The organism is Enterobacter sp. 237C8, assembly GCF_034106865.1.
GTDB lineage: Bacteria > Pseudomonadota > Gammaproteobacteria > Enterobacterales > Enterobacteriaceae > Enterobacter > Enterobacter asburiae_B.
Genome location: NZ_JAWNDF010000004.1, coordinates 288,358 through 343,121, shown reverse-complemented (window position 1 = coordinate 343,121; position 54,764 = coordinate 288,358). Strand labels below are relative to the sequence as shown.

General features: G+C 53.5%; 56 protein-coding genes (1 of these 56 running past the window's edge). 23 read left to right on the top strand and 33 right to left on the bottom strand.

Going from position 1 to position 54,764, the window contains the following annotated elements; genetic code table 11:
- A partial coding sequence (locus USF70_RS15105; RefSeq protein ID WP_320735756.1) for a hypothetical protein occupies positions 1–947 on the top strand: 947 nt, incomplete at its 5' end.
- Positions 937–1,584, top strand: a complete 648-nt coding sequence (locus USF70_RS15100; RefSeq protein ID WP_320735755.1) for a hypothetical protein — start codon at positions 937–939, stop codon at positions 1,582–1,584. The genes USF70_RS15105 and USF70_RS15100, both read left to right, overlap by 11 nt.
- 1,112 nt (positions 1,585–2,696) lie before the next feature.
- Here USF70_RS15100 and USF70_RS15095 read toward each other — a convergent pair.
- The 5 genes from USF70_RS15095 to USF70_RS15075 all read right to left on the bottom strand — a co-directional run bounded on the left by USF70_RS15095 (position 2,697) and on the right by USF70_RS15075 (position 6,030).
- Positions 2,697–3,635, bottom strand: coding sequence for a glycosyltransferase (locus USF70_RS15095; protein ID WP_320735758.1), 939 nt, complete (start codon positions 3,633–3,635; stop codon positions 2,697–2,699).
- Positions 3,636–4,144: 509 nt separating this feature from the next.
- The gene (locus USF70_RS15090; protein ID WP_320735754.1) at positions 4,145–4,579 is read right to left on the bottom strand and encodes a putative zinc ribbon protein; all 435 of its coding nucleotides are present in this window, start codon (positions 4,577–4,579) and stop codon (positions 4,145–4,147) included.
- 51 nt (positions 4,580–4,630) lie between these two features.
- Positions 4,631–5,023, bottom strand: coding sequence for a putative zinc ribbon protein (locus tag USF70_RS15085; protein WP_320735753.1), 393 nt, complete (start codon positions 5,021–5,023; stop codon positions 4,631–4,633).
- Positions 5,024–5,141: 118 nt separating this feature from the next.
- Entirely contained in the window at positions 5,142–5,348 is a 207-nt protein-coding gene (locus USF70_RS15080; protein WP_320735752.1) for a helix-turn-helix transcriptional regulator, read from the bottom strand.
- 85 nt (positions 5,349–5,433) lie between these two features.
- A complete protein-coding gene (locus USF70_RS15075) occupies positions 5,434–6,030 on the bottom strand; it encodes an inovirus-type Gp2 protein (RefSeq protein ID WP_320735751.1) in 597 nt (198 codons plus the stop codon).
- Positions 6,031–6,270: 240 nt separating this feature from the next.
- Here USF70_RS15075 and USF70_RS15070 point away from each other — a divergent pair, with 240 nt between their 5' ends.
- From USF70_RS15070 to USF70_RS15015, 12 genes are all read left to right on the top strand, one after another.
- Positions 6,271–6,816 (top strand): hypothetical protein, encoded by a 546-nt coding sequence (locus USF70_RS15070; protein WP_020885365.1) that lies wholly within the window; start codon positions 6,271–6,273, stop codon positions 6,814–6,816.
- A 775-nt stretch (positions 6,817–7,591) separates the two neighbouring features.
- Positions 7,592–8,533 (top strand): hypothetical protein, encoded by a 942-nt coding sequence (locus USF70_RS15065; protein ID WP_320735750.1) that lies wholly within the window; start codon positions 7,592–7,594, stop codon positions 8,531–8,533.
- A gap of 96 nt (positions 8,534–8,629) precedes the next feature.
- Entirely contained in the window at positions 8,630–9,517 is an 888-nt protein-coding gene (locus USF70_RS15060) for a GTPase family protein (protein ID WP_320735749.1), read from the top strand.
- 212 nt (positions 9,518–9,729) lie between these two features.
- Positions 9,730–9,888 (top strand): hypothetical protein, encoded by a 159-nt coding sequence (locus USF70_RS15055; RefSeq protein ID WP_320735748.1) that lies wholly within the window; start codon positions 9,730–9,732, stop codon positions 9,886–9,888.
- A gap of 125 nt (positions 9,889–10,013) precedes the next feature.
- A complete protein-coding gene (locus USF70_RS15050; RefSeq protein ID WP_320735747.1) occupies positions 10,014–10,478 on the top strand; it encodes a hypothetical protein in 465 nt (154 codons plus the stop codon).
- A 34-nt stretch (positions 10,479–10,512) separates the two neighbouring features.
- Positions 10,513–10,854, top strand: a complete 342-nt coding sequence (locus USF70_RS15045; protein WP_163363297.1) for a hypothetical protein — start codon at positions 10,513–10,515, stop codon at positions 10,852–10,854.
- Positions 10,855–10,945: 91 nt separating this feature from the next.
- Complete coding sequence (locus USF70_RS15040; RefSeq protein ID WP_320735746.1) at positions 10,946–11,767, top strand: DUF932 domain-containing protein; 822 nt, start codon at positions 10,946–10,948, stop codon at positions 11,765–11,767.
- A 30-nt stretch (positions 11,768–11,797) separates the two neighbouring features.
- Positions 11,798–12,241: an antirestriction protein gene (locus tag USF70_RS15035; protein ID WP_320735745.1), complete on the top strand. Its 444-nt coding sequence runs from the start codon at positions 11,798–11,800 to the stop codon at positions 12,239–12,241.
- 12 nt (positions 12,242–12,253) lie between these two features.
- Positions 12,254–12,796: a RadC family protein gene (gene radC / locus USF70_RS15030; protein WP_320735744.1), complete on the top strand. Its 543-nt coding sequence runs from the start codon at positions 12,254–12,256 to the stop codon at positions 12,794–12,796.
- On the top strand, positions 12,793–13,014 hold the full coding sequence (locus USF70_RS15025; protein ID WP_320735743.1) for a DUF987 domain-containing protein: 222 nt from the start codon (positions 12,793–12,795) through the stop codon (positions 13,012–13,014). The genes radC and USF70_RS15025 overlap by 4 nt, the downstream gene beginning before the upstream one ends.
- Positions 13,015–13,039: 25 nt before the next feature.
- Positions 13,040–13,402, top strand: coding sequence for a type IV toxin-antitoxin system YeeU family antitoxin (locus USF70_RS15020; RefSeq protein WP_320735742.1), 363 nt, complete (start codon positions 13,040–13,042; stop codon positions 13,400–13,402).
- Between the two features lie 41 nt (positions 13,403–13,443).
- Positions 13,444–13,815: a TA system toxin CbtA family protein gene (locus tag USF70_RS15015; RefSeq protein WP_320735741.1), complete on the top strand. Its 372-nt coding sequence runs from the start codon at positions 13,444–13,446 to the stop codon at positions 13,813–13,815.
- Between the two features lie 302 nt (positions 13,816–14,117).
- On the opposite strand, the gene USF70_RS15010 is transcribed toward USF70_RS15015, so the two are convergent.
- Positions 14,118–14,987: a phosphorothioated DNA-binding restriction endonuclease gene (locus USF70_RS15010; RefSeq protein ID WP_232938705.1), complete on the bottom strand. Its 870-nt coding sequence runs from the start codon at positions 14,985–14,987 to the stop codon at positions 14,118–14,120.
- Between the two features lie 302 nt (positions 14,988–15,289).
- Between USF70_RS15010 and USF70_RS15005 the strand changes: the two genes are divergently transcribed.
- Positions 15,290–15,763 (top strand): SymE family type I addiction module toxin, encoded by a 474-nt coding sequence (locus USF70_RS15005; RefSeq protein ID WP_087823581.1) that lies wholly within the window; start codon positions 15,290–15,292, stop codon positions 15,761–15,763.
- Positions 15,764–15,842: 79 nt separating this feature from the next.
- Here the strand turns inward: USF70_RS15005 and USF70_RS15000 are convergent, their stop codons facing one another.
- From USF70_RS15000 to trpS, 5 genes are all read right to left on the bottom strand, one after another.
- Positions 15,843–16,214 (bottom strand): hypothetical protein, encoded by a 372-nt coding sequence (locus USF70_RS15000; RefSeq protein ID WP_087823583.1) that lies wholly within the window; start codon positions 16,212–16,214, stop codon positions 15,843–15,845.
- A gap of 115 nt (positions 16,215–16,329) precedes the next feature.
- Positions 16,330–16,809: an Hcp family type VI secretion system effector gene (locus USF70_RS14995; RefSeq protein WP_087823584.1), complete on the bottom strand. Its 480-nt coding sequence runs from the start codon at positions 16,807–16,809 to the stop codon at positions 16,330–16,332.
- A 2-nt stretch (positions 16,810–16,811) separates the two neighbouring features.
- On the bottom strand, positions 16,812–17,159 hold the full coding sequence (locus USF70_RS14990; RefSeq protein ID WP_232938674.1) for a hypothetical protein: 348 nt from the start codon (positions 17,157–17,159) through the stop codon (positions 16,812–16,814).
- The gene (locus tag USF70_RS14985; protein ID WP_232938673.1) at positions 17,152–17,835 is read right to left on the bottom strand and encodes a hypothetical protein; all 684 of its coding nucleotides are present in this window, start codon (positions 17,833–17,835) and stop codon (positions 17,152–17,154) included. Before USF70_RS14985 ends, USF70_RS14990 begins: the two co-directional genes overlap by 8 nt.
- Positions 17,836–18,020: 185 nt before the next feature.
- Positions 18,021–19,022: a tryptophan--tRNA ligase gene (gene trpS, locus USF70_RS14980; protein WP_232938672.1), complete on the bottom strand. Its 1,002-nt coding sequence runs from the start codon at positions 19,020–19,022 to the stop codon at positions 18,021–18,023.
- A gap of 199 nt (positions 19,023–19,221) precedes the next feature.
- Here trpS and fosA point away from each other — a divergent pair, with 199 nt between their 5' ends.
- Positions 19,222–19,647 carry a FosA/FosA2 family fosfomycin resistance glutathione transferase gene (gene fosA, locus USF70_RS14975; protein ID WP_211438490.1) on the top strand — a complete coding sequence of 142 codons (426 nt, stop codon included), beginning with the start codon at positions 19,222–19,224 and terminating at the stop codon, positions 19,645–19,647.
- Positions 19,648–19,755: 108 nt separating this feature from the next.
- Here the strand turns inward: fosA and USF70_RS14970 are convergent, their stop codons facing one another.
- Genes USF70_RS14970 through USF70_RS14955 form a run of 4 tightly spaced genes read right to left on the bottom strand, consistent with a single transcriptional unit; the run spans position 19,756 to position 24,502 of the window.
- Positions 19,756–20,577 carry an alpha/beta fold hydrolase gene (locus USF70_RS14970; protein ID WP_033144516.1) on the bottom strand — a complete coding sequence of 274 codons (822 nt, stop codon included), beginning with the start codon at positions 20,575–20,577 and terminating at the stop codon, positions 19,756–19,758.
- A gap of 30 nt (positions 20,578–20,607) precedes the next feature.
- Positions 20,608–22,227 (bottom strand): MFS transporter, encoded by a 1,620-nt coding sequence (locus tag USF70_RS14965; protein ID WP_232938671.1) that lies wholly within the window; start codon positions 22,225–22,227, stop codon positions 20,608–20,610.
- Positions 22,224–22,631, bottom strand: coding sequence for a DoxX family protein (locus tag USF70_RS14960; protein ID WP_232938670.1), 408 nt, complete (start codon positions 22,629–22,631; stop codon positions 22,224–22,226). Before USF70_RS14960 ends, USF70_RS14965 begins: the two co-directional genes overlap by 4 nt.
- A complete protein-coding gene (locus USF70_RS14955; RefSeq protein ID WP_320735740.1) occupies positions 22,631–24,502 on the bottom strand; it encodes an amidohydrolase in 1,872 nt (623 codons plus the stop codon). Before USF70_RS14955 ends, USF70_RS14960 begins: the two co-directional genes overlap by 1 nt.
- A gap of 218 nt (positions 24,503–24,720) precedes the next feature.
- On the opposite strand from USF70_RS14955, the gene USF70_RS14950 reads away from it, so the two are divergent.
- The 5 genes from USF70_RS14950 to USF70_RS14930 all read left to right on the top strand — a co-directional run bounded on the left by USF70_RS14950 (position 24,721) and on the right by USF70_RS14930 (position 31,943).
- Complete coding sequence (locus USF70_RS14950; protein WP_047742952.1) at positions 24,721–25,407, top strand: hydrolase; 687 nt, start codon at positions 24,721–24,723, stop codon at positions 25,405–25,407.
- Positions 25,408–25,468: 61 nt separating this feature from the next.
- Positions 25,469–25,690, top strand: a complete 222-nt coding sequence (locus USF70_RS14945; protein ID WP_033144521.1) for a DUF1427 family protein — start codon at positions 25,469–25,471, stop codon at positions 25,688–25,690.
- Positions 25,687–25,947, top strand: coding sequence for a XapX domain-containing protein (locus USF70_RS14940; protein WP_010427264.1), 261 nt, complete (start codon positions 25,687–25,689; stop codon positions 25,945–25,947). Before USF70_RS14945 ends, USF70_RS14940 begins: the two co-directional genes overlap by 4 nt.
- Positions 25,948–25,970: 23 nt before the next feature.
- Positions 25,971–26,351: a response regulator transcription factor gene (locus USF70_RS14935; RefSeq protein WP_033144522.1), complete on the top strand. Its 381-nt coding sequence runs from the start codon at positions 25,971–25,973 to the stop codon at positions 26,349–26,351.
- 9 nt (positions 26,352–26,360) lie between these two features.
- Entirely contained in the window at positions 26,361–31,943 is a 5,583-nt protein-coding gene (locus tag USF70_RS14930; RefSeq protein WP_320735739.1) for an ATP-binding protein, read from the top strand.
- Between the two features lie 3 nt (positions 31,944–31,946).
- On the opposite strand, the gene USF70_RS14925 is transcribed toward USF70_RS14930, so the two are convergent.
- On the bottom strand, positions 31,947–32,564 hold the full coding sequence (locus USF70_RS14925; protein ID WP_320735738.1) for a response regulator transcription factor: 618 nt from the start codon (positions 32,562–32,564) through the stop codon (positions 31,947–31,949).
- A 185-nt stretch (positions 32,565–32,749) separates the two neighbouring features.
- Positions 32,750–33,136: a VOC family protein gene (locus USF70_RS14920; protein ID WP_320735737.1), complete on the bottom strand. Its 387-nt coding sequence runs from the start codon at positions 33,134–33,136 to the stop codon at positions 32,750–32,752.
- 88 nt (positions 33,137–33,224) lie between these two features.
- Between USF70_RS14920 and USF70_RS14915 the strand changes: the two genes are divergently transcribed.
- Positions 33,225–33,827, top strand: coding sequence for an ATP-dependent Clp protease proteolytic subunit (locus USF70_RS14915; protein ID WP_320735736.1), 603 nt, complete (start codon positions 33,225–33,227; stop codon positions 33,825–33,827).
- A gap of 58 nt (positions 33,828–33,885) precedes the next feature.
- On the opposite strand, the gene USF70_RS14910 is transcribed toward USF70_RS14915, so the two are convergent.
- From USF70_RS14910 to USF70_RS14840, 15 genes are all read right to left on the bottom strand, one after another.
- The gene (locus tag USF70_RS14910; protein WP_033144527.1) at positions 33,886–34,182 is read right to left on the bottom strand and encodes a hypothetical protein; all 297 of its coding nucleotides are present in this window, start codon (positions 34,180–34,182) and stop codon (positions 33,886–33,888) included.
- Positions 34,183–34,323: 141 nt separating this feature from the next.
- Entirely contained in the window at positions 34,324–35,574 is a 1,251-nt protein-coding gene (locus USF70_RS14905; RefSeq protein WP_196354845.1) for a hypothetical protein, read from the bottom strand.
- A gap of 1 nt (position 35,575) precedes the next feature.
- On the bottom strand, positions 35,576–36,004 hold the full coding sequence (locus USF70_RS14900; RefSeq protein ID WP_048980632.1) for an IrmA family protein: 429 nt from the start codon (positions 36,002–36,004) through the stop codon (positions 35,576–35,578).
- Positions 36,005–36,029: 25 nt separating this feature from the next.
- Positions 36,030–36,506: a hypothetical protein gene (locus USF70_RS14895; protein WP_053085578.1), complete on the bottom strand. Its 477-nt coding sequence runs from the start codon at positions 36,504–36,506 to the stop codon at positions 36,030–36,032.
- A 51-nt stretch (positions 36,507–36,557) separates the two neighbouring features.
- Positions 36,558–37,040, bottom strand: a complete 483-nt coding sequence (locus USF70_RS14890; protein ID WP_033144529.1) for a hypothetical protein — start codon at positions 37,038–37,040, stop codon at positions 36,558–36,560.
- An 11-nt stretch (positions 37,041–37,051) separates the two neighbouring features.
- A complete protein-coding gene (locus tag USF70_RS14885) occupies positions 37,052–37,750 on the bottom strand; it encodes a hypothetical protein (protein WP_033144530.1) in 699 nt (232 codons plus the stop codon).
- An 18-nt stretch (positions 37,751–37,768) separates the two neighbouring features.
- Positions 37,769–39,163 carry an SUMF1/EgtB/PvdO family nonheme iron enzyme gene (locus tag USF70_RS14880; RefSeq protein WP_223998095.1) on the bottom strand — a complete coding sequence of 465 codons (1,395 nt, stop codon included), beginning with the start codon at positions 39,161–39,163 and terminating at the stop codon, positions 37,769–37,771.
- 130 nt (positions 39,164–39,293) lie between these two features.
- Complete coding sequence (locus USF70_RS14875) at positions 39,294–40,475, bottom strand: ABC transporter permease (RefSeq protein WP_320735735.1); 1,182 nt, start codon at positions 40,473–40,475, stop codon at positions 39,294–39,296.
- 31 nt (positions 40,476–40,506) lie between these two features.
- On the bottom strand, positions 40,507–41,193 hold the full coding sequence (locus tag USF70_RS14870; RefSeq protein WP_087823597.1) for an ABC transporter ATP-binding protein: 687 nt from the start codon (positions 41,191–41,193) through the stop codon (positions 40,507–40,509).
- Positions 41,193–43,148, bottom strand: a complete 1,956-nt coding sequence (locus tag USF70_RS14865) for a vWA domain-containing protein (protein WP_033144532.1) — start codon at positions 43,146–43,148, stop codon at positions 41,193–41,195. Before USF70_RS14865 ends, USF70_RS14870 begins: the two co-directional genes overlap by 1 nt.
- A gap of 8 nt (positions 43,149–43,156) precedes the next feature.
- Positions 43,157–44,116, bottom strand: coding sequence for a hypothetical protein (locus tag USF70_RS14860; RefSeq protein ID WP_033144533.1), 960 nt, complete (start codon positions 44,114–44,116; stop codon positions 43,157–43,159).
- 6 nt (positions 44,117–44,122) lie between these two features.
- Positions 44,123–46,789 carry a putative virulence factor gene (locus tag USF70_RS14855; protein ID WP_087823599.1) on the bottom strand — a complete coding sequence of 889 codons (2,667 nt, stop codon included), beginning with the start codon at positions 46,787–46,789 and terminating at the stop codon, positions 44,123–44,125.
- Complete coding sequence (locus USF70_RS14850) at positions 46,789–49,794, bottom strand: virulence factor SrfB (RefSeq protein WP_320735734.1); 3,006 nt, start codon at positions 49,792–49,794, stop codon at positions 46,789–46,791. Before USF70_RS14850 ends, USF70_RS14855 begins: the two co-directional genes overlap by 1 nt.
- Positions 49,795–51,168: an SrfA family protein gene (locus USF70_RS14845; RefSeq protein WP_231926979.1), complete on the bottom strand. Its 1,374-nt coding sequence runs from the start codon at positions 51,166–51,168 to the stop codon at positions 49,795–49,797.
- Positions 51,169–51,416: 248 nt separating this feature from the next.
- A complete protein-coding gene (locus USF70_RS14840; RefSeq protein WP_033144537.1) occupies positions 51,417–52,637 on the bottom strand; it encodes a VWA domain-containing protein in 1,221 nt (406 codons plus the stop codon).
- A 332-nt stretch (positions 52,638–52,969) separates the two neighbouring features.
- Here USF70_RS14840 and USF70_RS14835 point away from each other — a divergent pair, with 332 nt between their 5' ends.
- Complete coding sequence (locus USF70_RS14835; RefSeq protein WP_033144538.1) at positions 52,970–54,091, top strand: cupin domain-containing protein; 1,122 nt, start codon at positions 52,970–52,972, stop codon at positions 54,089–54,091.
- Positions 54,092–54,190: 99 nt separating this feature from the next.
- Here the strand turns inward: USF70_RS14835 and USF70_RS14830 are convergent, their stop codons facing one another.
- Positions 54,191–54,764, bottom strand: the final stretch of a protein-coding gene (locus tag USF70_RS14830; RefSeq protein ID WP_033144539.1) for a PLP-dependent aminotransferase family protein. It continues 842 nt past the right edge of the window; only the last 574 of its 1,416 coding nucleotides appear in the window; its start codon lies beyond the right edge, outside the window; its stop codon occupies positions 54,191–54,193.

Genomic DNA, 54,764 nt, shown 5'->3' with positions numbered 1-54,764 from the left:
TAAATATTGATAAGCAAGGCCTCCATTGCAGCTCAAATAATAACTCTCATGATTTCTTTGAAAATTTCGCAGATAAGCTTTTTAGAAAGAGAATAAAAAATTCATCTATTATAAATAAGAATATTACACTTGAGAGTCTTTTGGGTAATTCAATATTAATTGACTCCCCTAAAGATGTACTTCCTGATGATAAACTGATGGAGAAGGTGAGAGAGTATTGTGATTCCAATACAATCAAAAGAGCGGAGAGGTTATTCGAACAAGACTATTCTCTTTTTGAAAGCTCAGTATCCAGGAAATTGAGAGGGACACTGATATTAAAAGATTCCTTTCAGCGTTATAAAGGAAATGCTTCGCCATTTATATTTTCTGGGTATTCACTAATAGTAAGATGTTCTGATGGAAACCCTCGACGACTATTACGATTGTTTAATTATCTTTTTTCAAAGAATATTGAATCTTGTACTGAACTTAAGCCTCTGTCAGACAAGGAACAAGGTGCGAAACTAAAAGAGTTTTCATACTCAGAGCTAGATGGTTTAAACCTAGAGGTGGGGGGAAAGAAAGCTTTCGATTTGTTTACAACAATTGGAAGGTTTTTAAAAGACAAACTTCATACAGACAAAATAAATACAGATACATACAACTCATTTTCATTCGATGTTGAAGATGATAACGTATGGAAGTATATAGAAACAGCTGTAGATCTAGGTTTAATTTACCCAGATTTTAGAGGGTTGGACAACGATAACAAGATGCCAAACAGGAAAGGTAGATTTTCCTTAGCCTTCTGTCTATCACCTCATTTTTACTTAATGCCAAGAAAAGGAAATTCAATCAAATTATCTGTGATAATGAACAATTCTTCTTATAGCCGATTTAAAGCTATAAATAAAAATAATGATGATGGACAATATAGTCTAGACTGGGAGGAGAATGATGAATAAATTACATGTAGATGACTTATCAATAGGCGAGCTAAGTCAGTCAAAATATGATATCGCACTATTTTCTTGTGGGTACGAAGAACGCTGTATTGATGTGGCGACACGATTGAATAAGGATAATATCGACAATGTGATTGTTTTAGCCTTTGACCAACATAAAGAAGATCCAGTCCGTATCGATAGTTTGAGTTATTTTTCAGAAAGCTGGAATGGCTTCAAATTGCTTGAGATTTCACAAAGGGAAATTTCTGAAATACAAAAAACACTAAGTGGAATAATTAACAAGGTTAATGTTGCGGAATTAAAAATACTAATTGACTATACTTCGATGTCTCGAGCTTGGTATGCAGCCATTTTAAATTACCTAGTCAATTTTTGTGAATTAAGAGTAACAATTGATTTGATATACGCAACTGCAGTGTATAGAAATTTAGATCTCAACGTTGAACTTGGTGAGTTAAGAATAATTCCAGGATGTGAAGGTATTTCATTAACTAAAAGACATAATGCAGCAATATTTATGTTGGGATTTGATAGATATGGTCCTCAACGTTTGTATAACTTATTAAACCCAAACAAATGCTTTGGTATCATGGCGGCACCAGCTGCAAGCTATGACTATGAAAATACTTGTTGAGAAAAAAATAAAGACTTTATTTTACACTACCTTGGTGGTGAGGATAAACTCATAAAATTGCCAATCAATAGTATTGCAACATGTTATGATAACATGTCACAGATGCTCTCTCCTCTTAGATCTGAATATAATGTTTCCATTATTCCGTTTGGACCGAAGCCACATATTTTAGCGGCGATTTTATGTAGCTTTAATTATCCTAATGTTACCTGTCTATACTCTGAATATATTCGGAATGAAACTACGAAAGTTGAATCCTCCGGTGATTTTGTAATATCTCGCTTGCATGTCAAAAAATATGAATAACTTATTTATTCTACTACATTTCTAGATGGTTTAGTTTGGGTGTAAGATGTTCTAAGCATCTCACCCAAGCGGACCACATGTTCTGACCTAACGATCAATAGCGTATGTGATGTCAGCTTCTGGCACGGAACGGACACGTTAACTGAGCTAAAAGTTCGCTGTGAGCGAAAGGGGGTCGAGTTATATCTCAATCCGCTACGGATTCGCTAATATGGATGCCCGCCTTGCTAGATATCCAGTAATTTTAATCTACATGTTACTGCAGATATCGAGGATTTATTGTAACGGCAGCGTATCATTCGCCTTCTATCAGTCTCAGAGTGTGGACGGTGAATTAGTTTAAATCGCCCAGATGTGTTTCGATTCACAGACACCAGTATGTGGCAGGATCCGCATAACAGCGGTCTGGCATGCTGAAATGAAACCGCATCAACAGCCACCCATTCCCCGTCAGCCATAATCACATATTCAGTGGGCCTGAATCGTATCGTCATCTTCTGCCACCTCCCGCCGCTAAAGGTGATGAATGCCTGTCTTCAGGAGGGGATGGACGCGGGCCGTCAATCGAGCAGGTATAGTTCTCCCGCTAGGTGGTTTCATCGATGCTGTAGACACCCGTGTTGCATACCGCACAGTGCTTCTCTCTCACATAATGACGCCTACACCAGGCGCAGTACCCGGCCTCAGGTATCACGCAGACTGGACTTAGAGATGTCTGTTAAACCCGTGGCGATTCAAAATGTTTTTTGGATTAATCAAGTTGCGCGTGTCTAGGTGATTCTATATGGCATTGTAACGGGTCGGTATTATTTGAGTTTAGCCACGAGTTTGATAAAGAAAAACACATCGCTAAAACTGCTGATGCCTCTGAATAAACTAGCGAACGAAATGCTTGTTTTGAAGCAGGTTTTCACTCCTGATTTATCCCAAACTCGATTCCGGTACAGCCCCAGAAAATGACGAGCCTCCACCAGCGCATGTCTGTAAAAAAATACCTTTATTTTTTTGTTTTGTTCCTGTCCCGCTAGCTGGATGATTTCGGCGATCACTTCAACATAGCTTATTGCACGAACATCGTAGTAATCCGGTCGGTGCGTGATAGAGGTCCTATTGCTGTTATAGATATAGTCCTTAACATCCAATATGCAGAGCTGGCCATTTCTCGCTGCAAGATGAACCGTCCAGATAATGTCTTTATGGCTCTTACCGGACTGGAAGTGCAGTGAGTGTTGTCTGATATAGGCTGACTTGACCATCTGCAACCACAGGTAATGTGGCCATTCACGGCGTGTAACGCACTGTCTAATCCACTCATGACCTGACAGGGTCGCCCCATATGGCTGCTTTCGGTGAACTGCTCTTCGATGTAGGTCAGCACTAGAATGCCAGCCATTAAAGATCATGACGTCGGCTTGCGACGCAGTAGCTGCTTGCCATCGTTTTTCAATGAACCCGTCTGCTATATCATCGTCAGCATCGAGGAAAATTACCCACTCTCCTTGATGCAAGGGTAGAGCAGCATTTCGGGCAGCATAGACACCTCGATTGGCCTGCTCAATCAGAATGAGTCGGTCATCATGGATTTGACGAAGAACGTTGGCTGTTCCATCAGTAGAACCGTCATCGACGATGATAAGTTCAATAGCCACGTGGGTTTCGCTGAGGATTTTATTAACCAGATTACCAATGGTCTCAACGGCGTTGTAAGCAGGGATAATGACACTAACGTCGATTTTATTCTTCATCACGAGTAACTATTTCCCTACATCGTCATCTTTAAGCCTTCTGATCGGGATAATCCGTCTTTCCCTGATTTCCTGGTCGATATCAAACAAGCACTCGTCGCAGAATTCTTTATCGAGTGAGAGCCATCGCTCAAGGACACTTCTTTTTTTGTTGCAACGTGCGCATCTCTTCATCTTTCCGCGTCTTTGCGACCTCGTAATTTGGGATACATGGAAAATGGGTGTAGCAAGCCTCGGCTAGATAACTAACCGTAATAAAAGGCTTTTCTGAGAGTAAGTTAAGACAAGGATAACCAGGCAGGGCGCATAATAGATAATCGTTTTGATAGATCAGTTTTTCGATATTGATCGTTGGCGCCGATCGATAAGAGGTGTGGTTATGCGACACTGTGCGTTTACTGTACTGTGAAGCTGAGTTCTGCCAGTCGTGGATAATGCGCCATCGCCTGTTGTAGGAATGCCTGTATGTCAGGCTTTCTCTCTGCATAACCTACGACGAGAATCCCCCCTTATTTCGCAAAGTTAACTGGTATCGTCAGGGTATCCAAGTCTTTCATTTCCGTGCTGTAGATATGCTGCCCGCACGCCGGGCAGCAGCGGATACCATAATATTCACGCTGGCAGAGTACGCAGAAGTAATCTCTGTCTGAAGGTGCTGTGACGGACACATCATCACGTTCCATCATTGCATTCACGGCCTGGTCAAAAGCGGATACCGGTTTATCCCGGGCAATGATTCGGTACGCACAATGCGTTAATCGGCGTTCGTCAGCGTCTTCCAGGTCATGTTCGAAATAACCGCCGCTGTCATGCGTCCAGTGCAGACGCAAGGGATTGCTGCAGGAACGGCAGAACCAGAGCCCCCTTGAACGCGGAGTCAGATCCCGGATGTAAGTGACTTCGCCCTCTTGGTTAAGGGCGGTACGAATTGTGCGAAATTGCATGGTGTGAATCCTGTGGTGATGTCTAGATGACAAGTAGCAGATAGCGCAGCCTCATTCTGCGCAACGCTCAGTAAAGTTGTCGCCAGTACGGCAACTCATGCAGTACCGTTCACCGTGGTAATCGCTGTCACACTCCGAACAGTGCCAGTCGGCCTTGCGCACTACCGGAAGGACATCCGGTACATAACGACGCAGCATGCTTATCCTTCGCACTTCCTTAGGCTCAGGGCGTACATAGGGACAATGGTGGCGTCCGTTCTCCGTCAGGTCTTCCCATGTGTGCTCAAACCATGGGAGGTTAGTACCCCATTCAGGGTGGAATACCAGAGCGCTACCGCAGAGGTGGCAGGTGTAGCGGTCGTAAGGGTGAAGCTGTGCAGTGACCGCGCCCGTGAGGCGCTGATTACCGTCAAGCGCGATAAAGGATTTGGCATAAATCGTCATAGTATTGGTCCTTTGCCATACGACCGCGCAGGCGTAAACCGTCCCAAGGAGGGCAGCAGTGCAGGTCATAGGACTGGTGGTGTTAAATCAGGTGGGAGATGTGGTTGCGTTCGAAAGATTACTGACGGGACTGTGCTATGCGTTGCTGTAGCCAGGCTTCCACTTCGCTTTCAAGCCAGCGGGAGCTTCTGCCCAGCTTAATTGGCTTTGGGAATTCACCGTCTTTAATGAGCTTGTAGAACCATTTGTCGGTTAAACCGGTGAGTTGTGTGATAAACGCCATATCGACGAACTTGTCGGTAAGAAGGCTGGCAGGTGTGGTCATCGTTTTTCTCCTTGAGGGAATGGGAGAAGGAGCCGGGTATGGGGAGTGCAGACTTCTTCAAACGATGAGGGACTGGAGTAATTTTTTATTCGCTGATGGCACACCTGCGACGTCTGCCACCCACCGCAGGAGCGGGAATGTCACTCAACTGGCAAACCACTTTCTCGCCCTTCTGGTCCTGCTTGCTCAGGTAGCTCAGAATGTACTGCATGCCCTTACGGCCTTTCATATCACTATGCGACGTCACCCGCTCTCCCTGCACTTTGTAATACTTCTGAGGCGTACAGCGGTAAGCACAGCCTTCCTCTCTTGTTATCTCACTCCAGAGGGTTTGCAGGGTTTTAAAGGTCGGCCATATTTTCCGATGCTTCTGACCGTTAAGATAAAACGCAGCGTGGATGTGATAGCCATGCTGTTCGGTATATTCAAGTACCCAGGTAAACCCGACAAGCCCTGTCATCGTGTTACACCGCTGGAGTAACAGAATCATATCTGCCGTCGTGGAATGTTTATCAGCGTGGCACCAGGCATCGCTGTCTACCCGGTAGTAGAAATCAACCCGGAACATGAGCAATTTGGAATAGCGTGCAAATAATTCTGAGAGATGATGACGCTGGTAACGTTGTAGCGTGCGGTGCTGGACGTAGTTAAGATTGGTATCGGTGATGTTGTGGTAAGCCATATGTCGTTTCCCGGTGAATACTTGTCACCGGAATGGACGCAGACTTCAGATTTGACGGAAGACCATTACTGGATAGCATCGATCATCAGCAATGGGGAAATGTGATGAGAGAGTGTGGGAAGATAGATTAATTGAAAATATCTCTTCTTTAGAAACAGTATTATTTACCTTAATTACAGCGTATGCCTGACCAACAACACGGCACCAAAGTCTCTGATTTATCGTAAGGAAACACCGTTTATGCGCCATTTTTTCACAACGTACCGGGACTCGATCCTCGCATCTGCGGGCATCATCATTGCCATTATCTCGCTTGCATTCGCTATCTGGCAGGGCAGAGAAGAAATCAGGCACAACCATATTTCTGTAGAGCCAAGGATAAATGCCTATTTCTCTAACGATGGTCGCAAAAATCAGTGGGGAATTTACGTCATCAATAACGGTATGGGAACGGCCTTTGTTAACGGGCTAACCGTTACGGTCAATGACAAACCCGTGGATGCCATTGATAACAATATCTTCGTGGGGGCCATTCAGGCACTGGGCCTTCACGCTGAATGTTTTGTGATTGGTGGCCCGCGTCCGAATGATTCCTTCAAGGTTGGAGAAGAAATATTTCTGGTTGAGGCAAGAGGGTTAGATAAAAACTGTGCTGAAGACCGACTACGACTGAAGTGGGCTTCACAAGATCCACACCAGCTGGACTTTGTGCTGGATACGGAATCCATCTACGGTGATAAATTTCGTTATACCTATTCTCAGAACCGTCAGGTAAAACTGGATTAACGGCTGGGAAAACATGAGTGCGGTCTGCCACTCACCGCCGGTGCCGGAACTGAGCTGACTCTGTAAATCCGGCGTTCTATCCGCTGCGATGGCTTATCCACAAAGCTCAGGATTCATTGCATGCCCTCCCGCCCTCTGTTGTCGGAAAAGTTCACCGGTTGTTCGCTTCTTACACGGTCGTGTCCTTTAGGCTCGCATACTCTTCTCCGTCCGCGATGCCCTTCCACAGGGGGGATGGACCCTCTGAAGCATCAGACCTCCCTGTATGACCATTGAGATAAAACGCTGCATGGATGTGGTAACGATGATCTTACCCGCATTCCAGCTCCCAGACGTAACCCACCAGCCCCGATACTGTCGTACATCGTTCCGTCAGCCAGGTCATATCGGCAACCTGTTGATTCACGTCACCTGATTAACATTACCGCGTATTCCCCAAAGCTGCCGTACAGGTGTTATGTGACGCAAAGCTTACCATTACATACAATAAATTCATGATTAATGCATATATAAATAACAAGTTTAAATGTATAATTCATTGTTTTATAAATAATATTAGTAACTATAGATTGCGTGATATCCGCATTGAATCACTCAAAAAGAATTATGAAAGACATATGTAAGCAAGCACCAAATTGCTTTAAAAACATGCTAAATCGGCAATGTATTAGTAAATTAAAAACATTAAAAATTGCGTATTAAATCGCTGTTTTCATGGTGAATTCCTTGTATGCTTGCCGTTGTAAATCATACATTTTTTATCAGAGGGAGCAGGATGAACAGGCATGTTGAAGTAAGCTCTATCAGAGAGGGCGTCTATATTTTGTGGTACCTCGGCTATACTGATCTAGCCAGCTTGTATGCATCAGGGAGTGAGAGAGAACTTCTCCGTTTCAATGGAGCCATTAACAGACTTATTGAGCAAATATTAACAGAAAATGATAAATCAGAGATTATTCGGAATTTTCTAGAAAACCAGGGAATGTACAGAAAGTACTGTGTTGATGAAACAATTGCATCCTGGTTCTCTCATGATGAAAAATCCAGTGTCTTTTTCTGGCTTTATCTTTTAAAAAAATTCAGAGATCAACAGCTTGGTGATGAGATCTTATTTCTTGCTGGCAACAGGTATCATGACAAAAAAATAGTATGTGATAAAAATAACTCAAAAATTACCGTTAATGAACTTCCAATCCGAACGCCAGATAATCCAAAGAAGTGTTTTATGGCTGGATTATATATTCTTGACCTGCTCAGCTTTTCACCTGACAAGTTGCAACGTACACTCGACGAAATAAAAATCGATTACTCGCATATAAGAGACCTCCGCCGAAAAGATTTCGCCTGGTTTACAGATACTGGGCCGGAAGATGTCAAATGGGTCTGGAAACAGTTTAATGGTCACCCGAACTTATTAAATAACATAAACAAGTGGGATCTTAGTGAGTCTCTTCTGTCTCAGGCTATACCATTACTTTACTACTTATGGGATGGTCGAGAAGACACGAAAGCTCTTTACCTTAATACATTGCGTAAGCGTTACGCAAATATGAAACATCGTAAGAAAGTTGCCGATAAGGCACCGGTTAATATTCGTATTTCTCCAGGTGCTAAAAATACGCTGGTCAAACTGGAGAAGCGTTTTAACCGTAACAGGGCTGATGTCATTGAATATTTGATAGAAAAAACCTGGGCTGAGCTGAATCAGAAAAACTAAAAAAATCTCAGTTATATATCACCTTACTGAATTCCCTCCCGTTTATATCTAACAGGCCATCCCCTCCGGATGGCCTTTTTTCATTCAGAGGCCGATATGAAACATCCCTCAGGCTATGCCCTTATCCGCCGCCATCTGCGGCGTTATCCGCACGCGCTGCGCCAGCATCTAATCCAGGAACTTAACCGTCTGGTCACTTATGAACCGGTGATTGGCATCATGGGTAAAACTGGTGTCGGCAAATCCTCGCTGTGTAACGCGCTGTTCCGCAGTGAAGTCTGTGCAGTCAATGCAGTGGAGGCCTGTACCCGCCAGCCACAGTGCGTACGGCTACGTTTCGGTAATCACTTCCTGACGCTCGTTGATTTACCCGGCGTGGGTGAAAGTTTTACCCGTGACGGTGAATACCGTGAGCTGTACCGGGACCTCATGCCGCAACTCGATATGGTGCTGTGGGTGCTCAAGGCCGATGACCGGGCTTATGCGGTAGAAGAGCAGTTTTATCGGGACGTGTTCGTGCAGTACAGCGGGCCGCAGCCGCCGGTGTTATGGGTGCTCAATCAGGTGGACAAAACCGAACCGGCGGAGCAGTGGAACTGGTTATCGGCTCAGCCCTCGGCGTTACAGGCTGAGCATATTGTACAGAAGCAGCAGGCTGTGGCTCGTCAGTTAGGGATTGCTGAGCAGGATATTCTGCCGGTCTCGGTGCGGGGGCGTTATCGCCTGTCACGTCTGGTGGAAGCGATGATTACCCGCCTCCCAAAGCAGGCCCGCAGCCCGCTGGTTCCCCACCTGCATAATGGGTATCACACCACCAGCGTCATCAGCACCGCCAGCAGCAGCTTTGGCGATGCCGTGGTGGAAGTGATTGATAAGATTATTGACCTGGCCCCGCTACCCCAGGTGGCTCGCAGTGCGCTGCAGGCTGTAACACACACTGTCGCCCGCGCAGCACGCTCCCTGTGGGGATTTTTCTTCGGCTAGTCACTTCGCTTTCGAAGAGTGGCCTTGCCGTTTTCGATAAGTTTCTTTGTTTCATTATGATCGAATTTGTCGATCGAGCCGATCGATATTCATCGTTGTACATGATTAATCCGGTAGCCACATAATCCACAGGGCATTATGTGATTTATTAATTTTAACTATCAAAATCAATGTGATATATCGCAGGAATTGTCACGCATTAAGGAAAGTATATGCCGTTAATTCTGTTATGGGGCGGTCTGGCCCTGTTGCTGGGTATCGTGGCTTCCGCTAACGGACGCTCGTTCTGGGGCTGGTTCATTCTCGGTCTGATAAGCGACCCGATACTGGCGGGGCTGCTGTACTGGCTTATTGCAAAGGACCGCACATGAAAACATTTCTGCGTCTGTTAGGTAAATTCACCCGCTGGTACATCACCCTCATTATCTTTATGGCCTGCCTGCTGTTCATTATCACCACTCTCGGTGGTATGGCGGGCTTCTGACAGGACACTCCAATGAAAAATAAACTGATAATTTCATTTTTACTGGCTTCAGTTCTGACGCCTTCTGTCTCGCATGCGTTTGGCAACCGTGATAGCTGGGTAAGTGGCTATGCGCAGGGAACCTCTGAATACACCATCCTCGGTAAAGGGCAGTCACAACTTTACCTGGCCTGCGACAGTTCCGGCTCACAGCCAGCGACCATTATCTTCACTGACGTGAACGGCCATCAGGTCAGGATGGACAGTGGCCAGACACTGTCCATGAGAATTGATAACGCTGAAGAAGTGAATATCAGCGAAAGCGAGTCTCATGTGGGGTCTGACAATGTGATGTGGGCCTGGAACAAATTACGCTCCGGCAAACGTGTTGTGGTTTCAGGTAGCGGGGTTAAACCTGCCACGTTCACTTTAGCGGGGGCTGATGCCGTCCTTCCTGCGTTCGGTGACAACGGCTGCGTGCCCGGATTTGCACTGTAGTTCTGCCTCACTCTTACAGGTTAAAGGACATTTAATGAAGAAAATCATCACAGTCGCAGCACTCTGTCTGCTGTCATTTTCTTCGCTTGCCGCTTCTTCACCGGTCAGCGTCAGTGTTAGTCCCGGAAGCTACAGCCACTACTCATCGATTCGGATTACATCAAAAGTCGATTCGGTTGTGATTAAACAACTCATTGTCAACCGGGGAAACTGCCAGGATGCAGAATTCGCCAGCCCGTGGAAACCGGTACGCCTGGGATTTGGCGGTGCTGTATCCCATGAATTTACCGGCAAGGGGCTGATGGTTCCCTGTAATGTACTGGAAGTGGTGGTCCAGACAAGCGAAGGCGCATGGCAGTTTGATTTTGACAGCTGACACCGCGCGCTTTTCCACCTTTCTTTTCTATCTGAACGCCCTGCTCAAACGAGCAGGGCGTTTTCTTTTGCCTCTTTTAAAGGAATTACTCATGAGATTAGCCAGCCGCTTTGGCCGTATAAACCAGATACGCCGTGACCGTCCTCTGACCCACGAAGAGCTGATGAGTCATGTTCCCAGTGTATTCGGGAGTGACAAACATGAATCGCGTTCAGACCGTTACACCTACATTCCGACCATCACCATCCTCGAAAGCCTGCAGCGCGAGGGTTTTCAGCCGTTCTTTGCCTGCCAGACAAAGGTTCGGGACCAGAGTAAACGGGAGCACACCAAACACATGCTTCGCCTGCGTCGTGCCGGTCAACTGACCGGCCATCAGGTGCCGGAAATCATTCTACTTAATAGCCATGACGGCTCATCAAGCTACCAGATGCTGCCGGGGCTGTTTCGTGGTGTCTGTACCAACGGTCTGGTCTGTGGTCAGTCATTCGGAGAAGTGCGTGTACCGCATAAAGGTAATGTCGTCGAGAAGGTGATTGAAGGGGCTTACGAAGTGCTTGGGGTCTTTGACCGGGTGGATGAGAAACGCGATGCAATGCAGTCTCTGGCGCTACCTTTACCCGCCCATCACGCACTGGCGAATGCTGCACTGAAGTATCGATTTGGTGAGGACCACCAGCCGGTCACGGTATCGCAGTTGCTGACTCCGCGTCGTCGGGAGGACTACAGCGATGACCTGTGGACCGTTTACCAGCGCGTGCAGGAGAACCTGATGAAAGGTGGTCTGTCAGGGCGAACCGCTCAGGGGAAAAGCAGCCGCACCCGTGCCGTTACCGGCATTGACGGCGATGTGAAGCTCAACCGCGCTCTTTGGGTGATGGCAGAAAATATGCTCGAGTTTTTCGGGCGTTAAACAACCGTTCCGGCATAAGGAGATAGTTTAATGAATACACAAAACCTTGAGTTTGCTGAGCAGGCAGCAATTACGGCCTCAGTGGTCCCTGACGAGTTACGCATCGGCTTCTGGCCGCAGCACTTTGGCTCTATCCCACAATGGATAACCCTTGAGCCCCGAATCTTTGCCTGGATGGACCGCCTGTGTACTGATTATCACGGGGGGATCTGGAATTATTCGACGCTGAGTAACGGTGGCGCTTTTATGGCTCCCGAGTCAGAGCAAGAGGAGAAGTGGACATTGTTCAACAGTATGAATGGCAACGGCGCAGAGCTTACCAGTGAAGCTGCAGGGATAGTCGCCTGTCTGATGGTATACAGCCATCATGCCTGCCGTATCGAGTGTGACGCGATGACAGAACACTATTATCGCTTACGAGACTTCGCGCTAAACCATCCAGAGTGCAGTGCCATTATGTATCTAATCGACTGAGGAATACCTGACATGAATACCGTATTATGCCCGGAGTCTTCACAGCGTGAACTCTTTCCGCTGACGGTTATGCCTAGGCAGGGTTGCCTGCTTCCCGCGACATCCGGATTGACACCTTATGCCCAACAGACCATCCGCCGCGCTATCAATCTGCTGGATAAATATCTGCGCCAGCCCGGCATATCCTTTACCTCAAGCACTGCTGCCCGTGACTGGCTTCGGTTACAGCTGGCCGGACAAGAACGGGAAGTGTTTATGGTGCTCTATCTCGATAACCAGCACTGTTTACTGGAGAGCGAAACGCTGTTTGCCGGTTCGATTAACCATGTCCAGGTCCATCCCCGTGAGGTAGTGAAGTCAGCGCTTCGCTTCAATGCTGCCGCTGTCGTACTGGCGCATAACCATCCATCCGGTGACCCGAAGCCCAGTCAATGCGATCGCAACATTACGGGCAGGCTTAAAGAAGCGCTAGCACTGGTTGATGTGAACACGCTCGATCATCTGGTCATCGGTTCAGAGGGCATTGTGTCGTTCGCAGAGCGAGGCTGGATATGAAAATCATCAGCAAACGCCAGGCAATGATCCTGTACCGGCAACATCCTGGCTCCCGACTGTTTCGCTTCAGTACGGGCAAATATAAATGGTCAGGCAGTATCTGCCATTATGCTGGCCGCGAGGTGGAGGACATATGCGGCGTTCTGGCCGTGTTTGCTGAACGTCGTCAGGACCGCAATGGTCCCTATGTCATTCTTCGAAGCGTTACTCTCAATTAATCCTTCCCTTTAATCAGGAACAATAATGAACAATCACTCAGAATCTGGTGACAAGCCGGAGAATCCAGCCTGCCAGCAGTGGGGACTAAAGCGCACGATCACCCCCTGTTTTGGCGCTCGTCTTGTGCAGGAAGGCAACCGGGTGCATTTTCTCGCTGACCGGGCAGGATTCAACGGTGCTTTCAGCGACGATGACGCGCTACACCTGGATCAGGCCTTTCCGTTGATACTCAAGCAACTGGAGCTGATGCTCAACAGCGGAGAACTCTCTCCCCGGCATGGGCACTGCGTCATGCTATATCACAATGGACTGACTTGCGAAGCCGATACACTCGGCTCCTGTGGTTATGTCTACATTGCTATCTATCCTGAGCAGACTGAGCCGTAGTAACTCACCGCTTATCCCCTTAACTTCATAGAGTAAACCTCATGCAAACCATATCATCACACCCGACACGGGCGGCTCAGCCCTGCCTTTCACCCGTTGAAATCTGGCAGTTGCTGCTGACTCATCTGTTATCGCAGCACTATGGCCTGACGCTGAATGACACACCGTTCAGTGATGAAGCCACCATCCAGGAACATATTGATGCAGGAATATCGCTTAGCGATGCGGTGAACTTTCTTGTCGAAAAATATGAACTGGTAAGAATTGACCGCGATGGTTGCTTTGTCATGGAGAAGTCACCGTTTATCACCAGTATCGATATTCTACGTGCCCGGAAAGCCTCCGGTCTGATGAAACGCAACAGTCACAAAACTTTTACCAGGGTAACGGCAGGTCAATATCAGGAGCTATAAGCTATGGGAAGTCAATTAATGTTGATATCGACAACATTGATACAATGCTGTCCAATGTAGGGAAGGTTACCAGTAGCTAGATGATGAGGCGTTCGCTAATTCTAAAAAGCCAACTCCTCATCTTTATCTGTAACATCTACTCATGGACGGGCGATTTTTGCTCACTTGGTTTTGCCCTGATTCGAGTCCCAAACCCAATGAATTTATGTGTTGGTATCTGCGTTGGTATGTCGCTAACAAATTTATTTTTATTGTTTAAAAATTAAGGTGTTAATTGTTATGTGCGAGTCCGGCCTTCGCACTCATTCTCTAAATACCTCCCTCCGATGCCACTCCACAAACCCCTCCCTTGGATAATTCCCTTTCATCATCGGCAACGCAATCTGCTTCCCGACAAAATCCCAGAACAACCGCCCAACAATCCCATTCCCATTCACCGCCTCAGACACGAGCACCCGCATACTCTCATCCAGCCCAATCGATCCCTTATCAAACGCCTTATGATGAATCGCACACAGCGCCAGCCCGTTCGGAATCTCACACGGCCCGCCAAACTGCTTCCACTTAATATGCGCAGCTTCAAGTCCAACGGAGGCGTTATCATGCCGCATGTTGAATCCGCAGATAGCACATTCATAGTTATAAGCACGCAGCACCTGCTGGCGGAACAGCGGATCGCGAACTTTACGGATCTGCTGGATATCAAACCCCATCTCATCCGCGATCTCTTCCTGAATGCTTTCAGGAAAATGCGCTTCAAGGATCTGCTGAGCCAGCGAGCCTATCAGGTTTTTGTTCTTATTCAGCAGCGCAAAGTGTTCTTCATCAAACCCGCCTGCGACGTTATGTTCCACAAGTTCTTTAACGGGTGGCTGCTTACTGCCAGTGGTCGAACAGAACTCAGTGTTCTGAAGATCCCAAAAACCGTCCCCTTTGAGCCGCCAGAAGGGCATATTCGGGTAATGCGCCTTCCTCTGTGGGCCAAAGCGTTCTAGCAGGCTAAGCAACTGTTCGTGGACCTCAGTACCGTAATCAAACAGTCGCGCATGCCCCTGCTGATAGTTCGCCAGCACGTACAGAATCAATAGAGGCTTATGCGGCGCACGCTGTTCGCCTTTGCGCCAGATGGTGATGTCGGCAATTGCCTGTTCGAGAGTTTTGCTGGAAGCCATCGCGTTAAGGAAGAAGGTAAATAATTCCGATGATGCTCGCAAAACTCAGACCAATCAACCTGCAACTAACAAAAACATGACCTTACCGCACACAACACTATTTCCTGAATCCCCCTCGCAAATTCCAAATTTACCCAACGCCAAACCGCTGTATTTATATTCAGCCCTGTATAATAAGCACCAGAAATTACGCCAAACGGCGAAAGGAATTATCAAAGAATATTTAAAGATAGAATTCGCGATATGAAGGTGCTGCAACACCCCCATACCGCTAACCACAACCAACTATAAGGGAGTTGAAAATGGCTGCGACGAATTTTAAGCCAGAGTTTACTGTTTGCAAAACAGAATCAGACGCTTTCACCGGCATGATTGAAAACCGCGAGCTGGTACGCAAAAACAGCGCCCGCCGCCTTCACGGAAACCAAACCAACGCGGCACCCGTCCATCCCCGCGCTGAAACGCCTCAGGACAGTGCAGCCTGCTGCGAACTCTATGCACGCATAGACATTAAATACCTTCTTCTGGGCGGCGACTGGTTAACCCGCGCGGGCTTTATCGACGGCATGCCGGTGAAAATCCGCGCCATGAAAGACTGCATCGTGATTACGCCACAGCATACAAGAGAATTATGGGGTTGCCTGGAAGGTATGAGCGTGGTGAATATCAATAAACAGAAAGTCGCGCAGTGGCTGAAGACGTTTCCGGGGGCGTTAAATGATACAGGCGATATACCGGCTGTTAAGCGTGGAACAGGCCAGGCGATGTCGGAGTAACCGTGCTTCCCACCTTACGTAATCCTTGAAGCAATAAAACGATACGGGCATGTCATCCCATGCCCGTTTTAAGTAAAAATCAATCGTGCTTAACCTGCTCTTTCACCGCGTTAACCAGCGCAGCGTGAAGTTCGCCGACGGTTAAATCACATATAACAGGTTCGGGTAGGCCACGTACCCAGCGGCTAAATCGACAGATGCCAAAAAAGTCTATGCCTTCACCCGTAAACAGATACTCATTCTCCGCGAGAGAGAACGTTTTCCTGTAGCCATCTTCTTCCGTAGCAAGCTGAACGCCAAACGCTTCTTCGCAGTCTTCCAGTAGGTCTTCCCCGTCGATACCGCAAATATGCAAATCGGCCTCAATCAACGTATTGCTATCGATAGGTTTACGATGCTCACCTGAGGAGTTTCGAACAACCTCAATGACTTGAGAGAGAGTGGGTTCCATAATGATGCTCTCCTTTAAAGCGGTAGAAATAATCGCTAGCGCTTCCCGGCGGTGCTCCGCTTGGTCGGACCGGCAGGCACAACGTTACCTCGGCCCGAGAAATGTTAAAGTCGGTTCAGGCTATCGCCATATGATTCCAGGCATCTCTGTAAACTATATTTCCGTCACAGTGTTTCCAGGTGATTGCCTCATATCTTAGCTCGATCGTCTCTGTATGTGTTCCTGTTCCAGAACCCGGGAACAGATTGGGCGTGATACCCGTGATTTTTACATTCTCCAGAATAATGTTGAAATATTCTCTCTCGATTCCTGCATCATCAATTTGATACATTTTGATCGTAGCCGATTTTAGCGTTTGGTTTTCACACAGTGCCTTAATGAGAACCGGTGTTGTTTTATCAAACTCTTTCTGAACGGCAATCGGTGTATGTACACGGGTACCTGTTAGTCGGCCTGTATTTCCACTCACAGGAATGGTGAGGTGATGAGCGACCGCCTTTAATTCAATAGCGCCTAACCTACCGGACACCATGGAACCTCCTGGGACTGGTGAGCCATTAGCATCGGTTAACCAAAGATATGCTGGATTTGACATGATTATTCCTCATCTATTTTTACAAAAGAAGGTAGGTGCAACATCGCCACGACCCATATGAACAAGCCAATAATTTTCAGCGGCCATGGTTCAAGGACAGCTATACAAGCAAATGCACCGATGATCAGTAAGGGGCCTGATAACACATCCAGGAACCCGCCAAAAATATGTATCTTTCCTGGCAGTAATTTATTCATTACTAATGAAATAAGGTAAGCGCTTATGGTAATGATGCAAAAGGCGATTGTTTTATCATGCCAGGTTTCGAATTCAACCCAGCTAAGGGTATAGGCTAAAACTAAATATGAGCAAAGAAGCAGGTTTATAATTGGGATGATAAACTTATTCATACACACCTGCCGTAGTGTGTGTATTTAGTTTTTCATTAACTTTCTTCATGATCTGATTAAATACAGGTTTTCCTTCTGAATAACCTGCATGGATAGCATCTACAAAGGGTTGGACGGCATCAGCGAACAGAAAATAAAGTAGGTCATAGTCTCTGTGTCTCAGAAGTTCATATACCTCCGGTGCATCTGATTTGAGTCTGTCAGATGTTCTAATTGATCGTTCAGCCATTCCCCCAAACAAAAGGAGTGTGCTCAGTGCCGTGATTGGGTTGCCTTTCCCTTTAAAAACAACAAACGTAAAAGACGTTCTTTCAATAACATGTTTCGCGATAGTTGATGCAATAATATTTGTTGATATTCTACCTGCAATTGAAGTTATTACAGTTCTGTATAATTTATCCTGCTCCGCTTCAGTTAAATATCTATTGAATTCTTTAAATATAATTTTTACAGCGTTGACTATGTTCTCATAATTCAAGATGCCGTGTTTTATGGCAGTGAACATTCGAATTCGTTGAGTTTCACGAGCATATCTTGTATCCGTGTCAAAGATACCATAAACCAGATATCCATAATCTAACGGTACAGATAGCCCTCCATTTATAAGCCCAGTAACTGTATCAGGAGAAGCGATTATGTTGCATAACCTTCGGGCTATATCTTCTACATCAGCCATAGTATCCCTTTAAATGTATTATAAAGGATAATATCAATGTGATATTTATGCGATTAAAGCAATTTATTTTATCTAAACGATAGATTAAGAATTATTAACGGCATTAATATTATCTAAATGAGATAATACGCGGCTTCATGCCTATCCCACACACTCCGCCGCCCAACCTCAATCAACTCACCTCATCAAAACACCGGCACCCCCAGCCCAACCTTCACCTCCCTCAACGTCGCCTGCGTCACCCCCTGTGCTCGTTCCGTTCCGCGCTTCAGCATCGCCATCAGCTCCCCCTTATCCCGCATGTACATCGCCCTCCGCTCCCGCATCGGCGCAATCAGCTCCTGCAGGCACGCCTCCAGCTCGTTCTTGCACGCCCGGTCGCCCAGCCCGCCCGCCTGATAGTGCGCCTTCATCGCCGCCACTTTCTCCCTGTCCGGATGAAACGCGTCGAGGTACGTAAACACCACGTTCCCCTCAATCTGCCCCGGGTCGCTCACCTTCAGGTGGTTCGGGTCGGTGTACATGGCGCTCACCGCACGGTGAATGGTCTCTTCGCTGGCCGAAAGGTGCAGCGTGTTGCCGAGCGATTTCGACATCTTGGCGCTGCCGTCGATGCCGGGCAGGCGGCTGGTGTCGCTCAGCATCGCCTTGCAGTGGCGCAGCACCGGCGCGGGCAGCAGGCTGTTCATCTTGTGCACAATCTCGTTGGTCTGCTCAATCATCGGCAGCTGGTCGTCGCCGACGGGCACGCACTCAGCTTTGAACGCGGTGATGTCCGCCGCCTGGCTGATGGGGTAGGCCATAAACCCGACCGGCAGCGAGCGGGCGAAGCCCTTCTGCGCAATCTCGTTTTTCACCGTCGGGTTACGCTCCACGCGGGCGACGGTCACGATGTTCATATACAGCATCGTCAGCTCGGCGAGGGCGGGCAGGGCGGACTGCAGGCAGATCGTGGTCAGGTTCGGGTCGATGCCGGCGGCGAGGTAGTCGGCCAGCACTTCGGGGATGTTGTCGCGGATCTTCTGCGGGTTGCTGCCGTTGTCGGTCAGCCCCTGCAGGTCGGCAATCAGCACAAACTGGCTGTGCGTCTGCTGGAGCGCCACGCGCTGGCGCAGCGATCCGACGAAGTGGCCGAGGTGCAGCGGGCCGGTTGGGCGGTCGCCGGTGAGGATGGTGGGTGCGTTCATAAAGACTCCTTAATGTGCAGTTGCCGAAAGGGGTCTTAGAAATGTGAAAGCCGCCTTTCGGCGGCTATCTGAAAATGGGGAAAACTACTCCGAGCCGCCTTTAAGAAGGCAGCCACCAGCTGTTTACGGTGAGCATGGCGTGGTTTATGTTCATGCTTTTACCGTATCACGTCCGGCGAGAAAAACAAAAGGGCACGTCATGCTGCAATCACTCAACCACCTGACCCTCGCGGTCAGCGACCTGCAAAAAAGCGTCACCTTCTGGCACGAGCTGCTGGGGCTTGCGCTGCACGCCCGCTGGAATACCGGGGCCTATCTCACCTGCGGCGATCTGTGGGTCTGCCTGTCGTACGACGAGGCTCGCGAATATGTGCCGCCGCAGGAGAGCGACTACACCCACTACGCGTTTACCGTGGCGGAAGAGGCTTTTGAACCTTTCTCGCAAAGGCTTGTGCAGGCGGGCGTCACCGTCTGGAAGCAGAACAAAAGCGAGGGGGCATCGTTCTATTTTCTCGACCCGGACGGGCACAAGCTGGAGCTGCACGTGGGCAGCCTCGCCGCGCGGCTGGCGGCGTGTCGGGAGAAGCCCTACGCGGGCATGGTGTTTACCTCAGACGAGGCTTGAGCCGCGCACCTTCAGCCTGCAGGTCCTGTCTCAGCAATCATTGGCTACGTGACGCTGGCGGAGCGAAAGCGCCGGGTGGCGGCTGCGCCTTACCCGGCCTGGAAAAAATTACAGCGACTTCACAAACGCCAGCAGATCTTCGTTAAGCTGGTCCTGGTGGGTCAGCGCGAAGCCGTGCGGCGCGTTGTCGTACACCTTCAGCGTGGCGTTTTTGATCATCTCCGCCGCCAGCTTGCCGGTGCTTTCAAACGGTACGATCTGGTCGTTGCTGCCGTGGATCACCAGCGTCGGCACGTCGATTTTCGCCATATCCGGGCGGAAGTCCGTTTCGCCGAACGCGGTCACGCAGTCGATGGTACCCTTCAGCGACGCCAGCAGGGCGATGTTCAGCGTCTGGGTCAGGGCACCGGCAGAGACGGTCTGCCCGGCGTTGATGCCGTAGAACGGCGTCGCGAAGTCGCTGATGAACTGGGCGCGATCTTTACGCAGTCCGTCGCGAATGCCGTCGAACACGCTCTGATCCACACCCTGCGGGAAGGAGTCGGATTTACCGAAGATCGGCGTCACCGCGCCCAGCAGCGCCAGACCGGCCACGCGCGCGCTGCCGTAGTTGTTGATGTAGCGGGTTACGTCGCCGCCGCCCATGGAGAATCCCACCAGCGTCACGTCCTGCAGGTCCAGGGTGGTGATCAGGTCGTTAATGTCGGACGCAAAGGTATCGTAATCGTAGCCGTTCCACGGCTGATCCGAGCGGCCAAAGCCGCGACGGTCAAAGGCGATGGCGCGGAAGCCGCGCTCGGCCAGGTAGTTCAGCTGGCTGTCCCACATGTCGCCGTCCAGCGGCCAGCCGTGGCTGAAGAGAACCGGTTTGCCCGCGCCGCCGTCCTTGTAGTAAATCTGCGTGCCGTCTTTTGCCTTAAACGTTGCCATAGTGTGTTCCTGTGCAGGTGATGGTTATGGTTATACCGGCGCGACCAGGTAGCGTATTGCCGGTGATGTTGTGCCCTGATGAAAAGCCAGAACGCGGCTCTGCAGCAGGAGGTCATTCATGGTGTGGCGCTCCTGCTGGCGCAGATGCTCAATCCACGAGCCCATCAAGAAGGTCTCGATAAACAGGCCGGGGCGCTCGATATCCTCGTATACCGCCCAGCTCATCGCCCCGGCGCGGCGGCGCACCCGGCGCAGCTCGTGGACGGCTTCCAGGAAGGCTCTGGTGTTCTGCGGGTCGATGATGTACTCGTGCGATACCAGCACCGGGCCGCGCTCGTTGGGCAGATCGATCTCCACGCCGTCCAGCGGCTGGCCGCTGAGGTCGAGGTTCAGGTCCGGATCTTTCCCCAGCTTCCAGCGAAACACGGTGGCGCTCGCCAGCACCATCCCCAGCGTGGCGACAACCAGCGAGGTCGGTGTGCCGAAGCGGGAGGCGATCTGCCCCCAGATGGCGCTGCCCGCGGTCATCGAGCCGAAGAACACCGTCAGGTAGACCGCCAGCGCGCGGGCCTTCACCCAGCGGGCGGCGCTGCGCTGCGCGCCGAGGTTCAGTGTTGAGAGCACCGCAATCCACGCGAAGCCGGTGAAAAACTCAAACAGGTTGAGCAGCCAGACGTGGCGCACGAACGCCAGCGCCAGCATGGTGAGGGCAAAGGTCAGGCTGGCGGCCACCATCAGGCGGTCGGCGTCGAGCCGCTGGCGCAGGCGCGGCAGCAGAATGGCCCCGGCAATCGCCCCCAGGCCAATGCACGCCAGCATCACGCCGTAGCCCGCCGGGCCTAAGCCCAGCTCGCGGCGCGCCACCAGCGGCAGCAGCGCCCAGCCCGCGCTGCCGAAAACGAAGAAGGCCACGGTGCGCACCAGCACGTTGCGCAGCACCGGCGCGGCGTGCACGTAGCGGATGCCGGAGCGCACCGCGGAGAAGAAGTGCTCCGGCGGCAGGCGCTGCACGGACGGAGCCGGACGCCAGCGCCACAGCACCCACGCCACGCCGACCACGGACAGCGCGTTGAGGGCAAACACCATCCACGGCCCGGCGAGCGACAGCAGAAAACCGCCCAGCGCCGGGCCAATCGCCCGGCTGATATTCACTCCGAGCGAGTTGAGGGCCACGGCGGCGCCCAGCTCCGGCTTGCTCACCAGATCGGGCACCACGGCCTGGAACGGCGGCGAGCTCATCGCCGCGCCCACGCTCAGCAGAAACGTCGCCACCAGCAGAACGGCGGGGGTGACGTGTCCGGTGAAGGAGAGCACCGTCAGCCCGGCGGCGGCGATGAACACCCAAAGCTGGGAGAAGAGCAGGTATTTACGTCGGTCGACGATGTCCGCCATCACCCCGGACGGCAGGGCGAAGAGGAACATCGGCAGGCTGCTGGCCGCCTGCACCAGCGCGATATCCAGCGGGTCGGTGCTCAGGGTCAGCATGCTCCAGTTGATGCCGACGTCGCTCATCCATGAGCCGACGTTAGAGACTACCGTGGCGATCCACAGCATGCGGAACACCGGCTGGCTCAGCGGCTGCCAGGGCGAAACCGTCGGTGCGGGCGTCGTCTCGACGTGTGCGTCGCGAACGTCGTTAACCTGCGTCATGCGTACCTCTCCGCTGTCTTACGCTGCAGCCGCCACTGGCCCGGCCCGGTGAGGGCGAGGGTGGTGAAGATAATCAGCAGCAGCCAGCCAAACTGCCCTTCGGCAATCGACCAGTTCGGGTGGACCGCCAGCATCGCCACCAGCAGCACGGCGATAATCGGCACGCACGCCAGGCGGGTGTACACGCCCGCAATGATAAACAGCGGGCAAATCACCTCGGCGACAATCGCCGGGATCAGGCTGGCGTAAGGCCCGAAGCCGAATGGATCTTCAATGCGCGTCAGCTCGTCGCTGAAGTGCAGCACCTTCGGCAGGCCGTGCACGTACAGCAGCAGCAGGCTGCCGGTCAGGCGCAGGAAGAACAGCCCCAGGTCGACCCGGGGCGGAGCAAAGGTGTTTTTCATCAGAATGCAAAGCAGCTGCAGCCCAGCGCCCCCCAGAAAGCGTTATCGTCGGACACCGGCATCTCTGACGTGCGGGCGAAATCATGCTGGTGGCTGTGAACCCCGCACGGGCCGCTGCAGTGATGGATGGCGCTCATCCCGACGCGGGCGGCCTGCGGCGGCGCGCTGCGGTAGTGGCCCGGCACCTTCACCACCGGGGACCACTCGGGCAGAACCGGAATGGCCGGCGGCGCGAGCGGGCCAAAAGCGCCTGCGGCGTAAACGATATCGCCGTTGACCACGGTGAGGACGGACTCGATGCCCTTGATCTCCTCTTCCGGCACGCGGAAGTAATCTTTGCTGAGCACGGCCAGATCGGCGAGCTGGCCGACCTTGATCTGCCCCTTCAGGTTCTGCTCGCTGGAGAACCACGCGCTGCCCTGGGTCCAGAGCATCAGGGCGGTATCGCGGTCCAGACGGGCGCTGTGGTCGTACATCTGCATCCCGCCGACGGTGCGGCCGGAGACCAGCCAGTAGAGCGCGGTCCACGGGTTGTAGCTCGCCACGCGGGTGGCGTCCGTTCCTAAGCCCACCGGCACGCCGGTCTCGAGCATTTTCGCCACCGGCGGCGTGTGGCGGGTGGCTTCGATGCCGTAGCGCTCGGCAAAGTACTCGCCCTGGAACGCCATGCGGTGCTGGACGGCAATGCCGCCGCCGAGCGCTTTGATGCGGTCGATGTTGGCCTGGGTAACGGTTTCCGCATGGTCAAAGAACCAGTGCAGGCCGTTGAACGGAATGTCGCGGTTCACCTTCTCGAAGACGTCCAGCATGCGGCTGATGGATTCGTTGTAGGTAGCGTGCAGGCGGAACGGCCAGCGGTGCTCCACCAGATGGCGCACCACGCGCTCCAGCTCGTCCTCCATGCCCGGCGCAAGGTCCGGTCGCGGTTCGAGGAAGTCTTCAAAATCGGCGGCGGAGAAGACCAGCATCTCGCCCGCGCCGTTGTGGCGGAAGAAGTCGCTGCCCTGGCCCGGCGTGAGCATGTCGGTCCATTTTTCAAAGTCTTCCAGCTCGTGGCCCGGACGCTGGGTAAACAGGTTGTAGGCGATGCGGATGGTCATCTGCTTTTTCTCGTGCAGCTCGGCAATCACCTCGTAATCTTCCGGGTAGTTCTGGAAGCCGCCACCCGCGTCGATGGCGCTGGTCAGCCCCAGACGGTTCAGCTCGCGCATGAACTGGCGCGTGGAGTTGACCTGCTGCTCCAGCGGCAGCTTCGGCCCTTTGGCGAGCGTGGCGTAGAGGATCATGGCGTTCGGACGGGCAATCAGCATCCCGGTCGGGTTGCCGTTGGCGTCGCGCTGGATCTCGCCCCCCGGCGGGTTTGGCGTGTCTTTGGTGTAGCCGACCACCTTCAGCGCGGCGCGGTTGAGCAGGGCGCGGTCGTACAGGTGCAGGATGAAGACCGGGGTGTCCGGCGCGGCGTCGTTAATTTCATCGAGGGTCGGCATGCGGCGCTCGGCAAACTGGAACTCGGTCCAGCCGCCCACCACGCGCACCCACTGGGGCGACGGCGTGCGCAGGGCCTGCTCTTTCAGCATCCGCAGGGCGTCGGCCAGCGACGGTACGCCTTCCCAGCGCAGCTCAAGGTTGTAGTTCAGCCCGCCGCGAATGAGGTGCAGGTGCGAGTCGTTCAGGCCGGGGATGGCGGTGTGGCCTTTTAAGTCGACCACTTTGGTGCCTTCGCAGTGGTGCTGCATCACCTCGGCGACGGTACCCACTTCCAGAAATTTTCCGTCGCGCACGGCAACGGCTTCCGCAACGGGGTTCTCGCGATCGACGGTGTGAAACTGGCCGTTAACCAGAATGAGATCGGCTTTACCAAGGGTAACCATAAACTGCTCCTGACTGAGAGGGGAATGGTCAGGATTATGGGAACCGGTTTCGGCAAAGATCCAGTTATACAATAGGATAGGTATACCAAAGTATAACTATACCTAAGGTTAACTATACGAAGAGATAATTACGCGCAAAGAAGGAAAACCGCAGGATGAGGGTGACTTTATCGTCGCGGCGCTCGCGGCGATTTCACCCTTAACCACTGGAAAATGCTATGACCTCTTCAAAGCTCGAAGTGTTAACCCCTGCGAACTGTCAGATCATCTTTATCGATCACCAGCCACAGATGGCGTTTGGCGTGCAGTCTATTGACCGTCAGGTGCTGAAAAACAACACCGTGGCGCTGGCGAAAGCGGCTAAGGTGTTCAACATCCCGACCATCATCACCACCGTTGAGACTGAAAGCTTCTCCGGTAACACCTATCCTGAGCTGCTGGACGTGTTCCCGGGCCAGGACATTCTGGAGCGTACCTCCATGAACTCCTGGGACGACCAGAAGGTGCGCGACGCGCTGCAGGCCAACGGCAAGAAGAAAGTGGTGGTTGCCGGCCTGTGGACCGAAGTGTGCAACAACAGCTTTGCCCTGTGCGCGATGCTGGAAGGCGACTACGAAATTTATATGGTGGCGGACGCGTCCGGCGGCACCTCCAAAGAAGCCCACGACTACGCGATGCAGCGCATGATCCAGGCGGGCGTGATCCCGGTCACCTGGCAGCAGGTGATGCTGGAGTGGCAGCGCGACTGGGCGCGTAAAGAGACCTACACCGCGGTGATGGATATCGTGCGCGAGCACTCCGGCGCGTACGGCATGGGCGTCGATTACGCCTACACCATGGTGCACAAAGCGCCGTCTCGCCAGAAGAGCGAGCACCGCACCTTAGCGCCGGTCCCGGCACGCTAAGTTCCGCTGGCGGGCTGGTCCCTCATCCGGCTCGCCGCTGCCTCTTTCTCTGGAGTTCACAATGAGTACTGGGCTGATATCCCTTGCGGCAGGCGTGTTGATTGGCCTGATGTATGCCGTGCTGAAGGTGCGCTCCCCCGCGCCGCCCGCGCTGGCGCTGATTGGCCTGCTGGGGATGCTGGCGGGTGAACAGGCGACGCGACATCTGTTATCCCGCGACGGCGCGCCGCCGCCTCCGGTGACCGTTCCGCAGGTCAACTCGCAGACGGGAGCGTCGTCATGAAAGCATGGATAATTTCGCTGGTGTGCGGCGTGGTTGCTGGGGTAATTTACGCCCTGCTCGACGTACATTCCCCGGCACCGCCGGTTGTCGCCCTGCTTGGTCTGTTTGGCATGCTGGTGGGCGAGCAGCTCATCCCGGTGGGACGGCGTTTACTGAGTCGCGAACCGCTTACCCTCGCCTGGTTTCGTCACGAATGCGTGCCGAAAATCAGCGGCACGGCGCCCCCTGCGCCCGCGAAGGACGATCGCGACGTTTAATGATTTGTGAGAGGAAAGACAGCATGACGCTGCCGTGGCGCATTGCCATCATTGATGACGAACGATCCGTCCGCAGCGGGCTGAGTAATCTCCTGGAGTCGGAAGGCTATGCCGCCGATACGTTTGATTCGGCAGAGGTGTTTCTGAGCCATCCTTTCGCCCTGTCCGGCGCGGCGCTGGTGATCACCGATATCAAGCTGCGGGGCATGAGCGGCCTGGAGCTGTTTGAAAAGCTGCGGCTGCTGGCCGTACCGCCTCCGCCCGTGCTCTTTATCTCCGGTCATGCTGATGAAAATATGCAGCGGTACGCTCTTGATCTGGGCGCCGCTGCATTTTTGCGTAAGCCTATTAACATCGATATTCTGCTGGATCATATTCAGCGGGAGATGGCCCGCCGACAATAAGGATCGCGGATGAACGAACACGAGCAGCCTGCATTCTGGCCCGCCCAGGGGAATCTTCACCAGGGGCGGGTTTTTGTCCTTAAAGAGGATGTGATTTTTACCGTGCTGGCGCAGGAGGGCGGAATCGCCTGGATGCACGCGCGACATCCTCATTCCGGCGGCTCGTTCATTATCGCCACCGCGGTCAGCGACGAAGAGGAAGAGCGGGCCACCCGGCTGCTCAAAAACGAGTTTGCGCTGCGCAACGTGCTGCAGGACAGCTGGGCCATACGCGCCGTCGCGTCAACGCAGTACCGGGGGCGCTTCGCGCTGGTGTACGCCCCGTTTTCGTTTGAACTGCTGGCGCGGCGCGCGGGCAGGGCGATCTCGGGCATCACGCGCTTTCTCGAGATGGCGATCCAGATCTGCGTTCCCCTGCGCCAGATGCATCTGCAAAACCTGATCCACGGCGATATCAAGCCCGGCAGTATTTTTGTTCATCACGACGGCACCTGCCGTCTGGGCAGCTTTGGCCTTTCAAGCAGTCTCTCCGATGCCATCACCCAGACCCGGCTTGCCGTTTCAGGCGGTACGCCCGCGTATATGTCGCCGGAGCACACCACCCGCACCCAGCGCCCCGTCGACGGCCGCAGCGATCTCTACAGCCTCGGTATGGTGCTGTACGAACTTCTGACCGGACGCCTGCCGTTTGAGCTGGGGGAGGACGATCGAGCCAACTGGGCGCACTACCATATTGCCTCCGCGCCGCTGGCCCCGGACGCGATCCGCCCGGACGTGCCGGGAATGCTGTCGACCATCATCCTGAAGCTGCTGGAAAAGCACCCCGATAACCGCTACCAGACGGTCGACGGGCTGATTGCCGACCTCCGCCGCTGCCAGGCGACGCTGACCTGCGAGGGCGAGATCGTCGCTTTTACCCCCGGCCAGCAGGACCGCACCCCGGCGATCCATCTGGCGGACTCCCTCTTCGCGACGCATCCGCAGGCGAACGACGTTATTGCGGCGTTTGAGCGGGTGAGTCAGAACCTGGTGCCGGAGCTGGTGACAATCGGCGGGCCGTCGGGGATCGGCAAATCTTCGATCATCGCGACGGCGCTCAAAACGCTGCAGCAGCGTACGGTGCTGCTGGCGGTGGGCAAAGTCGACCAGTTTTCGCCGTCGCTGCCCTACGGCGTATTAAGTTCCGCGTTCCGCACCCTGACGCTGCACCTGCTGGGGCTGCCCGCAGAGGAGGTGGCGAAGTGGAAAATCCGCCTGTCTCGCGCCCTGGAGGGGCACGAGGCGCTGGCCGTCAGCCTGGTGCCAGAGCTGGGCCTGCTGCTGGAGAGCAAGCCGCGCTTCTCGGCGGATACGTTTTCCATTGATGCCCGGGCGCGCTTCAGCCATATGGTGCTGGCGCTGGTAAAAACCTTTGCCTCGCAGGGCTGCCCGCTGGTGCTGGTGCTCGACGATCTCCAGTGGAGCGACGCCGCCAGCCTGCACACGCTCAAATATCTGCTGATGAACTGCGGCGCTGTTCCGCTGCTGGTGGTCGCGGCCCACCGGGATATCAGCGCCGTGCCCGACGCCGCCCTGCAGGCGCTGCTGGCAGGCCTGCCGGAGGCGGCGCAAAACGCGAGCGAGATTGTCCCGCAGGCGCTTTCCGTAAAAGCAGTGGCGCGCTGGCTGGCGACGGTATTTCGCACCCGGAGCGCGGCGACGACCGACCTCGCCACGCTGATCCACGAGAAGACGGGCGGCAACCCGCTCTTTGTGCACGAGTTTTTCCGCCGCATCGTGGATGACGGCCTGGTGGTGCACAACAAATATCAGGACAAGTGGCACTACGATCTGCAGGCGATCCGCGCCAGGCATTACACCGAAAACCTCGTCACCCTGGTGCTGGAGCAGCTTGAAGAGCTGCCCGACGAGACGCGCCGCCTGCTGGGCAGCATCGCCTGCCTCGGCGGCACGGGCGAGATGGAGATGATCTGCCGCGTGGTCGGCATGTCGATGGCGGAAATGCGCTATGCGCTGCACCCGGCGGTGATGGCCCAGCTCATCGTGCTGGCGGAAAAAAAGTACGCCTTCACCCATGACCGGGTGCAGGAGGCCGCCTTTGCGCTGCTGGATCGGCATGAGAGAAGCCATATTCACCTGACCACCGCCAGCCTGCTGGCCGACGCCGCGCGTCAGGCGGCGGGGAATGAGCTGCTGTTCCGCGCCGTTCACCACGTCACGGCCGCGCTGGACAGCATCCAGCCCGCCCCGCAGCGGGAGATGTTCCGCGAGCTGAGCCTGCTGGCCGCGCGACGCGCGAAGCGCTCGGGGGATTATCCTTCGGCGCTCGGCTATATCCAGACCGCCAGAGCGCTGGGCAACGCCGGGACGGTGTCGGACTTTATGCTCGATATCGAAGAGGCGGGCTGCGAGTTTGCGCTGGGGCATCTGGAGCGCACCCGCGAGCTGTGTGACGCCATTCTCGGCTGCCCCGGCGGGCTGACCGAAAAGGCGCTGGCGGCCAACCTGCTGGTGGAGGTGTACATTCGCCAGTCGGACAGCCGTCTGGCGCTGGAGGCGGCACTCTGCTGGCTGGGGATTTTCGGGATCCAGATTAGCCGCTATCCGGAAGATGCCGACTGCGACGAGGCCTGGGCGCTGTTTTGCAACCGCACGGCCGACGCGCCGCAAACCCTGTTTGCCCAGCTGTCGCGGATGGATAACCCGGAAACCGAAGCGGTGATGAACCTGCTTTACAGCGCCAGCATTTGCGCCAGCTTCATCTGCCCGCGCCTGCACTTTTTGCTGCTCTGCCGCATGATGCACCTGACCCTCGACCACGGCATTACCGGCGCCTCCACCACGGCGATGGCCTGGTTTGGCGTGCTGATTGGCCACCGCTACGCCGAGTATCGCCTTGGGTTCCAGTACGGCACCCTGGCCCGCGAGCTGGTCAATCGCCACGGCTACGACGCGTTCGAAGCCAAAACCCTGCTGCCGCTCGACCAGCTCAGCGTCTGGACCCAGCCTTTATCGTTTACCATCGAGTGCGCGAAGGCCTGCTTCACCTCGGCGGTGACCCACGGGGATATGACGATGGCCTGCTTTGCGGCCTGCCACCAGGTGATTAACTTCCTCTCGCGGGGCGATCACCTGGACGGGGTGTTGACCAGCATCGATCGCGGCCTGGCGTTCGTGCGTAAAACCCACTTCCAGGACGTGGAAACCATTTTGATGGTCCAGCGCGGCTACGTTGAGTTTCTGCGAACGCCGGTCATCGGCACCTGGACCGCGTCGCAGGTGCTGCCGGAGGCGCTGCTTCCCGCGTCGCCGGAGCAGGCGCCGGAGAAGAACTCCACCATGCTGTTCTGGTACTGGCTGTATCGCGGCATGGCGCACTTTACCTGCGGCGAATATGCCGACGCGCAGGCGGATCTTGAGATGGCGGGCTGGTACGCGTGGTCTGCGCCGGGCCACATCCATCTACTGGATTACCATCTCTACAGCGCCCTGGCGCTCTCCCGTCAGCTAACGCCGGAGACCTTCTCGGCGAACCACCGCCGCAGCATTCACGCCCACTACGACAAAATCGCCCTCTGGGCGCGCGTTAATCCCGGCACGTTCGCGGATAAAGAGGCGCTGATTTACGCCGAAATCGTGCGTCTGGACGGAATGAACAGCATTGCGCTCGAGCAGTATGAGAAGGCGGTCCGGCTCTCCCGTGAGGGCGGCTTTAACCCGATCAACGCTCTGGCCCACGAGCTGGCGGGCCGCTTTGCGCTGTCCTGCGGCTACCCGACCGCCTCAGACGCGCACTTCCGCGGCTCGATTGCCGCCTGGGGCCGCGCGGGCGCGCAGGCCAAGGTGCGCCAGCTGGAGCAGGATTTCCCGCACCTGCTGGCCTCCGGGCAGGCCAGCGCCTACGACACGGTGGCGTTCGCCCAGAATGAGACGATCCGCGATCTGCAAAGCGTCATCAAAGCCTCCCGCGCGCTGTCGGAAGAGATTAACCTGGAGCGCTTAATCGAAAACCTGATGACCATCCTGCTCGAACGCGCCGGGGCGCAGCGCGGCCTGCTGCTGCGCGTGAGCGAGAGCCTCATTCCGGAGATCGAGGCCAGCGCCTGGACCAGCACCGAGGGCGTGCGGGTGCGGATCCTGAAAGACGTGCCGACGGCGACCGACCTGCCGCTGTCGGTGCTGGCGGCGGTGATCCGCACCGGGCAGGAGATCCGCACCGGCAGGCCGGAGGAGTTCCATCCCTTCAGTCAGGACCCTTATCTGGTGACCTCGGGGGCGGCGGTCATGTGCGTCCCGATGTTCAAACAGGCGCGGCTGGTAGGCGTGCTCTACCTCGAAAACCGCCTGATGCCGGAGGTCTTCACCGCCGAGCACTCGCGCGTGGTGAGCCTGCTGGGCGCGCAGGCTGCGGTATCCCTTGAGACGGCGCGGCTGTACGCCGAGCTGCTGGCGGAGAACATCCAGCGCCGACGGGTGGAGAAAGAGCTGCGATCCAGCCAGACCTCGCTGATGCTCGGCGAGCAGATCAGCCACACCGGCAGCTGGCGCTGGGAGCTGGAGCAGGATCTGATGTTTGTCTCGGAAGAGTACGCCCGCATTCTCGGCCTGCCCGGGCAGCAAAAGACGATCTCCATGGCGGAGTTTTTGACCTTCGTCCATGAGGACGATTACGCCCGCATCAGCGCCATCGTCACCCAAAGCGTGCGCGACGGGCTCTCCATGCGCGCGGAGTTTCGCGTTAAGCGTACCGACGGCTCAACGCGCTACATCCTCGGGATTGGCGATCCGGTGGGCGTGGGCAGCGAGGTGAACGAGTATTACGGCATCATCACCGATATCACCGGCCAGCGCGCGGCGGAGGATGCCATGCGGGTCGCGCAGGCTGATCTGGCGCGGGTTTCCCGGGCCACCACCGTCGGGCAGCTGACCTCCTCCATCGCCCACGAGATCAACCAGCCGCTGATGTCGATCGTCTCGAACGCCGGGGCGAGCCTGCGCTGGCTCAACCGCGAGCCCGCCCGGCTGGATAAAGTGCGTGAGGGGCTGGAGGAGATCGCCGCGGAAGGCGCGCGGGCGGGGGAGATCATTCGCAGCATCCAGTCCCTGACGCGCAAGCAGGATCCCACCTTCTCGCGCATCGACATGCACTACCTGATCCACCATATCATCACGCTCTCCCGCAGCGAGCTGGAGCAGAGACACATTAGCGTTGATTATCTGTTACAGGCGCAGAACAGCTCTATCATCGGCGATAGCGTGCAGATCCAGCAGGTGCTGTTGAACCTGGTGATGAATGCGGTAGAGGCGATGGCCGAGGTGAAGGATCGCGCCAGCACCATAACCCTCAGCACCGCCAACGCGGACGGGAAAGTGATCGTCGAGATCGCCGATACCGGGAGCGGCATTGAGCCCGAGCGGCTGGAGCAGATTTTTGACTCGTTCTACTCTACCAAAGCGCAGGGGATGGGGATGGGGCTGACCATCAGCGCCAGCATCATCGAGCGTCACTGCGGGAAGCTGAGCGCGCGCCGCAGGGAGCCGTACGGCACGGTGTTCGCGTTTGCGCTGCCGCTGGCGGCGCAGGAAGGGTAAAGGTTACTCCGCAGGCTGGCTATTGGTCAGGCGCTCAACGGCCCTGACCAGCTCCGCGACGGAGCGCACCTGCATTTTCTCCATCACGCGGCGGCGGTGCACCTTCACCGTGATCTCGCTGACGCCCAGCTCGGCGGCAATCTGCTTGTTCAGCATGCCGCTTATCGCCAGCGTCAGCACCTCGTGCTCGCGCGGGGTGAGGGACATGTGGCGCTGCTTCAGGGCGTAGTGCTCTTTATTGCGCACGGCGTTGTGTTCCGCCAGCTGAAGCGCGGACTCAATGGCATCGATAAGCGCAATGGATTCGACGGGCTTGGTGAGAAATTCGTACGCGCCGCCTTTAATGGCGCGCACCGACATCGGGATAGTGCCGTGGCCGGTAAGAAAAATAATCGGGATTTCGCGCCCGCTGTCCTTAAGAGCGTCAGCCACTTCAAAGCCCGAGATGGCGGGCATTTGCATATCGAGGACCACGCACGACGGGAGCTCTTCAAAGCGGTGTTGAAGAAACGCTTCTGCCGATGAAAAGCCGACGGCGTTCAGGTCCGCCGAATCCAGCAGCCCGATCACGGACTGCCTGACTGCGTCATCGTCATCAACCACATACACAATGTGTTCCATTCACCGCCCCGGTGCTGATTTACATGTCGAGGTTGCAAACAATCCCGCCGGTTACGTAAGGGACTGTTTATGCTGACTTTCATCTTAACACATTAACTATCATTATCATTTAACAATATGATAACCGTATGAAGATGAAGTATAGCGATATGTGACCGGGGCGGCTAAGCAACGAAACGCTGATTTTATGCACCCACAAGCTCGATGCGGTTGCCGTCCGGATCCGCAATTACCGCTTCATAGAAGCCGTCCCCGGTCCTGCGCGGGGCGCTGAGCAGCGTGCCGTTGGCCTGTGCCCGCTCCGCCATGCTGTCGACCTGCGCTTTGCTGCCGACGTTGATGGCGATATGCGCCCAGCCGATAAACTCCGGGTGTGCAGGGGCGTCGGGCAGATTCGGCAGCGTCATCAGCTCGATGGTCGGCCCGTCATCCAGCGTAATAAAGTGTGATTCGAAACCGGGACGATTTTTACTGACGTAGCGTTCGTTACTGCGGCCACCAAACACCGTTTCCCAGAACTGAACCTGCGCGTTCAGGCTGCGGGTCCAGAGTGCGACATGGGCAATATTCATAAGCTCCCTCGTTATTTGTCTGTGAGGACTTTCACCGGTAAAACAGGCTACACTCTGGTTTTGAGCGCGACAAGCTGAGGAAATAACAATGCACTACACACTGAAAGATAGCGACAAGGAAAAAGCGGAAGGGTCAAACGGCGCGGGCGCTCTGCAGCAAAAACTGCTGGAGTCTCGTTCGATTGTGATCTCCGGTGAGATCAACCAGGAGCTGGCGCAGAAGGTCATCACCCAGATGATCCTGCTGCAAAGCGTCAGCAACGATCCGATCAAGCTGTACATCAACAGCCAGGGCGGCCACGTGGAAGCGGGCGATACCATCCACGACTTCATCAAGTTCATCCGCCCGGAAGTGCACGTCATCGGCACCGGCTGGGTGGCGAGCGCCGGGATCACCATCTTCCTGGCGGCGAAAAAAGAACACCGCTACTCGCTGCCGAATACCCGCTTTATGATCCACCAGCCGCTGGGCGGCGTGCGCGGTCAGGCAACGGATATTGAGATCGAAGCGCGCGAGATCATCCGCATGCTGGATCGCGTGAACAAGCTGATCGCTGACGCCACCGGCCAGCCGCTGGAAAAAGTGAAAAAAGACACCGATCGCAACTTCTGGATGTCTCCGGCAGAAGCGCTGGACTACGGCATCGTGGGTAAACTGATTAGCCATTATGACGAGCTGAAGCTGGATTAAGTTTTCGCGGTGTGTTTGTGTCGGGTGGCGGCTTCGCCTAACCCGACCTACGCCGGACCTAGCGTACCTCGAACACCACCGCCATCCAGTTCGTTCGCGTGCCTGGCGGAAACGCCGGGTAAGGATCGAGCCGTGTACATGCCCCCGCCCAGATGTATGTATCCTCATCAATGCGATACCAGTGCGCGTTGCCTTCCACAGCATCCCCCATCACCGCAGCCTGCACCGTCAGCTGGCTTCCCGCAGGGAGTTCACGCGCCACGGGCGAGAATACCGAGGGGTTCTGTTTACGCGTGTAGACCGCTGTTGTGGTCTTAACAAAGCCAGTGACCGGCAGTTCAGTGAAATCGCTCATTTCAGGCCTCATGACAGTTCTCTCTTAACGTAACGATATAAGCCGCTGTAAATATGGCGATCACGATAAAGCGTGAAACTGTCAGAATGTGTCATGCAGAAGTCTGAAAGGCACCCGTTGAGCGGGTGCCTGGAGGATTACTTAATTCTGGGCTGCGATGCTGATAAGTTCGTAGATTTTTTTTGCCCCGGCATTTGATTGAGTCAGTTCAATATTATGTTTCTGGCCATTCTTCATATGCAGGACAATTTTTTTATTAAAGGATCCTTTTATTACTACGCTACTGACTTCGCTGAAGCGGGCGTAGAAAGTTTCATACAATTTTCCCAACACGCAAAAAACACCGTCATCGGTTAATACCACACCATGATCCCCTTGGCCGAAAACCGTTTCGTCGTAGTAGAACAGGATCGCATCTTCCGTGAGAGGAGGCAGCGATTGACGATGACTGGCCGCCTGGACGAAATTGCTTATTTTTTTCGCGTTGAGATTGTCGTAGCGGTAAAAGTTGTGGTCTTTGTTCGTCGCATACTGTGTTAATTCCCCCCCGGCTGGTTTGTGTTCCAGCGCTGGCAAGGTTTGCTGTGGCTGTTGTGGTGTTGTTATCGTTGCCTCCGATACGGAACCAACCATAGAGGCACCAACAGCTCCCATCCCCGGAAGCGTCTGGGAGGTCACGCTATGTTGAATGGTGGTCACAGTTCGGGTGTAAGCGTTGACATGGCTCCCGCCTCGCATATGCGCTGATACGTTTTGCGGGGTTTTGACCACGGTCTGCACCGGGGTCAGCACGGTTCTGAATGCCGCGCGTAAGGATGCCACAATCGAGACGATCAGAAGTGCGATAAGTGGGACCGAAAGCCACATAATTGAAAAATAGAAAATACTTTGCTTAGTGTTGGTTGCCAGCTGCGTTAACCTGGAACAATAAAGCCCTGCAGTTATCACGTACACGACACCACAAGCGATAGTGGCAGCCATGTTGCTCTCCTCGTCCATTGCCATTTCCTGGATAACGGGAAAGAGCAAACATCCATAGAGAACAGCGCTAAAGAGCGCATCGGGAAGTAATGTTTTTATCGTCTCAAAGGCTTTCGCAATATTGTAGAAGATCCATAGAAGTAACAATATCCAGCCAATGACAGGAATAGCTGCGGCGATAGCCATAAGTATCATGCTGACGATCATACTGCCAAGAATATTGCCTAAATGCCCTTCCGAAATAAGATACCAGATAAAATACAGGAAGGAACCGGCGAGAACTGCCGGGAAGGCGACCACAACGCTTGCAGGTATAAAGAAAACGAACCCGCCAAAGATAAGTAATAACAAAAAGCAAAGGCCAGGTCCATTATTGTCAGGTGTTGAGTTTGCTTCAGCGTCTATAGACATATTAGTGATCTGCCTGTGGGTTAATGATAGGGAATGGAATAAATGCCCTTGGTGTAAGCAAACTGAGAGGTAAAGGCTGTTTGGTCTTTCCGTTAACTAATGCCAGTGACGTCAGGCGCAGCGTGAGATTGCTTTCGCAATAATGCTCGCCTTCGGCGAAAGCCGTTTGGTATCGCGTGGCATCAGAATCGCCGAATGGGTCTACCTGCAAAGTATCATGAGCTACAAGGTTATTTTTTGCATCAACGAGGTCAAAGCCTATCTCTAACGAACCAACGCTTTCCATGCCACTGTCCAGCGTGAAAGTGGCGCTGCACATCCCTTGATTTGCCCAGACGGTGTTTGAGTGCCAGATCTCAATCGCATGAGTTGGAGCAGCGAATAAAAGACATGCGAATACTGTGCTACAGTGTAAGTAACGGCTCATCATATTTTACCATCCTGAAAATGATGTATTAATCAACATAACCGTATGTTGCATCATCACCGGTGTCCGCTTCTTTTACGAGGCCTTGACCGCGATATTCATTAGGTAAAAACCCCCCATTAGTGCACTCTTTTTTCATGATGAGCTTTTGGTTTTTATATACTTTCAGGCCGGTATAATCCCATCCTTTTCCCGTACCGCTATAAACAACATAGCTGTAGTTGCCATTGATGAAACGATAATAGTAAGCGCCTCCACCTGAGAACGTCATTTCACCCAGGCGAACCTGCTTTTTGTCTCCCTCATTTTTGGGGAGAGTCATTTCTACTTTTTCAAGTGAGCCGTAATAATAAGTAGGAACATCGTGATCCAGACGGACGATAACGTATTTTCCGTTCGTGAGTTCGCAGTTGAAAATAAGTTCAGGCTCAGGCGGTGCAGCATGAACGCTTGGAGTTGTCGCCAGAAGTGTCAATAATCCAGCAGAGAGTAATTGAGATTTCAACGTTATTTTTCCTTAGCAGGTAAAGCAGCCGGTAATCCGGCTGCTATTTTATTATTGTGAAGCCAGTGTTTCTTGTAATTCATTCAGCTGTCCCTGCAGCTTCTGCAGTTCCATCTGTTTTTGCAATTCGGAAGCGCTTGGTTTGTTTTGCGCCTCCTTCATACTTTTTTCCAGGTCTGCAACTTGCTTTTGAGCATCAGCCCGGCCAGCTGTTTTTTTCTTCAACTGGGCGACCAGATTGTTCATCGACTTTTGCAGTTCTTGCTGCGATTTTTGTTTACTGGCTACGTTGGCATTGCTCAGTGCTTTCTCTTTTTCAATCGCATCATTCACCGCTTTGAACTCTTTATTCAGTTCCTGATCGTGTTGCAGCGTTTTTTGTTTATCTTCAACGCGCTTATCCCAGGTGCCGGAGTAGTTGCAGTTAAATTTGGTAATAATGCTGACATCACCGGTTGTCGGGTCACAATCTCGCGCGTTAGTGGCACAGCCGGCTAATATGAGTGCGCTGAGTGCAAGAAAAATATAACGCATTGCTATTCCCCTCAACCGACTTTCAGCGCGGTGCGCTGGGTATAGAGGCTATCGAGCTCGCCCTGCAGAGAGCCAATTTTGTCGCGCATCAACGCAATCTCGCTATCCAGATTTTGGGTATCACTGCCGGATTTGCTCATGTCTGCAGAAACGTCCTGCCACTGCTTCTCATGTTTTTTCATGTCGGTGATGGTGCCGCGAAGGTAAGCAATGTTGGCATCCACTCCTTTAATTTGCTTCTGTACGGCGTCTTTTTTCACCGTGTTTGCAGCCATATCTTTTTCTATTTGAGCGAGGGTCTTTTTATCAGAGTCGATAACCGATTTTGCAACGCTGGTTGCGTTCTGAATGCGTTTGTTTTCGGCTTCAACATCCTTAATCGTTGCGTTTAACTGCAGCTCTTGGGAGGCGTATTTTTTGCGCTGATTATCCAGATAGGCGTTAGCCCCCATACCCACACCGCAACCGGCGATAGCGGCGGCGGCCATACATACCGCTTTGTTGCTGGAGTTACTGACAGCGCAAGCCAGTGCGCCGATTACCGCGCCGCCAGCACAGGCCTGCCAGCCTGATTTATTGAAAAACTCAACGTCCTGATTATTGGCAAGGCGCGGGTCGACGCCGCCACTACTTCCCGTACTGCCATTCTGGCACCCCGCCAGAAATACCATCATTCCTGCTATCACTGCTGTGCGAATAACCTTTAACATTCCAATCTCCTGAACTATTTAATTATTTTTTTTACATGAACTAAGCCACGCCTCGCGCGCAACTTTTCCATCTTTCCAGTACCCCTGAAGGTTCTTCCAGTAGGTATCGAGATAACCGTTAAGGTTGGTTTTTCCGCGTGCAGCCATCTGTTGCAATACGACAGCGACCTGCGGTTCGATGAGGGGTTTGTCATAGGTTGTGCCCATGTCTACCAGGGTGTCAGCGTAATAACTGGTAATAAAATCAAGGGCTTTTTGATGTTGACCAAGCTGTTCCTGACGGCGGGAGCAATTAGCATCAAGCTGGCTGCCTGCGGCACAGGTTTTGGTGAAGAGCTGGTTGAGACGATCGTAAAACTCGCCGTCATCTTTCATTTTTGTGCACAAAAAGGCGCCCAACTGTAACGATGTGCGTATTGCCTGATCCCGTTGTTCATCCCGAAGCTGGCTATTTGCGCGCAGCTCACCGCGCAGTTGCTCAAGTTGTTTCTTCAGTGCGTCATCCTGGACTTTTGCCGAGATAGCATTCAGGTTTTTTAGCGAATCATCAGCTTTGCCTGCAGGTGTCTCCTTTTTACCCGTGCCTAATGATTGCCACTCTTTTTCAATCTCTTTCACCCGCTCGCGTGATGTCAGGGTTGTGGAAACTAAAACCAGACGAACACCGGTGCTTTTGGTTGTATTCTCGCCCGCATTGGCATAGTACGGCTCCTCTCCACGCAGTGAACTGCGGATATCCGCCTGAGGAGTCATATAACTGCCCCCCCGAACGACATAGCCCCCAGCCTTACCATGCAGGCGATCGAGCTTGTTCAGGCGGAACGGGTCAAACATCATCTCTGCTGCGTTGCCCAGTATGTCGTGCAATCCGAGCGGGTTAGGTTTCAGCAGGCCGGTAAGCTGAAGTTTTCCATTTGCAGACTGTGCCCCCGCAAACCAGACATAACCGTTTAATCCTTCAGGCATGGGGAAGTGGCGATCGCGGAACTCTGCGGGGGAAACCGCGAGCCCGCCGCGTGCGGCAAACTCCCACTCGGTTTCTGTCGGAAGCCGTAAAAATCCCGCCTGACCATCATCTTCAGGCAGTGCAGAAAGTTTTTCTTTTCGTAACCACAGGTTGTATTGATTTGCGAATACCATGGCATCCATCCAGCCAATACTCACCTTCGGTAAACGTCCTTTCATATCCGTCGTCGGGCATTCCCCAGAAAGCGCGCGATACTGCAGGTCGCTCAGTTCATATTTGGCCATCAGGTAATAACGGCCCTTACCACCCTTCTCCGGGAAACTGCCTGCAATGTGTTCCTGGCGAGATTGTTCAACGTATCCCCAGTCGTCGCCTTCTTGCCCCAGCGTGATGTTGTAATCTTCCAGCGGTTTATTCAGCGGGATAGCGACTTTGCGAAATGCCATGGCACCGTCGCACGGCATAGGCAATATCACGTCATCGGCCAGAGGTTTTGGGTTCCAGAACTTTTCATCCCAGGTGGCTTTCGCCGCGCAGGCGTACCCGAGTCCAATGATAGCCAGGCTCATCGCCAGTTTAGATTTCACGTAAACTCTCCGCAGGTTCGATTTTCAATGCGCGCAGTGCTCCGATAGCGGCCACGCCTAACGCCACGGCAAGGACACAGAGCAATGCGGCGATAAAATGAAGAGGGACAAGGTGACAGACGAATGCCTGGTCCGGTAAAGAACTGCCCAACACATGGTTGAACAATGCGCTGCCCAGCAGGTAGATGATCACACCCAGTCCGTATGAGACGCCGGTCAAACACAGCGCCTGAATAATAATAAAAAGCGTCACAGCGCGACGGCGAAAACCCAGAAGGCGCAGCATGGCCATATCTTTGCGCTTACGATCAATGTTGGCGATGAAGGCACCGACTAACGAGGCGATGCACCCTGATGCAGAGATCCAGGCAATCACGCCAAAGATAATCCCCAGCACACGGTCGATGGCACGCACAGACTCAATTTGAGCTGACTGAGTGATAGCCTCAATGTTCTGCGTCTCCAGCCACCGCGCGAGGAGTGAAACGTCATCTATCGAACTGGCATAGATACGTGCTCTTGAATAGCGGGTTCTCTCTCTGGGCGGCTTGCCATCGCTGACCCCCAGCAAGGGAACCTGAAAGCCATCGCGGTAGTCTTCCAGAGCAACAAGCAAAGGCAATGTAATAAAGGCACCTTGACGTGAAAATTTTGCGTCATCCAGCACGCCGGTAACGGTTAAAGCGAACGTGGCGCGTTGGTTTTTCCCTTCGCTTTTTCGGCTCACCATCAGGCGCAGGATATCTCCTGGCTGCACGCCAAGGCGCAGTGCCGCACTGGCGCTGAGTACGGTATCGCTGTCTTTGACCGGTGCTCTGACATCCTGCAAAAGAGGATCGCCTTTGGCCGTCGGGATCACTTCAGCACCCGGGACAAAGTGTTGCCCGTCCCGGACCAGATCGGCCTGAGTGTTCAGCGAACGGGTTAACGGAATCGAAAATCCGACTTCTGAACGGCGGGCGAGCTTATCAAGCCAGGCAAAATCATAATTACCATTACCCGTTATACGTACTTCCCGGGTGCGAGGGTCGTCGAGAAGCTGATGGCGAAGCTGGCTGACAATGCCATTCTTCAATCCGAACAGCAGCAATAACGGTGCGATAACGGCAATCAAAGAGAAGATGATGCACAGCGCGACCTTGCGATCGTGAATGAGATCGCGCAGAGCCATACGGCATAGCAGGGTGCCTGACGCTGGCATATCAGCTGGGTAAGAAGACACTTTTTCCCTCTCCGGTCACGGCCTGATATCGGTCAATCCCAAAATGCGTCACGCGCTGCCAGTCGTGGCTCACAACAATGGCTGCCATATCCAGTGAGCGCACCATGCCGATCATCAGGTCAAACAGCCGGTCTGCATTATCAGGATCCAGCGCCGCAGTCGGTTCATCGGCAAGGAGTAAGCGTGGCTGGTGGGCAATCGCACGGATGAAGGCAACGCGCTGGCGCTCGCCGATAGAAAGCCGGGAAGGCATTCTTGTCAGCAGCGGCCGCACGCCCAGGCTGTCGATGGCCTTATCGAGCCAGGCTGACTGTAGGCTAAGTCCTGCCAGCCTGCGAACCAGAGTGATGTTTTCTATCACGGGTAACCAGGGCAACAAGCCGCCGTGCTGTAGCATAAACCCAAGCTCGCGTGCGCGAAGCGCGGCCAGGACAGGCTCGTTTTCAGCCATGAGCGGTATTGAAATATCGCGACCGGCGAGCCGGTATTCGGCAAGATGCGCTGGGCGGAGGATCGCCCCTATCATCTCCAGAAGCGTGCTTTTACCGCACCCGCTAGGCCCGGTTAGAGCGACCACCTCTCCCTTTTTCAACGAGAGGTGCGGGAGGGCGACGCTATAGCCATGCGTTCCGCCCCGGCTGATCTCCATATCGCGGATCCTCAACATCAGGGCAGGTTCTCCAGAGGTACCGGATAAACGTTATCGCGTGGGTCGCTATCGGGCGCTAATGCCACCCAACGGTCTACATCCTGGTTGTAGCGTTGATAGTAATTAAGCTTGGTATTCAGCCTGCGGATGAAACGCTCCTGCTCAAGGCCATCCCAGCTTTTCCAGGTTTCTTCGTCCAGGCTTAATACTTCACTGAGGTAAGGTAAGCTCTCGATATATTCACCGAGCAGCCCCATCTCTCCTAGGCGGGTCGCATTTTTCCCTTTCGCCTGGTTTGGATCGTTGCCCATGGTTGCCGCCAGAGAACGCAGGCTGGCAAACATGTCATCCGGAGAGATCATCCCCTCATTGGCGGCATTGACGATCTTCTTCATGACATCGCTCAGATCGCTGAGCTCGCTTTTCGTGAGCAGTACGCGCACCTCGGTCGCCGGGATGTTTTGGTCAATCAGATCGCGGTCGCTTATCCATGACTTGAATACCGGTGGTGCCGTGGTGCCTTGCTTTTCACCCAGATAGGCAAGACGCATTGCCTTACTTAACTTGTCGGCATCACTGAGCAGGGGATCTTCTTTCTTACCGGCATATTTAGGGCTTGCCCCCAGCGCGCTCCCCGCCGTTTCTTCGCCGCTCCAGGCTGTTTTAATCTGGCCGGTAATGGCATTCGCCAGGTTATCGACCATACTACCGAAGCTATTTACATCACCTGAATCAATAGGATAGTAGAGCGGTTTGTGCAGGAATGGATTTAACGTCAGCTCCTGATACTGGGCTTCAGCAGAACTGTGATTTTTCTTACCATCAGAGGTTTTCAGATGTAACGCATACAGCGCAACGCCACGATAGGCGGCTTCCTGACGCACCTGGGCGGCATCCAGATGGGTTGACGAGAGCTTATCTGTGCCATCAAGCGCGCCTGCGTCAGTAATCAGTACAACGTAGCGGGCGCCAAACTGCGTCCAGTCCACTTTGTCCAGCGCTGTCATGACCCCGCCGTAAGCATCTTCATCAACCTTGCTGCTGGAAACGGTAGCCTGCTTCAGGTCATGTACTTTAGCGAGGAAGTCTTTACCATCTTTAACGGTATTGGGGTCGACATACATCTTGCTGTCGTATTCAAGACCCGGAACCGCTTTCACGCTGGAGCGGAAAGCTACCAGGCCAAACTTGACCTGATCCTGTAAGTGTTCCTTCTCGATCCTCTTGTAGATCTTATCGATCGCCTCTTTAGTGCGATCGATATACGGCCCCATCGAGATGGTGGAGTCGATCACAAAGACAACCGAGGCGGAGAACCCTTTCATCATGTTCTTTTCATCAGCAGCGGACGCGGCCTTTTTTGCGGGCGACTTTTCGCTGACGGAGGCAACGTTGAGTACACGTACCTGGAAGCCGGTATCGGTAAACACATCATCTGAGCCAAGAACAGGTAAGAGATAAAAGTTTTTTAACTGATCCACCATGTAATCAGGCTCGCGTGCCAGAACCTGCGGGACCGGTTTATGGCTGCTCAAACTGTTGAGCATTGGTTGCAATGTTGCCGCAGGGTTTTTGCTGTTCAGAAGAGACTCAACGTCGGATTTCTCTTTAAAGAACAGCATCGGTTGACGGCCAGCAGGATTGGTAAACGCCAGCGTCAGCTGCATTTTCCAGTCAACGGTGCAGGAGGATTTCATCCAGCCAGCGGTATGACCAAAGCTGTCCGGCCCAACCTGCAGCCACGTGTCCTGACCCAGCGTTGTCCTTTGGTAAACATAGAATCGACTAAAGGCCGGCTGCTCTTTACCTGCTTCACCTGCTTTGGCGGACAGCTGGCAGCCTGGGTAAGTCAGTACCCGCTGGAATAACGCATGTTTACCTTCCTGCAAAAGCGGCTGTTTACCCGCGGCACAGGCGGGGGATGCCAGCGTTGCGGCACACACCAGGCTACTGAACCAATGCATGTATTTCATTGTTTATCCTATTTCTTCAGCTCAGCTAAACGGGCTTTGGCCTCGTTATTCTGCGGGTCCTGATTTACAACCGATTCATACCAATACGCCGCTGTCTCTGCGTCAGGATTGAAGCATCCCCCTGGTTTTGCGGTTTTCGGGTCATATTCTTGTGCATAACGAACAGCTATCTGCGTATCGCCGGACTGGGCTTTATAGGCGTAAAGGCGCTGAGCGATATCGCAATGTTTTGCCGCTTTCGCTTTTGCTATGACGTCCAGCAGTTGTGCACTACTTGGCTGGCTACGCAGGCACCCTTTAACGAACGCCATTTCATTGCCGCTCGCCATTTGTTCATCACCACACGGCCCGGTAGTTTTCGCGACGGGCGCGGGAGGTGCCGCTGGAATTGCAGGCTCTGGCTTACGGGTAAACCACCACCCAGCAGCGGCCAGCAGGAGCAATAGAATGGCTAATCCCGCAAATAACGGCAGCTTACTTTTCGGCTTATGCGGCTGTTGAGATACAGGCTTTTCTGCGACAGGTTCTAAAACGACAGGTTCCGGTTCTTGAACGGACATCGGCTGCACGATGGGGGTATCATTCAGCGTCTGTATATTTTCCGGGAGTGGGTTTTCACCACCGGCCTGGGAGCTGAGTAGCCCTTCAGCGATGGTCAGAATCCCCATATCCTTATTACTTCCATCTTTGATGGTGATGCGATAGGCCGCCTGGCGGTTGGCGAGTAGTGGATCGATCAGAGAAGGGCCGACCTGAACGCAGGGCGTCTCCTCATTTTGTATCAGTGGAGGAAGGGCGAGGAAAATCTCGCCACTGACCCAATCACCGTGGCTATCCAGATACAGGCGATCCTGATTACGTACTACCGAGATTGTGACGCCCTCGGCATCGCCTTTCCAGCCTTTCAACAAGAGCAATGCGAATCCTGGTTGTATAGGGGTCAGCGTCTTAAGTTCAGGTTTGATCACGTCCAGTTACTCCTTTGCCAATTTAATCTGGCGGAGAATGACGCCCAGATTTTCGTTCTGCGCGACGCTAATCTCGCGTCCGGCAGAATGACCTGCGTTTTCGGTAATGAGTGCTTCCAGGCCAACCAGCCAGTCGATGATAAAGAAGGCACTGTAGTTCAGCTGTTGCGGCGTCAGGCGTGCCAGGCGTTCATCACCTTTCCAGACCACGCTGTCGCACGTTGGTGGACGGGTAAAGATCGGCTGTTCGGGCTGGTTGAGACGGGCCGGGCGTTTCGATTCCGGCATATTTTGATAGCCCAGCCAGGTGATGAAATCGCTCATCACGTGAAGCACGCGTGAAACCTGACGCTCGACCATACGTTCGCGACGAACGCCAGCCTGCTCGGTATTTTTCATTGCATTGACCAGCGAGTCCTCGACACGTGAACGCAATAACCCCGTGATCAATTCGTCTACCAGCGCTTCGGCAATCGGGCGCGGAAGACTGATGTAGTTGAGCATGGCGGCGGTTTCAGGCAGGCCGCGCAGATGGTTAATCCAGAGCTGAACGCTCTGGTGCGCGAAAGCGATCTCATGGCTGTGCGTCGTCACCGCAGTTGCGCTGCTTTCGAAAGCATCTTCCACACCGATATCAAAGAATCCTGCATCTTCTTCTTCTGCTTCAGGCGCAGACAGGGTCGTTTGCTGCATGTAAAGTGCATGGAGATCGCGGCGTGCCGGAACCAACCGCGCCAGCAGTTCGCCGTGCATGCCGCTGCGTTTTTTCAGGGTGGCAAGGATCTCTTGCGCAATTCGGGATTTTCTGGACAGCTCTTCTTCGCCGTCCGGCTGGTACCAGTTCCCCAGTCCCCCTTCGACCAGTTCGTGGCGGATCTCGTCGAGCTGTTCTGCGATCCGCTCCAGTTTCAGTTCAGGGCGGGCGACGCGGGCCAGATAATCGGCCATTCGGCGCATACCACCGTCGTTGAGGGTGAGCATCGCATCCCAGGCTTCAGCAGGGTTCGCGATGTAGCGAGCGACAGCTTCATCTTCAAGGAAGGTTTTCCGCATCAGTGCGAGCTGCCCGCCATTGTCGTCGTTGAAAGCCGCTTCACTACCTGCGTTCATGCGGATAAAGGGCGTTTGCTGGCGCGGTTTGCGTACCAGGAACGTGTTATTGAACGCCTGACCCTGGCTCCATTCCTGCATCCATTTGTACTGGCCAAAACGCTCGGTCATCGCCATTTTGATCATCCCGCCAAGCCCCCAGGACTGGCGAAGAAGTGCTTCGTCATGGGAAAGGTTTTGGCTAATGCGCAGATCAAACATGGTTAATGCCCAGACTAGGCCAGGTAAGCGACGACCACGCGCGTCGGCATCGGCGCCCTGGGTGTAACGGATCCACTCGTCCAGAACGCCGCCCACTTCTTTGACATCGGACTGTTTTGTTGAGGCCGTACACACCACCAGGACATTCATCTCCTGGTTTTCGGTGTAGCGTTCAAAAAGATAGGCCACTTTTCCGCGCAAAATTAACTGCGCTAGCGGGTTGCTCTCTGCATTTTTAACCTCGCGAGTGACATCACTCATGGACTCCACCGCCAGACGGCCGCGATAACCCGGGAAATCAAGCAAGTCGACGGCTTCGAAGATTGTTTCGCGAGGCGGAGCCATTAACGGGATATGCAATTCAACGGTAAGCGCAGTGAGCTCTGCCAGCGATAGCGAAATAGACGCACCCGTTTGCCCATTTACCACAGGACAGACTTCAATAGTCTGATCCGACGGGGTATTCAGCCGCTCCAGCATATCGACGTTCATGATGCTATCCCGCTGGATAAGCAGGCCGTTTTCGTTACGAACCAGCGTGCTCAGCGGGGCACGCAGCTCCTGCACTCCACCGAGACGCTGTAGCGTGTTGGCAAAACGGATATAGGCATTGGTTAGTTCTGGTACTTCGCCCCATAAAACGGAGAAAAGCTGGCCGCGATCTTCAACAGAAAGCCATGGTGCGAGGCTTACTGCCTGTGGCCAGTAGGTCAGGGCAAAACGGCTTTGCGTTTTCTCAGCATGGCGGATGAGGTAATCCCAAAAAGAAACTACGTCATCTTCGGTCACGCCAGGGCTGCGGGAGGTCAGGCGTCGTTTCGACAGGGACGTTAACAGATCGCTGATGCGTTTTTCATCGAACTGCCAGTCAAATTTTTCCTGGTTGAAGTCATGGATGAATGCGTTGGCGAGGATCTTCCCCATTTCCACTTCGTTGAAGAGCTGTAACGTGACAGGCCAGCGGTCGTCTGAGCTCTGAGCACTGCGGCTAAACCGGGTAACAAGACCCGTCGCCTCTTTGCCGCCGCCAGGCGGGTTGATGTGGGTCAGAAAATCGAGCTGATTGCCGCCGAGACGTGTTTCCAGCTTTCCGTTTTCACCCGCAGCCAGCGCGGAAATGAGATACGATTTGCCTGCCTGCGACAAGCCAAAGAAGCCGATTGTCATCGGTTTCGCTGCGGCCTGCGCCAGCCTGCGTGCTTTGTTACGGCTGCGGCGCAAGTTCATGGTCAGGCGATCGGCTTCAGTGTTCAGGCGCGGCGCGTCCTGACGAACGCTTGCGATCCAGTCAATGGCCCGGCCTGCACCTTGTTCGACGCCATTCCAGCCCTGGATAATGGTGTTGGGATGAATAGTGCTCATTAGCTTTTAATACTCCCGCTATCCAGCCAGTAATGGGTTTCACTCAGCCCATTACCGACCATTGTGTTCAACTGGAATGCAACATCTCTACGACCATAGCCGCGCTGTGCGTTTTTCATTTCCATCGAGCCAATCTGGAAGCGCTCCGGACTGACCGGTTCTTCGCTACTACGTCCACGTCCCTGTTCTGCGGTTAAACCGATGCTTATTACAGCATCACCCGACAGCTCGCTTGCCAGGTTCGCACTGGTAATTTTTAGGGTGTAAAGTGCGGTCGATGGCCAGCGTTCGTTATCAAGCTGGCGGAAACCGATACGCACTTCCCCCCGTGCTTCAAAGCCTTTCCCTTCCGGTAACTGGAAATCAGCGGAGTCCAAATCAACGTCGCGATAGGCGACATTGCTGTCTTTAATCACATTGTTTCCATCAAGCATCCCGACATAGCGGATGGTTGAATAAGGCTTAAAGTTCGCAGTGCGGAAGAAGAAGTTGTTGAGCCTGGATTTCTCCGCTAACAGGCACAGCATCGCCCCCACAACGGCTGTCGATTTCGGATCGTCAATGCATCCTTTCTTGTTAAACGGATACCAGCCACCGGTTTCATAACCGTGGAGTGGCAGCACGCGAGAAGGGGGAACAGGTTGAAGCTGGCGAATGAGCGCTTGAATTCCCGGCAGGCGGGATGGACGACCGGTTAAAAGTAATACATCGCAGTTGTAGTGCCAAAGCACTTCGCACAACGCGCGCAGGCTGTGGCAAATGTTCATTCGCCCGCTGCGAGGGTCGATAAATTCATTGTGCAGACGCGCAAGATCCAACTCCAGCGGTACATCCAGAATGGAGAACGGTACTTCGCTCGCAAGCTGTCCGGAACGGGCAACGTCGTTGACGTAATCCTGTACTTTCTCGGTTGGAAGATTATCGGCAAGTAGCTCACGGAAGGTGTAATTCAGTATCTCCCGCCCATTTTCCGGGGAGTACTCTTCATAGCGATGCAAAATAGATAATGCCAGAGGCGCGAAGATCTGTAATGTAAGCTGCTGACGTAATACCTGTTTTCCGGCTTCGATCGATTCACTACCGAACAGTTGTGACATCATTGATTCGGCTGCAAGATCGCTGTGGCCGACTTTGGTCATGGCCGCTTTTACTGCTGGCTGGAGGAAAAGCCGTATAACATCCAGCAGTATGTCGTCGCCTGCTACCTTAAACCCTTCACGGAAAAGCTGTTTCGGGGTAATCCGGACGTTAATGCCCTGGCCTTCATCCAGCGTGTAGCGAGAAATGACGAGATCGGTCGTTCCTCCGCCAATGTCAATCGACGCGATTTTTAATGAGCGTGTATCGCTGGTGTCCTTTTGAGTATCGGGACGGCGAGTAGCTGCAAAAAATTCGTCCGTGCGACCGCCAAAGTAGTTCTGCGTTTCGTTATAGAGATATACCAACTGCCCACAGGTGGCTTCGTCCCACTTCACGTGTACGCCTGGATGGGCGTATTTCAAGCACTGCGGGTCATCGCCTTCATAATCCATCTCTTCCCAGCCGAGCGCTTTCCAGACCATGCGGATAGCGTCATGCATGCTCTCCTCAAAGATAGCGCGCTCAGGCTTTGGCATCGCCGGAGGGACAGTCATAATGACATTTCGTAAACGACGCGGTGTGCTGGCGTGGTTCATCTTCAGCCGCTGTGAAGGGCTGTTGATTTGCATGAGAGCCTGGCTTAATACCTCTGACAACATCATCGTCATCAGCGAGCTACGACTGTATACCGGCGTGAAGACGGGCATACGGTCTTCTTCATTTTTCAGGCGAATGAGCATTTTCCCCTGATCGTTGATCATATACAGCAGCGGTGCTGCAGTGGCTAACGGCTCTCTGTCACTTTTCACGAAGGCCTGGCTAAAGCGCCATCCCGGTGAATAGGGTTGATCGTCCCAGAGGTAGCGTTTAGGGCTGGAGATCCCTGTTGAGCCCTCGGTACCCAGGCGTTGAGCCGCCATTCTGAAGGCTTCTCCGCCGACGCGTCCAATGGTTGGCCATGTGAAGGCATCGCTGCGCCCGCTTTTTAGCGAGAAATCCTGCTTGCCGAATTCGGCCTGGGCAAACTCGAGACGGCTGTCAAAAGGCTCGTTATAAACAAATTGCGGTTGGCTCAAATCTCGGAGCTGAAGCTGATAAAGTTGAGAAAGCCCTTTATTGTCGTCACGATGTTCTTCGATCAGGATGCCGCAGCTACGTGAGTTACCAATGTCCAGCACGAGATCTACAGGTATCGCTGAGTCCCGGATTTTTACGTCGTTGACCTGTACTTCAGGAACGACAATCGTCGTCGCCAGGACATGCAGCAGGTTAAGATAATGCGCCTGATGTTCCTTCTGCAGTAGTTGTTCATCAATGTCATCAATATGTTGGCGTAATACTTCGCGAGCCTGAGTACTGAAAATTTCCCGTAGCCATTCATTCACCCATGGCAGTGAGAGAAACTCCCCCATCTCGTGAGGATGGCGTGCCAGAGCAAATCCCGCCCCTGAACGGATATCATCCTCGCCCGGTGCGAGATACTGCGTATTCTCGCGATCCGGGAAAATTTTGGTATCAAAAATCAGAGTAGCGCGCCAGGTATTGCCCTTTTCATCCGGCTCAGGCAGCTCATGGAACTGGACGCGTGACCAGTTATACGGCCCGTGAGCAAAGGCTCGTGGCGGGTTGAAGCGGAAAAATGGCAGCGGTAACCAGAGGCCGCGATAGAGGCGTAGCGACTCTTCGGTCGTCAATGTGTAGTCGGAGTCTGCGTAGCGAGGAGGTTCGCTGTCAGGCTGAGGGATCTGCAGCTTATCTTCCCTCTCATTATAGATAAGCCGCATAATAGCCTCGTCGCCCTGTTGACGAAGAAATTCCCCATATTCTTTACGCGTTGGCAGGGTAAAGGCGAAATCAAGGAACTGGATCCCGCTGTCGCGAATAAGTTTGACCTGTTTTTTAAAATCAGTGAGTTCAGCGAGCATTTACTGACTTGCCTCCTGCTTCATCGAAATAGGGAAAAGTGTTTTGGCGTCGTAACGGCCTTTGCAATCCGCAATGTTTTGCGCGCCGGGAGCACACAGAATTTCTGGCATTTGGTAGCGTGAGCCATCGGAGCACTGTGCTTCTCCCTGATTGTTAATGGCGAGATGACCTGACTGAATGGCCGCGTTGACCGCGCCACGACAGGTCACACCGTCGCCACGGATCATCTGTACTTCGCCCTTACCGTCATTGATTTGGTAACTCAGACTAAGGGGCTTTCCTGTGCGTTGATCCTGAATACCAGCCCCTGCGTGCCAGTTCCCGTCCAGAAAACGGGTGTTTCCTTGGGCCAGTGAAGATGCGGGCAGGGTCAACGGGACTTTAGCGCCAGTTGAGGTATTGGCCGATGGCGCTTCGAGAGCAGGTGCTGTTCCGCCGGGATGAGGGCTATTCGTGGCTGACGCAGGATCCACAGCAGATGCCGTTGCTGCTGCGCTTTGTGACGGCGTTTGTAATGCTGATTGCTCTTGTGACGTTGTGAGTGAAGTGCCCGTGGTGCTTAAAATCTCACTGCCCGTTGTCGAATGCAGGTTCGCCTTAGACGTTGTTGTGCTGATGATGGCCCTTGACGACGGCGCAAGAGATTCGGCTGTTGGAAGGTGGGGCGCGGGCAAAGCGGGTACGGAAGATGAAATACCAGGGATCGTTATGCCTGGCATGCAACCCCGTAAGAACAGTAACGCTAAAAGGAGTAACAGAAGTAGCGGCAGTAGCCAACGCAACCATGCGGGTAAGAGCAACCACCAGCGTCTTTTGGCGTGCCTTTGATGCGTGAAAGTGCGTTCTGGTATCACCGGTTCAATACTGGCTGATTGCGGAGGCAAGGCTGTAGATATGGGACGCAAACAGTCTAACGGCTCGATGCGGGCCTGGTTAGTGGCGTTCACAAATCCCCAAAAACTGATGACCGGCTTTCCACCTACCAGCCACACGTGCTGCTGATCGGGGAATTGCATCGCTTTTTCAAGTAATTTCCCAAAGAGCCGGCGTTCCGGCTGCTGGCTTTGGGCAAATTCATTACTTATCTGGCGAAACGCTGCATGGGTGGTTTCGAGTTGCGCGAGCGCGGCCTGGCGCTCAGCTTCCGTTGCGGCCGTCCATGGAATAACGTCACCGGCCAGCGGGGCATACCAGTCGATTCGATCGCCATGCTCGCTGATTTGCGGGATGGCTAAAGTGTCAGCAACCGCCGTTTGTTTTCTAAGTCGTAGGGTTTCACGCAGCTGTAATGCGGAAATATATACTGCCTGTCCATTCTCACCCATCGACTGATATTTATCGAGCTTGTCACTGCATAGAAAAATTTCTTTCACGCTGCATGCCTTTGCTGTTAAACGAACAAGTGAAAGCAAGTTCCACTGTGGAAAAGGACGCCGCAAATACGCCGGGTAATCTGCGTCAATTGTTTATGGCAACAAAATATTGAGTATTATCGGCAAATGGCCGAAAACGTTTAGACCTAAACTAAACTTATTATTGGGACGTGCGCATATCCGATTGCCGCAAAAAAGTTTCGCTGTGAAACTATATTTCTGGCAATGTATTCATTTTCTCTAATGTGTTAATCACAACCCTGCGGTATATATTCCTTCACGGCGTTGTTCATCATCTTATTAAACTCCTGCGTATTATTGACAGCAAATACCTTTCCACCTGTATTGCTGGCAATACAGTTTCCGGCGCCGGTATTCATGATATCGACAACATTGACCTGTAATCGGGGCTTACGTTTTTTTAGCTCAAGCGCGACATCGCAAGGCGAGCCTCCGCATGTCTCTTCCCCGTCCGTCACCAGTAGAATTATGGCATCACGGTCAACGCCATTAACTCGTTTCCCCGCCTCTTCTAACGCCTCTGCCAGAGCGGTTTTACCCACCGGCTGGATTTTATCAATTAACTTTTTTAGCTCAGCGCGTTGTTCCGGCAGGAAAGCCGGAGTTGCGTTCACCTGGTGGCAATTAGCTGCGGCAATAAGGCTAATGTCCATGTCATTTGGCACGTCATCGATAATGTGTTTAGCGGATTGATGCGCGAGCGTAATGCGACGAGGTTCACGATCGATACCGGGTACAGGTTTATCCTGCATCCACCGCATTATCTCTTCTGGTGTGGCATCCATGCTCATGGCCATAGAGCCAGAAGCATCAAAAATAATAACCATTTCAGGTGCCTGCTGTTTTGTCCGCTGTGCCGGGCAGAGCATTTTGACCTGATGCTCAGGGGCTGGCTGGACGGGAGAAACGGCAGGAGTGGCTACTTTGACAGTCGGCCAGCAGCCGCGCAGGAGAACAAGAGCCAGAAGCAGAGCCAGTGCTAAAAGCCCCAGCCATAACCACCCACGCTTTTTAGCCAGCGGTTCTGCCGGCAACTTAGTTTCAGGCATGATGTCCCAGCCTGTAATCACAGGCTGACCGTCAACGATCCATATTCTTTCTGGTGAGGGCTGTCTGGCTATTTTTGCCAGTAACTGCAGTGTTTCGGGAGAAGTCTGCGCGCTAGTCGAGAGTGTTTGATGAAGTTGAGTGAGTGCCGCCAGCTTTTGTGAGAGGAGTATGGCGATTTTGTCTCGCTCAACGACGTTTAAAGCGTTAAAGCGTTGGGGTTTACCATTTATTTCGCTATACCATTCAACCGCACCATCTTCAGCCTGCTGAGGGCGGGCAAAAAGATTGAGATAAGTTTTAGAAAGGTGTCGGTCAATAAGATTATTTAAGGCAGAAAACGTTGAAATATATTCTTGTAAGCAATGTTCGCTTTCAACAGTCCTTGTGATTCTAATCATTGCCTTTAATGAGCCAGGTATGCAAAAGAAAATAGCTTAGAGCTAAATATAAAGAATGACAATCTCTAATGCTAATCTTGTTCTTAAAATTAAAAAACTACCAGTTTTAAGAGGTAAGATGCCTTGAGTAAAAGTAAACGTCGGACGGGGGAAAAGGTTCAGGAAAAATTATCATTTAAGTTTTACTTTAATACCACTTCACCTAATGACCAGGTTTAATCATTGCCAACACGCGCGTGGCAGGCAAATCATCTGCGCTTGACCCACGACAAAGCAGCCCTCCACGCTCTCCACCATAATCGCGCCTGTTTCCCCTCTCACTGGTGCTACCCATGGCGTATCAACTGAACCTGAACTGGCCGGAATTTCTTGAGAAATACTGGCAAAAACAACCCGTAGTGCTGAAAAATGCCTTCCCGAATTTTGTCGACCCGATTACTCCGGACGAGCTGGCCGGGCTAGCGATGGAGCCGGAAGTCGATAGCCGTCTGGTGAGCCATTTCAACGGCAAATGGCAGGCCAGCAATGGTCCGTTTGAGCACTTTGACGATCTGGGTGAAACCGGCTGGTCGCTGCTGGCGCAGGCGGTGAACCACTGGCATATGCCCGCCGCGGAGCTGGTGCGTCCGTTCCGCGTCCTGCCGGACTGGCGTCTGGATGACCTGATGATCTCCTTCTCCGTGCCGGGTGGCGGCGTGGGTCCGCATATCGATCAATACGACGTGTTTATTATTCAGGGGATGGGCAGTCGCCGCTGGCGCGTGGGGGACAAGCTGCCGATGCGTCAGTTCTGCCCGCATCCGGCGCTGCTGCACGTCGATCCGTTTGAGCCGATCATCGACGAAGATCTGGCCCCGGGCGATATCCTCTACATCCCGCCTGGATTCCCGCACGACGGCTTTACCCATGAGACGGCGCTCAACTACTCCGTCGGTTTCCGCGGGCCGAACGGTCGCGATCTGATCAGCAGCTTCGCCGATTACGCGCTGGAAAACGATCTGGGGGGCGAGCACTACAGCGATCCGGATCTGACCTGTCGCGAACACCCGGGCCGCGTGGAGCAGTACGAACTCGATCGCATTCGCCAGATGATGTTCGACATGATTAGCAAGCCGGATGATTTCACAAAATGGTTCGGCAGCTTTGTCTCCACGCCGCGCCACGAGCTGGATATCGCCACCGCCGAGCCGCCGTACGCGCCGGAAGAGGTGCTGGACGCGCTGCAGGGCGGCGAAACGCTGTCTCGCCTGAGCGGCCTGCGCGTGCTGAACGTCAACGGCAGCTTCTTTATCAACAGCGAACAGCTGGAGACGGTAGACGCGAAAGCGGCGGATGCGCTGTGCCGCTACACCGAACTCGGCCAGGCCGAGCTGGGCGATGCGCTGAATAACCCGGCGTTTGTTGAAGAGCTCACCGGGCTGATTAACCAGGGATACTGGTACTTCGACGAGTAACCTGCCTGTTGCCCGGTGGCGCTGCGCTTACCGGGCCTACAGGATCGGTTTTCTCCCTCTCCCTGTGGGAGAGGGTCGGGGTGAGGGCATCAGGCCGCACTACTCCTCCATCGCAATCACAATCGCTTCACCCATCTTCTTCAACGCCTCGCGATTCTTCTCCGTCGGCGGCAGCGCCACGTTGATCCGCAGACAGTTGCGGTACTTCCCGGAGGCGGAAAACAGCGATCCGGCCGCGGCCTGGATCTTCAGCCGACACAGCTGCTTGCTGACGCACACCATATCGACCTTCTCCGGCAGCTCAATCCACAGCAGGAAGCTGCCCTGCGGGCGCGTGACGCAAATCTCTGCCGGAAAATACTGCCGCACCCAGCAGGTGTAGGTTTCCATATTCTGCTGATAAATCTGGCGCATACGGCGCACGTGGCGATGGTAATGGCCGTCGCGAATAAACGCCGCCACCGCCATCTGCGTACCCGGCACGTTAAACCCGCCTGCGGCGTATTTCATGTGCATCACCCGGTCGTAATAGCGCCCCGGCACAATCCAGCCGACGCGCAGGCCCGGCGCCACGGTTTTGGTAAACGAGCTGCAGAGGATCACGCGGCCGTCGATATCCATCGAATGAATGGTGCGCGGGCGCGGGTACTCCGCCGCCAGCTCGCCGTAAATG

Coding starts and splice junctions, on each gene's coding strand:
- USF70_RS15100 (WP_320735755.1), top strand. CDS start 937: ATGATGAATAAATTACATGTAGATGACTTATCAATAGGCGAGCTAAGT.
- USF70_RS15095 (WP_320735758.1), bottom strand. CDS start 3,635: ATGAAGAATAAAATCGACGTTAGTGTCATTATCCCTGCTTACAACGCC.
- USF70_RS15090 (WP_320735754.1), bottom strand. CDS start 4,579: ATGCAATTTCGCACAATTCGTACCGCCCTTAACCAAGAGGGCGAAGTC.
- USF70_RS15085 (WP_320735753.1), bottom strand. CDS start 5,023: ATGACGATTTATGCCAAATCCTTTATCGCGCTTGACGGTAATCAGCGC.
- USF70_RS15080 (WP_320735752.1), bottom strand. CDS start 5,348: ATGACCACACCTGCCAGCCTTCTTACCGACAAGTTCGTCGATATGGCG.
- USF70_RS15075 (WP_320735751.1), bottom strand. CDS start 6,030: ATGGCTTACCACAACATCACCGATACCAATCTTAACTACGTCCAGCAC.
- USF70_RS15070 (WP_020885365.1), top strand. CDS start 6,271: ATGCGCCATTTTTTCACAACGTACCGGGACTCGATCCTCGCATCTGCG.
- USF70_RS15065 (WP_320735750.1), top strand. CDS start 7,592: ATGAACAGGCATGTTGAAGTAAGCTCTATCAGAGAGGGCGTCTATATT.
- USF70_RS15060 (WP_320735749.1), top strand. CDS start 8,630: ATGAAACATCCCTCAGGCTATGCCCTTATCCGCCGCCATCTGCGGCGT.
- USF70_RS15055 (WP_320735748.1), top strand. CDS start 9,730: ATGCCGTTAATTCTGTTATGGGGCGGTCTGGCCCTGTTGCTGGGTATC.
- USF70_RS15050 (WP_320735747.1), top strand. CDS start 10,014: ATGAAAAATAAACTGATAATTTCATTTTTACTGGCTTCAGTTCTGACG.
- USF70_RS15045 (WP_163363297.1), top strand. CDS start 10,513: ATGAAGAAAATCATCACAGTCGCAGCACTCTGTCTGCTGTCATTTTCT.
- USF70_RS15040 (WP_320735746.1), top strand. CDS start 10,946: ATGAGATTAGCCAGCCGCTTTGGCCGTATAAACCAGATACGCCGTGAC.
- USF70_RS15035 (WP_320735745.1), top strand. CDS start 11,798: ATGAATACACAAAACCTTGAGTTTGCTGAGCAGGCAGCAATTACGGCC.
- radC (WP_320735744.1), top strand. CDS start 12,254: ATGAATACCGTATTATGCCCGGAGTCTTCACAGCGTGAACTCTTTCCG.
- USF70_RS15025 (WP_320735743.1), top strand. CDS start 12,793: ATGAAAATCATCAGCAAACGCCAGGCAATGATCCTGTACCGGCAACAT.
- USF70_RS15020 (WP_320735742.1), top strand. CDS start 13,040: ATGAACAATCACTCAGAATCTGGTGACAAGCCGGAGAATCCAGCCTGC.
- USF70_RS15015 (WP_320735741.1), top strand. CDS start 13,444: ATGCAAACCATATCATCACACCCGACACGGGCGGCTCAGCCCTGCCTT.
- USF70_RS15010 (WP_232938705.1), bottom strand. CDS start 14,987: ATGGCTTCCAGCAAAACTCTCGAACAGGCAATTGCCGACATCACCATC.
- USF70_RS15005 (WP_087823581.1), top strand. CDS start 15,290: ATGGCTGCGACGAATTTTAAGCCAGAGTTTACTGTTTGCAAAACAGAA.
- USF70_RS15000 (WP_087823583.1), bottom strand. CDS start 16,214: ATGGAACCCACTCTCTCTCAAGTCATTGAGGTTGTTCGAAACTCCTCA.
- USF70_RS14995 (WP_087823584.1), bottom strand. CDS start 16,809: ATGTCAAATCCAGCATATCTTTGGTTAACCGATGCTAATGGCTCACCA.
- USF70_RS14990 (WP_232938674.1), bottom strand. CDS start 17,159: ATGAATAAGTTTATCATCCCAATTATAAACCTGCTTCTTTGCTCATAT.
- USF70_RS14985 (WP_232938673.1), bottom strand. CDS start 17,835: ATGGCTGATGTAGAAGATATAGCCCGAAGGTTATGCAACATAATCGCT.
- trpS (WP_232938672.1), bottom strand. CDS start 19,022: ATGAACGCACCCACCATCCTCACCGGCGACCGCCCAACCGGCCCGCTG.
- fosA (WP_211438490.1), top strand. CDS start 19,222: ATGCTGCAATCACTCAACCACCTGACCCTCGCGGTCAGCGACCTGCAA.
- USF70_RS14970 (WP_033144516.1), bottom strand. CDS start 20,577: ATGGCAACGTTTAAGGCAAAAGACGGCACGCAGATTTACTACAAGGAC.
- USF70_RS14965 (WP_232938671.1), bottom strand. CDS start 22,227: ATGACGCAGGTTAACGACGTTCGCGACGCACACGTCGAGACGACGCCC.
- USF70_RS14960 (WP_232938670.1), bottom strand. CDS start 22,631: ATGAAAAACACCTTTGCTCCGCCCCGGGTCGACCTGGGGCTGTTCTTC.
- USF70_RS14955 (WP_320735740.1), bottom strand. CDS start 24,502: ATGGTTACCCTTGGTAAAGCCGATCTCATTCTGGTTAACGGCCAGTTT.
- USF70_RS14950 (WP_047742952.1), top strand. CDS start 24,721: ATGACCTCTTCAAAGCTCGAAGTGTTAACCCCTGCGAACTGTCAGATC.
- USF70_RS14945 (WP_033144521.1), top strand. CDS start 25,469: ATGAGTACTGGGCTGATATCCCTTGCGGCAGGCGTGTTGATTGGCCTG.
- USF70_RS14940 (WP_010427264.1), top strand. CDS start 25,687: ATGAAAGCATGGATAATTTCGCTGGTGTGCGGCGTGGTTGCTGGGGTA.
- USF70_RS14935 (WP_033144522.1), top strand. CDS start 25,971: ATGACGCTGCCGTGGCGCATTGCCATCATTGATGACGAACGATCCGTC.
- USF70_RS14930 (WP_320735739.1), top strand. CDS start 26,361: ATGAACGAACACGAGCAGCCTGCATTCTGGCCCGCCCAGGGGAATCTT.
- USF70_RS14925 (WP_320735738.1), bottom strand. CDS start 32,564: ATGGAACACATTGTGTATGTGGTTGATGACGATGACGCAGTCAGGCAG.
- USF70_RS14920 (WP_320735737.1), bottom strand. CDS start 33,136: ATGAATATTGCCCATGTCGCACTCTGGACCCGCAGCCTGAACGCGCAG.
- USF70_RS14915 (WP_320735736.1), top strand. CDS start 33,225: ATGCACTACACACTGAAAGATAGCGACAAGGAAAAAGCGGAAGGGTCA.
- USF70_RS14910 (WP_033144527.1), bottom strand. CDS start 34,182: ATGAGCGATTTCACTGAACTGCCGGTCACTGGCTTTGTTAAGACCACA.
- USF70_RS14905 (WP_196354845.1), bottom strand. CDS start 35,574: ATGTCTATAGACGCTGAAGCAAACTCAACACCTGACAATAATGGACCT.
- USF70_RS14900 (WP_048980632.1), bottom strand. CDS start 36,004: ATGATGAGCCGTTACTTACACTGTAGCACAGTATTCGCATGTCTTTTA.
- USF70_RS14890 (WP_033144529.1), bottom strand. CDS start 37,040: ATGCGTTATATTTTTCTTGCACTCAGCGCACTCATATTAGCCGGCTGT.
- USF70_RS14885 (WP_033144530.1), bottom strand. CDS start 37,750: ATGTTAAAGGTTATTCGCACAGCAGTGATAGCAGGAATGATGGTATTT.
- USF70_RS14880 (WP_223998095.1), bottom strand. CDS start 39,163: ATGGCATTTCGCAAAGTCGCTATCCCGCTGAATAAACCGCTGGAAGAT.
- USF70_RS14875 (WP_320735735.1), bottom strand. CDS start 40,475: ATGGCTCTGCGCGATCTCATTCACGATCGCAAGGTCGCGCTGTGCATC.
- USF70_RS14870 (WP_087823597.1), bottom strand. CDS start 41,193: ATGTTGAGGATCCGCGATATGGAGATCAGCCGGGGCGGAACGCATGGC.
- USF70_RS14865 (WP_033144532.1), bottom strand. CDS start 43,148: ATGAAATACATGCATTGGTTCAGTAGCCTGGTGTGTGCCGCAACGCTG.
- USF70_RS14855 (WP_087823599.1), bottom strand. CDS start 46,789: ATGAGCACTATTCATCCCAACACCATTATCCAGGGCTGGAATGGCGTC.
- USF70_RS14850 (WP_320735734.1), bottom strand. CDS start 49,794: ATGCTCGCTGAACTCACTGATTTTAAAAAACAGGTCAAACTTATTCGC.
- USF70_RS14840 (WP_033144537.1), bottom strand. CDS start 52,637: ATGATTAGAATCACAAGGACTGTTGAAAGCGAACATTGCTTACAAGAA.
- USF70_RS14835 (WP_033144538.1), top strand. CDS start 52,970: ATGGCGTATCAACTGAACCTGAACTGGCCGGAATTTCTTGAGAAATAC.